Origin of the sequence: Oceanisphaera sediminis, assembly GCF_039539745.1 — a bacterium.
Taxonomy (GTDB): Bacteria; Pseudomonadota; Gammaproteobacteria; order Enterobacterales; family Aeromonadaceae; genus Oceanimonas; species Oceanimonas sediminis.
On the sequence record NZ_BAABDS010000043.1, the window covers coordinates 57,914 to 113,840 of the forward strand.

At 59.0% G+C, this 55,927-nt stretch carries 43 protein-coding genes (1 of these 43 only partly in view); 14 read left to right on the forward strand and 29 right to left on the reverse strand.

Features of this window, described 5'->3' with window-relative positions; translation table 11 throughout:
- From ABD827_RS15710 to ABD827_RS15745, 8 genes are all read right to left on the reverse strand, one after another.
- Positions 1–354 carry the 5' portion of a YbaY family lipoprotein gene (locus tag ABD827_RS15710; protein WP_344965617.1) on the reverse strand. Its footprint begins 144 nt before the window's first position, so only the first 354 of its 498 coding nucleotides appear in the window; it begins with the start codon at positions 352–354; its stop codon lies off the left edge, out of view.
- A 201-nt stretch (positions 355–555) separates the two neighbouring features.
- The gene (locus tag ABD827_RS15715) at positions 556–1,830 is read right to left on the reverse strand and encodes an NAD(P)/FAD-dependent oxidoreductase (protein ID WP_344965618.1); all 1,275 of its coding nucleotides are present in this window, start codon (positions 1,828–1,830) and stop codon (positions 556–558) included.
- A 113-nt stretch (positions 1,831–1,943) separates the two neighbouring features.
- Entirely contained in the window at positions 1,944–3,428 is a 1,485-nt protein-coding gene (gene puuC, locus ABD827_RS15720) for an aldehyde dehydrogenase PuuC (RefSeq protein WP_344965619.1), read from the reverse strand.
- A gap of 39 nt (positions 3,429–3,467) precedes the next feature.
- Positions 3,468–4,238, reverse strand: a complete 771-nt coding sequence (puuD, locus tag ABD827_RS15725; protein ID WP_344965620.1) for a gamma-glutamyl-gamma-aminobutyrate hydrolase — start codon at positions 4,236–4,238, stop codon at positions 3,468–3,470.
- 79 nt (positions 4,239–4,317) lie between these two features.
- On the reverse strand, positions 4,318–6,060 hold the full coding sequence (locus ABD827_RS15730; protein ID WP_344965621.1) for a GGDEF/EAL domain-containing response regulator: 1,743 nt from the start codon (positions 6,058–6,060) through the stop codon (positions 4,318–4,320).
- Positions 6,060–9,065: a PAS domain S-box protein gene (locus ABD827_RS15735; RefSeq protein WP_344965622.1), complete on the reverse strand. Its 3,006-nt coding sequence runs from the start codon at positions 9,063–9,065 to the stop codon at positions 6,060–6,062. The genes ABD827_RS15730 and ABD827_RS15735 overlap by 1 nt, the downstream gene beginning before the upstream one ends.
- Before the next feature lie 269 nt (positions 9,066–9,334).
- Entirely contained in the window at positions 9,335–10,324 is a 990-nt protein-coding gene (locus tag ABD827_RS15740) for a cytochrome d ubiquinol oxidase subunit II (protein ID WP_344965623.1), read from the reverse strand.
- Position 10,325: 1 nt separating this feature from the next.
- Entirely contained in the window at positions 10,326–11,732 is a 1,407-nt protein-coding gene (locus tag ABD827_RS15745; protein WP_344965624.1) for a cytochrome ubiquinol oxidase subunit I, read from the reverse strand.
- Positions 11,733–12,054: 322 nt separating this feature from the next.
- On the opposite strand from ABD827_RS15745, the gene ABD827_RS15750 reads away from it, so the two are divergent.
- From ABD827_RS15750 to ABD827_RS15765, 4 genes are all read left to right on the forward strand, one after another.
- Positions 12,055–13,923, forward strand: coding sequence for a sensor histidine kinase (locus ABD827_RS15750; protein WP_344965625.1), 1,869 nt, complete (start codon positions 12,055–12,057; stop codon positions 13,921–13,923).
- Positions 13,917–15,281, forward strand: coding sequence for a sigma-54-dependent transcriptional regulator (locus ABD827_RS15755; protein WP_344965626.1), 1,365 nt, complete (start codon positions 13,917–13,919; stop codon positions 15,279–15,281). Before ABD827_RS15750 ends, ABD827_RS15755 begins: the two co-directional genes overlap by 7 nt.
- 230 nt (positions 15,282–15,511) lie before the next feature.
- The gene (locus ABD827_RS15760; RefSeq protein WP_344965627.1) at positions 15,512–17,134 is read left to right on the forward strand and encodes a methyl-accepting chemotaxis protein; all 1,623 of its coding nucleotides are present in this window, start codon (positions 15,512–15,514) and stop codon (positions 17,132–17,134) included.
- 184 nt (positions 17,135–17,318) lie between these two features.
- The gene (locus ABD827_RS15765) at positions 17,319–17,930 is read left to right on the forward strand and encodes a LysE family translocator (RefSeq protein ID WP_344965628.1); all 612 of its coding nucleotides are present in this window, start codon (positions 17,319–17,321) and stop codon (positions 17,928–17,930) included.
- Between the two features lie 478 nt (positions 17,931–18,408).
- On the opposite strand, the gene ABD827_RS15770 is transcribed toward ABD827_RS15765, so the two are convergent.
- From ABD827_RS15770 to ABD827_RS15810, 9 genes are all read right to left on the reverse strand, one after another.
- Positions 18,409–19,776, reverse strand: a complete 1,368-nt coding sequence (locus ABD827_RS15770) for a sodium-dependent transporter (protein WP_344965629.1) — start codon at positions 19,774–19,776, stop codon at positions 18,409–18,411.
- 172 nt (positions 19,777–19,948) lie between these two features.
- Positions 19,949–21,040: a 4-hydroxyphenylpyruvate dioxygenase gene (gene hppD / locus ABD827_RS15775; RefSeq protein ID WP_344965631.1), complete on the reverse strand. Its 1,092-nt coding sequence runs from the start codon at positions 21,038–21,040 to the stop codon at positions 19,949–19,951.
- Positions 21,041–21,759: 719 nt separating this feature from the next.
- Positions 21,760–22,977 (reverse strand): MFS transporter, encoded by a 1,218-nt coding sequence (locus ABD827_RS15780; protein WP_344965632.1) that lies wholly within the window; start codon positions 22,975–22,977, stop codon positions 21,760–21,762.
- Between the two features lie 154 nt (positions 22,978–23,131).
- The gene (locus ABD827_RS15785) at positions 23,132–24,139 is read right to left on the reverse strand and encodes an ABC transporter ATP-binding protein (RefSeq protein ID WP_344965633.1); all 1,008 of its coding nucleotides are present in this window, start codon (positions 24,137–24,139) and stop codon (positions 23,132–23,134) included.
- On the reverse strand, positions 24,139–25,137 hold the full coding sequence (locus tag ABD827_RS15790; protein ID WP_344965634.1) for an ABC transporter ATP-binding protein: 999 nt from the start codon (positions 25,135–25,137) through the stop codon (positions 24,139–24,141). Before ABD827_RS15790 ends, ABD827_RS15785 begins: the two co-directional genes overlap by 1 nt.
- Positions 25,138–25,149: 12 nt before the next feature.
- On the reverse strand, positions 25,150–26,133 hold the full coding sequence (locus ABD827_RS15795; RefSeq protein WP_298719415.1) for an ABC transporter permease: 984 nt from the start codon (positions 26,131–26,133) through the stop codon (positions 25,150–25,152).
- 27 nt (positions 26,134–26,160) lie between these two features.
- Positions 26,161–27,129, reverse strand: a complete 969-nt coding sequence (locus ABD827_RS15800; protein ID WP_344965635.1) for an ABC transporter permease — start codon at positions 27,127–27,129, stop codon at positions 26,161–26,163.
- A gap of 51 nt (positions 27,130–27,180) precedes the next feature.
- Positions 27,181–28,770, reverse strand: a complete 1,590-nt coding sequence (locus ABD827_RS15805; protein WP_344965637.1) for an ABC transporter substrate-binding protein — start codon at positions 28,768–28,770, stop codon at positions 27,181–27,183.
- Between the two features lie 148 nt (positions 28,771–28,918).
- Entirely contained in the window at positions 28,919–30,514 is a 1,596-nt protein-coding gene (locus ABD827_RS15810; RefSeq protein ID WP_344965638.1) for an ABC transporter substrate-binding protein, read from the reverse strand.
- Between the two features lie 287 nt (positions 30,515–30,801).
- On the opposite strand from ABD827_RS15810, the gene ABD827_RS15815 reads away from it, so the two are divergent.
- Complete coding sequence (locus ABD827_RS15815; protein WP_344965639.1) at positions 30,802–31,992, forward strand: amidohydrolase family protein; 1,191 nt, start codon at positions 30,802–30,804, stop codon at positions 31,990–31,992.
- A 168-nt stretch (positions 31,993–32,160) separates the two neighbouring features.
- A complete protein-coding gene (locus ABD827_RS15820; RefSeq protein WP_344965640.1) occupies positions 32,161–33,627 on the forward strand; it encodes a chlorohydrolase family protein in 1,467 nt (488 codons plus the stop codon).
- Between the two features lie 72 nt (positions 33,628–33,699).
- Here the strand turns inward: ABD827_RS15820 and ABD827_RS15825 are convergent, their stop codons facing one another.
- From ABD827_RS15825 to ABD827_RS15835, 3 genes are read right to left on the reverse strand one after another with little or no spacing between them, the layout of a single operon-like run.
- A complete protein-coding gene (locus ABD827_RS15825) occupies positions 33,700–34,452 on the reverse strand; it encodes a GntR family transcriptional regulator (protein ID WP_344965642.1) in 753 nt (250 codons plus the stop codon).
- Between the two features lie 29 nt (positions 34,453–34,481).
- The gene (locus tag ABD827_RS15830; RefSeq protein WP_344965644.1) at positions 34,482–36,494 is read right to left on the reverse strand and encodes a UvrD-helicase domain-containing protein; all 2,013 of its coding nucleotides are present in this window, start codon (positions 36,492–36,494) and stop codon (positions 34,482–34,484) included.
- Positions 36,495–36,503: 9 nt separating this feature from the next.
- Complete coding sequence (locus ABD827_RS15835; RefSeq protein WP_344965645.1) at positions 36,504–36,929, reverse strand: Lrp/AsnC family transcriptional regulator; 426 nt, start codon at positions 36,927–36,929, stop codon at positions 36,504–36,506.
- Between the two features lie 140 nt (positions 36,930–37,069).
- Here ABD827_RS15835 and yjeH point away from each other — a divergent pair, with 140 nt between their 5' ends.
- Positions 37,070–38,344 carry an L-methionine/branched-chain amino acid transporter gene (gene yjeH / locus ABD827_RS15840; protein WP_344965646.1) on the forward strand — a complete coding sequence of 425 codons (1,275 nt, stop codon included), beginning with the start codon at positions 37,070–37,072 and terminating at the stop codon, positions 38,342–38,344.
- Here yjeH and ABD827_RS15845 read toward each other — a convergent pair.
- The 5 genes from ABD827_RS15845 to ABD827_RS15865 all read right to left on the reverse strand — a co-directional run bounded on the left by ABD827_RS15845 (position 38,325) and on the right by ABD827_RS15865 (position 43,742).
- A complete protein-coding gene (locus tag ABD827_RS15845) occupies positions 38,325–39,410 on the reverse strand; it encodes an ABC transporter permease (protein WP_344965647.1) in 1,086 nt (361 codons plus the stop codon). The genes yjeH and ABD827_RS15845 overlap by 20 nt on opposite strands.
- Before the next feature lie 16 nt (positions 39,411–39,426).
- Positions 39,427–40,371, reverse strand: a complete 945-nt coding sequence (locus ABD827_RS15850) for an ABC transporter ATP-binding protein (protein WP_344965648.1) — start codon at positions 40,369–40,371, stop codon at positions 39,427–39,429.
- Complete coding sequence (locus ABD827_RS15855) at positions 40,364–41,326, reverse strand: HlyD family secretion protein (protein ID WP_344965649.1); 963 nt, start codon at positions 41,324–41,326, stop codon at positions 40,364–40,366. Before ABD827_RS15855 ends, ABD827_RS15850 begins: the two co-directional genes overlap by 8 nt.
- Before the next feature lie 254 nt (positions 41,327–41,580).
- The gene (gene fghA / locus ABD827_RS15860; protein WP_344965650.1) at positions 41,581–42,420 is read right to left on the reverse strand and encodes an S-formylglutathione hydrolase; all 840 of its coding nucleotides are present in this window, start codon (positions 42,418–42,420) and stop codon (positions 41,581–41,583) included.
- 197 nt (positions 42,421–42,617) lie between these two features.
- On the reverse strand, positions 42,618–43,742 hold the full coding sequence (locus ABD827_RS15865; RefSeq protein ID WP_425568011.1) for an S-(hydroxymethyl)glutathione dehydrogenase/class III alcohol dehydrogenase: 1,125 nt from the start codon (positions 43,740–43,742) through the stop codon (positions 42,618–42,620).
- A gap of 292 nt (positions 43,743–44,034) precedes the next feature.
- On the opposite strand from ABD827_RS15865, the gene ABD827_RS15870 reads away from it, so the two are divergent.
- Entirely contained in the window at positions 44,035–44,802 is a 768-nt protein-coding gene (locus tag ABD827_RS15870) for a helix-turn-helix domain-containing protein (protein WP_344965651.1), read from the forward strand.
- A gap of 266 nt (positions 44,803–45,068) precedes the next feature.
- Positions 45,069–46,562: a sodium/proline symporter PutP gene (gene putP, locus ABD827_RS15875; RefSeq protein WP_344965652.1), complete on the forward strand. Its 1,494-nt coding sequence runs from the start codon at positions 45,069–45,071 to the stop codon at positions 46,560–46,562.
- 287 nt (positions 46,563–46,849) lie between these two features.
- Here the strand turns inward: putP and bfr (ABD827_RS15880) are convergent, their stop codons facing one another.
- The 4 genes from bfr (ABD827_RS15880) to ABD827_RS15895 all read right to left on the reverse strand — a co-directional run bounded on the left by bfr (ABD827_RS15880) (position 46,850) and on the right by ABD827_RS15895 (position 49,827).
- Positions 46,850–47,317: a bacterioferritin gene (gene bfr / locus ABD827_RS15880; RefSeq protein WP_298719447.1), complete on the reverse strand. Its 468-nt coding sequence runs from the start codon at positions 47,315–47,317 to the stop codon at positions 46,850–46,852.
- A 12-nt stretch (positions 47,318–47,329) separates the two neighbouring features.
- On the reverse strand, positions 47,330–47,794 hold the full coding sequence (gene bfr, locus ABD827_RS15885; RefSeq protein ID WP_344965654.1) for a bacterioferritin: 465 nt from the start codon (positions 47,792–47,794) through the stop codon (positions 47,330–47,332).
- Between the two features lie 260 nt (positions 47,795–48,054).
- Positions 48,055–49,254: a CehA/McbA family metallohydrolase domain-containing protein gene (locus ABD827_RS15890; RefSeq protein WP_344965655.1), complete on the reverse strand. Its 1,200-nt coding sequence runs from the start codon at positions 49,252–49,254 to the stop codon at positions 48,055–48,057.
- 180 nt (positions 49,255–49,434) lie between these two features.
- The gene (locus tag ABD827_RS15895) at positions 49,435–49,827 is read right to left on the reverse strand and encodes a SpoIIAA family protein (RefSeq protein ID WP_344965656.1); all 393 of its coding nucleotides are present in this window, start codon (positions 49,825–49,827) and stop codon (positions 49,435–49,437) included.
- 176 nt (positions 49,828–50,003) lie between these two features.
- Here ABD827_RS15895 and ABD827_RS15900 point away from each other — a divergent pair, with 176 nt between their 5' ends.
- From ABD827_RS15900 to ABD827_RS15920, 5 genes are all read left to right on the forward strand, one after another.
- Positions 50,004–50,585 carry a DUF2939 domain-containing protein gene (locus ABD827_RS15900; RefSeq protein ID WP_344965657.1) on the forward strand — a complete coding sequence of 194 codons (582 nt, stop codon included), beginning with the start codon at positions 50,004–50,006 and terminating at the stop codon, positions 50,583–50,585.
- Positions 50,586–50,727: 142 nt separating this feature from the next.
- On the forward strand, positions 50,728–51,858 hold the full coding sequence (locus ABD827_RS15905) for a homogentisate 1,2-dioxygenase (RefSeq protein WP_344965658.1): 1,131 nt from the start codon (positions 50,728–50,730) through the stop codon (positions 51,856–51,858).
- Positions 51,859–51,895: 37 nt separating this feature from the next.
- On the forward strand, positions 51,896–52,882 hold the full coding sequence (locus tag ABD827_RS15910; RefSeq protein WP_344965659.1) for a fumarylacetoacetate hydrolase family protein: 987 nt from the start codon (positions 51,896–51,898) through the stop codon (positions 52,880–52,882).
- Positions 52,869–53,510, forward strand: a complete 642-nt coding sequence (gene maiA / locus ABD827_RS15915) for a maleylacetoacetate isomerase (RefSeq protein ID WP_344965660.1) — start codon at positions 52,869–52,871, stop codon at positions 53,508–53,510. The genes ABD827_RS15910 and maiA overlap by 14 nt, the downstream gene beginning before the upstream one ends.
- Positions 53,511–53,523: 13 nt before the next feature.
- Entirely contained in the window at positions 53,524–55,488 is a 1,965-nt protein-coding gene (locus ABD827_RS15920) for an acetoacetate--CoA ligase (RefSeq protein WP_344965661.1), read from the forward strand.
- The last annotated feature ends 439 nt before the right edge of the window (positions 55,489–55,927 follow it).

Genomic DNA, 55,927 nt, shown 5'->3' on the forward strand with positions numbered 1-55,927 from the left:
GCTCACCCCAACCGGTGCACTGCGCCAACTCACCTGACCGCCTTCCATGATGACGGCACTCAGGCTGTAGGCCCCGCCGTTCATGTCTTGGGTATTCACTGCCAGGGTAAAGGAGATCGGCAGTGGTTGGCCGTCGAGGTCGATACGCTGCTCGCCGATAACGGCACCGTCGGCCACCGAGCTATCACGCACCGTGACCACCGCCACGCTGTTCGGTGCCAAGGCAATACGGGACAGATAAGATAGGGAGCCGGTCAACCGATGCTGTTGGGTCACTTGCTGTTGTGCAGCACAGCCGCTGAGCGCGGTCACGGCAACCACGGAAGTCAATGTGATGGAAGTCAGTCGGTTCATCAAAACGCCTCGTTCAAAAAGGAAACGTCGTCCCTGAGCAAAGGGGTGCATCCGATTGCGACCCAAGAATTAGAGTAAAAACGTGAATACTGTAACGACTTTCAGCCACAAATGCGTCTTCTATTACTCGGTGCAGCAGATAACCCGGATGACACCGCCTGTACGCAACATGATGTGACTCTGTGTGTGACAGGCGACTCTTCACACGCCCAGCTTGTCGCGCAGGCTGTAGTAGGCGGCTCCCATGGCACTGAACGGCACCTGAAAGCGGCGTCCGCCGAAGAAGGGCAGATGGGGCAGCCTGGCGAAGGCGTCGAACCGCTCGGCCTGCCCCTTGAGTACTTCCGACAGCAATCGGCCCGCCAGATGGGTACAGGTCACTCCGTGGCCGCTGTATCCCTGCATGTAATAAACGTTGGGCTCCAGCCGCCCGAACTGGGGCAGGCGCGACAGGGTCAGCAGGAAATTGCCGCTCCAGCGATAATCTATCTTCACCCCCTTCAGCTGAGGGAAGGTGTTCAACAGCTTGGGTCTAACCAGCCGCTCTATATCCTCCGGCTCCCGGGCGCCGTACACCACGCCACCGCCGTAGATCAGCCGGCGATCGCCGCTGAGGCGGAAGTAGTCCAGCAGGTAGTTGCAGTCCTCCACACAGTAATTGTTGGGGAGCAGCCGTGATGCCTGCGCTTCGCTCAGCGGCTCTGTGGTAATCACCTGACTGCCGCAGGGCATGGCCTTGGCCGCCAGTTTCGGCTCCAGATTACCGAGGTAGGCGTTGCCCGCCAGCACCACGAAACTGGCTTCTACTCTGCCCTTTTCGGTCACTACCGTTGCCGGATCGCCGTGCTTGATGTCGACGGCCGCCGACTGTTCGAAGATGCGACCGCCGAGCTTGCGAATCGCTTCGGCTTCGCCCAGCGCCAGATTGAGCGGATGAATATGACCACCTCGGTGATCGAGCAGCGCGCCCTCATAGGCTTGTGTATCTATTTCTTCGCGTACCTGACCGGCATCCAGCAGCTCCAGATCCTGATGGCCGTAACGCTCCCAGTCGGCTTTTTGCGCGCTCAGCTCTTCCAGCTGCCGCTTGTTGAGAGCGGCGAAGATACCACCGGGGCGAAAATCGCAGTCAATCTGGTACTGCTCGATGCGGCTGCGAATGATGTCGCCACCTTCGAACATCATGCTGCCCAGCATGCGGGCGGTATCCTGGCCATAACGGGACTCGATCACCCCGATATCCCGGCTGTAGGAATTGACGATTTGGCCGCCGTTACGGCCACTGGCGCCATAGCCGATGCGACTGGCTTCCAGCAGCACCACGTCGAACCCGGCCTCGACCAGAAACAGGGCGGTAGAAAGCCCGGTGTAACCGCCGCCGACCACACACACATCGCAGCGAATGTCGTCGGTCAGTTGCGGCCAGGGCGCATGCTGGTTGGCCGAGGCGGCGTAATAGCTGTTTACATGCTGCATGTACAAATTCCTCCTGTGTCTACCTCAGTAGACATCACTGGGTCATACCGGGCTTGACCCGGTATCTTTCTGCAAGAAGATCCTGACTTTCGTCAGGATGACGCTCTGAGGGCTTAATCCAGCGACAGCCAGGTGGTCTTGAGTTCGGTAAATTTTTCCAGCGCGTGCAACGACTTGTCCCGGCCATTACCGCTTTGCTTGACGCCGCCGAAGGGCACCGTCATGTCGCCGTCGTTGTAGTTGTTGATAAACACAGAGCCGGCCTTGAGCTTGCGGGAAAGCCGGTGCGCACGGCGCAGATCCGAGGTCCAGACCCCGGCGCCCAGGCCGTATTTGCTGTCGTTGGCCAGTCGCAGCGCTTCTTCCTCATCGGTGAAGGTGGTGACCGCCAGCACCGGACCGAAGATTTCTTCCTTCGCCACCGTCATATGCGGATTGACCTGCTCCAGCACGGTCGGCCCCATGAAGTTACCACTCTGATCGCGACCGTCCAGGCTCAGCACGGCACCGGCGTCCAGCCCTTCGCTGATGTAACGGCATACGCTGCCGTGGTGATCGGCGTCGATCAGGGTGCCCATGATCGACTCGGGATCGAGCGGATCCATCGGCTTGAACGCCTCGGCGGCTTTCTTCAGTTCGGCCATGAAGGCGTCCTTGATGCTTTCCTCCACCAGCAAGCGAGTGCCGGCGATGCACACCTGGCCCTGGTTGTAGAAGATGCCGGCGGCAGACGCCTTGGCCGCCCTGGCCAGGTCCGGGCAGTCGGCAAACACCAGGTTGGCGCTCTTGCCACCGGCTTCGAGCCAGATGCGTTTCATGTTCGACTGGCCCGCATATTCCATCAGCAGCCGCCCCACCCCGGTAGAGCCGGTAAAGGTCAGGCAGTCCACATCCTGATGCAGCGCCAGCGCCTTGCCCGCCTCGTGCCCCAGGCCGGGCAGCACGTTAAGCACGCCGTCGGGCAGGCCGGCTTCTTTGGCCAGGGCGCCGAGGCGAATGGCGGTGAGCGGTGATTTTTCCGAGGGCTTGAGGATAACCGAGTTGCCCGCCGCCAGCGCCGGGCCCAGCTTCCAGCAGGACAGCAACAGCGGGAAGTTCCAGGGCACTATGGCCGCCACCACGCCGATGGGCTCGCGGCTGATCAGCGCCAGGGCGCCGGGGTCGGTAGGGGCGATTTCGCCGTAGACCTTGTCCACCGCTTCCGCATACCAGCGAATGGCGCGGGCGGCACCGGGAATATCATCACGCAGGCTGTGGCGAATCGGCTTGCCGGTGTCCAGGGTTTCCAGCAGCGCCAGCTCTTCTTTGTGCTCGTCCATCAGCTCGGCCAGACGCAGCAACACCGCCTTGCGCCGGCTCGGGCCCGCCTCGGACCAGACGCCGGACTCGAAGCTGAGACGCGCCACCGCCACGGCGGCGTCCACATCCGCCTGCTGAGCCCGGCTGACCTCGGCCAACGGCTGCTCGGTGGCCGGATTGATGCGGCTAAAGGTTTCACCGCCCCGGGCTTGCTGATATTCGCCGGCAATAAACAACCGGTGCTCTATGGTCAGCTCTTTCGCCTGTGCCTGCCAGTAGGCCTTGTTTCTGTGTTCCATAACGATCTCCCCGTTTCATTGCAGCAAGCGACCTCGGCACTAGCGCCGATCCTTACCCTTGCCGGCATGATACCGGCGACAGGCCGCAATAAAGCCATCAAACAAGGCGCGAGACAGGGGGTTATTCCGGCTCTGCCATTCCGGATGCCACTGCACTCCCAGGGCGAAGGGATGATCGAGCAGGCTGATGGCTTCCACCAGACCGTCAGGCGCCGTGGCCTCGACCCGGGCACCTTCCCCCACCTGTTTCGTGCCCTGCATGTGTAACGAGTTAACCTGCTGTGCCTCCGAACCTACCAGCCGACTCAAGAGGCCGCCGTCACTCGGTATTATGTTGTGCGCCGGGCCATATTGCTGTTCCAGAGTCAGAGTCTTGTCTTCCCGGTGTTCCTCGAACAGACCGGTCTCGTGCAGCCGACGATGCAGGCGGCCCCCGCTGGCCACCACCATTTCCTGAAAGCCCCGGCAGATGCCGAGCAACGGCAGCTGCCGCGCTTGCGCCGCCGCAATCAGCTGCAGGCTGAGCCGATCCCGACCAGGATCGGTGTGGGGCTCGTCGCCGCTTTCACCGTAATGATGCGGCTCCATATTGCTGTAGCTGCCGGTGAGTAGCAGGCCGTCGAGCATGGTCAGCGCCTGGGTCAGATTCTGTTCGTCTTCTACCAATCCATGCGCCAGCGGAAACGGCAGCGCACCGGCGGCCAACAGGGCATCGAGGTATTTCTGCTGCAGCGTCATCGCCGGATGCGGCCCCAGTTGTTGCCGGCACATCACCACACCAATCAGCGGTCGGTACGCTGTTTTCACCATCACACTTCCCTCTCAGAGGTGCTATCCAGTGCTCATTTTGACCATAAAATGTCCGCTGGTAACAGACTTATATCAAAAATCACCTCATGGCATTGTGCTGTTGGGTATAGGCAATAAACGCCGCCGGCTTCAGCGGCGGCGAATACCAGTAGCCTTGCACCAGGGTGCAGCCCATCTTCCTGAGCAAGTCGATGTGCTCGACCCGCTCCACCCCTTCGGCCACCGTCACGCAGCCCAGGTTACGGGCCATGTTGATCACCGTTTCAACCAGCCGCCGGTCCTGACAATCGTTATCCATCTCGTCGATGAAGGCGCGATCGATCTTCAGCACTGTCACCGGCATTAATTTGAGATAGGCCAGCGAAGAATAGCCGGTACCAAAGTCATCGATGGCAATCGAAATGCCCTGCTCCGCCAGTTGCTGCAGCTGGCTCAGCGCCAGCTCCATGTTCTGCATCAGGCCCGACTCGGTCACCTCCACTTCCAGCGCCCCTCTGGGCAGGCGACTCTGCTGCAGCCGGGTGATCAACTGGTCGGCAAAGCCGGGCTGCATCAACTGCAACGCCGCCACATTCACCGCGACCTTGAAGTCCGCGGCCACCGATTCCTGCTCCAGCCAGCATTCCAGCTGACGAATGGCGGTGTCGATCACCCAGTCTCCCAGCCGCAGAATATCTCCACTGGCTTCGGCAATGGGAATGAAGTCCACCGGTGAGATAAAACCCAGCTCGGGATGAACCCAGCGCAGCAGGGCTTCGGCGCCGGTTACCCGACCGCTGTGCAGGTTCACCTTGGGCTGATAAACCAGAAACAGTTCTTGATTATCTATCGCCGCATGCAGCGCCTGGCGGCGACGGTTAATAGCCAGCAGATCCTGCTCCAGTACCGGCTGATAGCATTGCCAGCAATTATGCTCGGTCGGCAGCGCCATCGAGGCCAGTCGCACCAGGTGCTCGGGTGACCGATGCGCAAAACCGCTGTGACTGACCCCGATGCGGACTTTCAGGTACAACAGCAGATGCTCGACTTCAAACGCCAGGCTGACCACCGCCACCAGTTCATTCGCTCGCCGGGCGATGTCCTGCTCGCCGATGCCGTCAAACTCCAGCAGCAGCCATTCGTTGCCGCCCCACACCCCCAGTTGCCGACGCTGCGATCCCGGTAGCCGCTGCAGGCGCTCCCCCACCGCTCGGCTCAGGGCTTCTGCCACCCCGTAGCCATGCACCCGGGCAATGTCATCCATGCCCTCCAGCACAATGAAGTACACCACCGCCTCGCGGCCCTGCTGCAGCCACTCGAGCAGGCCACGGCGGTTGGGGAGTTCGGTCTGCGGGTCGGTCAGCGACAAACGATGCAGGTCGGCGGTACGCTGCTTCACCAGCTCTTCCAGCAGCTCGGCCCGACTGCTGCGCTCACGCAACAGAAAATGCAGCTCCAGGGTATTGTGAATGCGCTGCAGCACCTCGAAACGGTCGAAGGGCTTGGGCAAAAAATCCCGCGCCCCCAGATTCAGCGCCTGCAGCCGTGTATCGGGATCGGTCTGGGCACTGAGCACAATCACCGGCGGCGCCAGATTTTTCCAGTGGGTCTTCAACCGCTCCAGCACCTGATAGCCGTTGATATGGGGCATGTGAATATCGAGCAGCAACAGGTCGGGCATGCCGGCTTCCAGCAGCGCCTCGAGTCGGCGTGGGTCGGTTTCGCCCCGTACGCCCCGATAGCCATAGTCTTCCAGCTGCTGGACCAACAACTCGACGTTAATCGGGTTGTCGTCGAGCACCAGAATATCGGCATCTTTGTAAACCAGAGGAATTTTTGGCATCAGTCCACAGGCTCCAGCAAGTCATCCAGCACCTTCAGCAGCCGGAGTATATCGATGGGTTTGGTCAGATAATCCCGAAATCCGGCCTTGCTCGCACGCTTGATGTCTTCCGGCATGGCATTGGCCGACAGGGCGACGATGGGAATGGTACGGGTCAGCGGATGGCGCCCGAACAGCCCGGCCGCTTCAATCCCGCTCATGCCCGGCAGGCTGATGTCCATCAGGATCAAATCCGGCGGGTTCGAGCAGGCTATTTCAAAGGCCAGCTCGGCCGAGTGCACGCACTCGAGTTGCATGCCTGGCCGCTCTTCAAATACTTCGGCCATCAGCCGCTGGTTGGCCGGGTTGTCTTCCACATAGAGCACGGTGCGCCGCGCCCCTGCAACCGGTTCGGCCTGGGGTTCCGGATACAGGTCAGCCACCGCCTTTCGCGAAGAAGACACCGCCAACGGCAGGCAGAACCAGAACTCGCACCCTTCACCATGATGATTATCGACCCCGATACGTCCTCCCATCTGTTCGAGAATACTCTTGGTCAGTGCCAGCCCGACACCGGTGCCCTCAATGGCGCCATTTTCCGCCCCCAGTCGATTGAAGGGCTGAAACAGCTGTTCCAGATACTGGGGATCTATGCCCGGCCCCGTGTCTCGTACCGAGACCCGTAACAGGTCGGCGTGCTGACGGCAACCAATATAGACCTTCCCCTCGGGACGGTTATATTTGATGGCATTGGAAATCAGGTTGATCATTACCTGTTTCAGCCGGGTGTAGTCGGCCAGCACCGCCGGCATGCGGTTCAGCGCCGCATCAATATGCAGCGCCACCCCCTGTTGCCGGGCGATGGGCATCAGGGTGTCACAGGCATCATCAATCACTTCGCGCGGCTGTATCGCTTCGAGCGACATATTGATGCGACCGGCTTCGATGCGCGCCAGATCCAGCACTTCGTTAATCAGATTGAGCAGATGGCTGCCACTCTTGTAAATCTGCTCCACCTGTCGCAACTGCCGTTCGTCAAGCGACGCGCGTTTATTGCTCTGCAGCAGCTGGGCAAAGCCCATGATGGCATTAAGCGGTGTGCGCAGCTCGTGGCTCATGGATGACAGAAAATCGGTCTTGGCACGGCTGGCCTGCTCGGCCTGATCGCGCGCCTGACGCAATTGCTCGGTAAATTGCTCACGTTCGTTTAGCTGGCGATACAACTTGATCAGCAGGGCGCAAGTGGAGGTAAAGGGCTCCAGCCAGGACACCAGATCCTGATCATAGTCTTCACCGCCATTGGCGATGGCATACATACCGATGACGGTGCCCTCGTCAAGAATGGGGACACCCAGATAATTATGCAACGGCGGATGACCCGGTGGAAAACCACCCCGGCGCTCGTCACTGTCCATGCCGTTGCTGAGTACGGTATTGCCCTGGGCAAACACCTGGCCCAGCATGCTGTGCGGGTTGGTCAGCTTCATCTCGCCCGCCTGCAGTTTCTGCATCAACTGGCGCGATTCCTCGTTCCAGGACAAGTCGGTAATGGCGTGAATTTTCAGCTCGGGTTGCCCCTGCTCCGACAAGACTTCGCCAATCAGCGAATAGTCACTGTCGGTCAGCTCGCGCAGGGCTTCCTGCAGAAAGCTCCACAAGCGGTTGCCGGACATCAGCGCATGGTAGTCGGTCAGTCCCTTGTGCAACACGCTCAGCAGGCGCTGCTGCTTTTTCAGCTGGCTCGACGTTTGCCACAGCTCGCTGATATTGTGCGCCACACTCACCACGCCTCGAATTTGTCCCTTTGCATCTCTCAGTGGCGACTTGCTCACATCAAAACGCTCTCCGGAAGCAGGAGACACGACCAGGCTTTCTGGCTGCCCCGTGGCAATCACCCGTCGATCACTGGCCTGCGCCTGCTGTGCCAGCTCATGATCGAAAATATCTTCGACCTTAAGCCCTCTGATATCTCCTTGCTGGTCTTTACCGAGCGCCCCCAGCGTATTCTGATAGCTCCGATTGGCAATCATGTATCCACCGTCAAGATCCTTGGCAAAAATAGGATCCCGACTGGCATCGATAATGGAACGCAGCAAGGCACGCTCTTCCCGCTCGCGCTGTTCCGCCTCATGCATTTCGGTCAAATCGGTCAGAATACCGATAAACTCCATTTGCCGAGGATGATGCGAATCGACCACCCGACCCACCGCCAGATGCACCGGCACCTGATGACCGCTCTTGTGCAACGCCGACACTCGACGGCCCTTGCCGATAACCTTGGGCTGCCCGCTCTCGATATAATTGTGCAAATACTGATCGTGACGGGCGGACCACTGTTCCGGCATCAGAGCACTGACATTTTTTTCCAGTAATTCCGCTCGCCGATAGCCGAGCAGGCTCAGGGCATAATCGTTGATTTCCTGAATGATTCCTCGACCGTCAATCCGCACTATGCCGGCGGCCGCCCCCTGGGTAATGGCCTCGTAACGCGCCAGCCGATGATCGCTGACCATGCACTGGTTGCCGAGCAGCTGCCGTTGCTGATGCAGCTGAATCAATTGCTCGGTCTGTTTTGCCAGCAATTGCAGTTGTCGCCATTCATCCTCATCGAGACGGCGCGGCCGAGTATCGATGACACACAGGGTTCCCAGACTCACCCCGGACTCCAGCACCAAGGGAATACCGGCATAAAAGCGAATATGTGGCGCAGCGGTTACCAGCGGATTATCGGCAAAACGGGGGTCCAGCGTGGCATCTTCCACCACCAGCGGCTCGCCATCGGCCACCACATGACCACAAAATGAAATATCCCGCCCGGTTTCACAGCTGTCCACGCCGACTCGGGCCTTGAACCACTGTCGATCTTTATCCACCAGTGATACCAATGCTATCGGAACCTTCAACAGCAGCGCCGTCAGCTCGACCAGCTGTTCAAAAGCAGGTTCGGGCGGCGAGTCCAGTAACTGCAACTCATGAAGTTGAGCCAGTCTGGCGGCTTCGTTTTCGGGAAACTGGGGAGTGAGCATAAAAATCCGGCAATATGAAGACGAATGAAACCCGCTGTAAACGGCACTGATTGGGGACTGTAACCGTTTATAAGCTCCATGTGGAGCAAGTTTAGACCTTTTATTGATATTGAACAGTGTCGGTCATCCATAACGAAAAAGGCTCCATAAGGAGCCTTTCAATCAGATGCCGAGGGCCAGTTTAATGGCCATGCCTACCAGGGTCACGGCCAGCACACCGGCCAGATAAAGCACGGCAAACCACAGCCAGCTCTTTTTACGATTCGCCATCAGTAACCCTCTTCGAAGTCCTCGACCTTGCCGGAGAAAATGCGATAGCCCCACAGGGTATAGGCGCAGATCAACGGCAGAAAGATAAGAATGCCCGGCAGCAGAAACGTGAGGCTGGAATCCGGCGCGCTGGCCTGCCACAGGGTCAACTGGTGGGGAATAAGATAAGGGAACAGTCCCACTACCAGACCGGCAAAGCCGAGCACGAACAGTCCGACCGCCAGCCAGAAAGGCCGGGTCTCGTGCGGTTCGCCATCCAGATCCCGATACAGTAACCAGCCGAGCAAAGCGCTGAGCAACGGCAGCGGCAGCAACAGCAGGAAGTTGATGCCATCCAGCCAGCGCGCCCTTACCTCGGTGTTGGCGTACAGGGTCCACAGGCTGACGATCACCAGAATCGCCATGATGGTCAGCACCAGCTTGCGCCCCAAATGAGCAGAGCGCGCCATGATAGGTCCCCGGCTTTTCATCACCAGATAGCAGCAGGCCAGCAGCGCATAGGCCACCATCAGCGCAAAACCGGTGAACACGCTGAAGGGCGTCAGCCAGTCCAGTGCGCCCTGCTGACCCGCCTCCACACCTTGTACCACGGCGCCGAGAATAGCCCCCTGGCAAAAGGTGGCGACGGTAGAGCCGAGAAAGAAGGACTTGTCCCACCAGGGCTTGGAGCGATGCGACTTGAAACGGTACTCGAACGCCACGCCACGAAAGATAAGCCCGATCAGCATGATGATGATCGGCGTATACATGGTGGCCAGAATGCCCGAGTAAGCGGCGGGAAAGGCCGCAAACAGCACCACACCGCCAAACACCAACCAGGTTTCGTTGCCGTCCCACACGTGAGAGATGGAGCGCATCATATGATCGCGCTCGCCTTCGCTCCTGAACCAGGGGTAGAGGATGCCGAGGCCGAGGTCGAACCCGTCCAGCACCACGTACATCAGTACCGCAAAGCCCAGCAATAAATAATAAAACAGCGCCAGATCCATGTTAATTCTCCACCACGTCACGTTGCAGTTTCTTCACCCAAGCCAGGGCAAAGCCGGGCGCATTGACACCAATCATGTGCTGTTCAAGCCGCGTCATGTCCGGCGGCCCCTTGCGGATCAGCTTGGCCATGAAGTAGAGATAGACACACAGCAGCAGACTGTAGGTCAGCACAAACAGCGTCAGCGAGAACAGCACCCGCTCGGCCGGCAGTGGCGTCACCACTTCCATGGTGCGTACCAGGCCGTGCACCAGCCAGGGCTGACGGCCCACTTCCGCCACATACCAGCCGGCCAGGGTAGAGATAACGCCCGACGGGATCAGCAGCGTCATCAGCAGCAGAAAGGGTTTGCTCTCGAAACGACCACCCCGGCGACGCAACCACAAGCCCCACAGGGCGGCGCCGATCATCAGCACCCCCAGCCCCACCATGACGCGAAAGGAATAGAACACCAGCGGCACATAAGGCCTTTCGTCGGCGGGCACCGATTTCAGCCCCTGCAGCTCGCCATCCGGCTCGTGGGTCAGGATCAGCGAGGCCAGCTTGGGGATCCTGATTTCAAAATGGTTGGTCTCATTTTCCATGTCGGGCACCGCAAACAACAGCAGCGGGGCACCGGCTTCCGTCTCGGGCCAGATACCTTCCATCGCCGCCACCTTGACTGGCTGATGCTCTTTCACGTTGAGGCCGTGAAAATCACCCACCACCGCCTGCAGCGGCGCCAGCACCAGTGCCGCCCACAACGCCATCGACAGCCCCTTGCGGGCAAAGGCGAGATCCCGGTTTTTGCGCAGATACCAGGCACTGACGCCACCGATGACGAAGGTGGCGCTCAGCATGGCCGCCAGCAGCATGTGTGCCAGACGATAGGGCATGGAGGGATTGAAGATCACCTCCATCCAGCTGGCCACCTCGAAGCGACCGTCCACGATTTCATAACCTGCCGGGGTCTGCATCCAGGAATTGGCGGCGATAATCCAGAACGACGAAATCCAGGTACCCAGCGCCACCACGCAGGTAGCAAAGTAGTGCAGTTTTTCCCCGACCCGCTGCCAGCCGAACAGCATGACTCCGAGAAAACCGGCTTCCAGAAAGAAGGCGGTCAGCACCTCGTAGGCCAGCAGGGGCCCCAGTACCGGGCCGACCAGTTCGGAGAAACGAGAAAAGTTGGTGCCGAATTCGTACGACAGCACTATGCCGCTGACCACGCCCATGCCGAAGGTAATGGCGAAGGGCTTGATCCAGAATTTGGCCAGTTGAAAGTAGACCGGATTACGGGTTTTCAGCCACAAGCCTTCCCAGATGGCGATGGCAGTTGCCAGACCGATGGTGATGGCCGGAAAGATAATGTGAAAACTGACGGTAAAAGCGAATTGGATCCGCGACAGTATGGCAGCATCAAGTTCCATCTTGTTCCCTTAACGAGATTGAAAGCGGTTTATTACCGCCGGCAGGGTAGCCAAAAGTAGAACGATAAAAATGGCAGAAAATTCCAGTACCAAAGTAGTCATGTTCATAAAACGTTTCTCCAGGGTGGACTCCATCCGATTGGTTTACCCGAGGGTGAACCTGCTGTCGCTAGATAAAGCACGATACATGCCACAAATAAGAAAACCTGCACCCGCCTTGGCCTGGATCAAAAAAACGATGAATACTTGCCCCGACTGACAACCAGGTTTACAGTCTTTCCCCGTTAAAGTGTCAACGATGTTTACATGACGGGAACCCTGCATGGCGTTGGATCTGGCTTTTGAATTGATGATGTTGCTCACCGGCGGCTGTGCCCTGCTGGTGTCGGCCTGGCTGTTCTGGCGCGCGCGCCGCCAACGCAGCATGAAGGCGCTGGCCGGTTTCGGCGTCATGATGGCGCTGTGGTGCAGCGGTCATGTCGCGGTGTTTTATGGCTGGGAACGGCTGGGCAAGATGCTGATCCTGGCCAACCCGCTGATGCCCACCTTCTTCCTCGACTTCGCCATCGGCTTCGTCAATCAGGGGCTGGGCCGACGACCCTGGCTGGATAATCTGGCCCGCCGGCGTGGCCTCTTCTATGTGGCGGCCTTGCTGGTGCTCGGCATCAGCCTGGCGCTGGGCGGCGGCGACATCATTTCGTTCGGCCCCTTCAGCCATTACTTCGTGTTCAGCGGGGCCGGCTGGTTCAACATCATTTATACCATCGCCATCGGAATACTGGCGCACGCCCTGCTGTTGTGGGGCTGGCGTATCCATCGCGGTAACCGCCGCCGCTCCATCGCCGCCATGTTTGCCGCCGGCGCCTGGGGGCTTTGGCTTGCCACCAGCTTTATCTTCCCCTCGCTCGGCCTCTACTGGTATCCCTGGCCCATGCTGCTGCTGCCCACCTATGTGGTCTTGCTGGTGTATGGCGTGGTGCGCTACCAGATGCTGGAAGTGAACGCCTGGGCCAACCGCGCCCTGCTGTGGATACTGATGACGGCACTGGTGATGGGCCTGATTGCCCTGCTCAGCTCCATGGCCGGTCCGTTCGGCATGCAGGCGCTGGCCAATGTGCCCGAATGGCAGCTGTGGCTCTATTCCATGCTGTTGCTGATGCTGGCGCTGGCACTGTATCAACCGGTCAGCAAACTGGTAGAGCGGCTGATTTATCCCGGCAGCCGGCTTGACGAGCAACTGCTGGATACCTGGCTCAATCGCCTGGCAGAGCCCAGTCACTGGGCCGGGCTGAGCGCGGAGGCCGAGCAGTTGCTGGCCCGTCAGATGGGGCAGCCGGTGCAGGTACGGCTGTTACCGAATGAACAGCGGCCCCCTGTCGTTGAAGGTCCCTGCATTATCTGTCGCCACCAGAATCCGGGCTGGCAATCGCGGCTGCAGGGCTTTGAGGACGTCACGCCCGGACTGCGGCTGGCGGCCGAAGTGTTCGCCTCGCTGCTGACCACCCGCTGCAGCCTGCTGGAGCGATCGCTGCAACTGGCAGAAGCCGAGCGCAAGCGACTGTCGGAACAGCATCTGGTGGAGCTGGGCGGCTTGTCGGCGGCCATGGCGCACGAGCTGCGCAACCCGCTCAATATTATCTCCATGGCCTCCGCCGGGCTGGAAGCCGAACGCAAGGCCATGATCCAGACCCAGCTCAAGCGCGCCGATCGATTGATCTCGGACATGCTCGCCTACTCCGGCAACATCGGCGTGCAGCGTCAGTCGGTGCCGCTGCTGGCCATGCTGAACAGCCTGCGCCCCCAGTTCGACTGGCAGCACACCCGCTTCGAGTGCGTCCTGTCCGACGACGTTCGCCTGAATGCCGATGCCTATCGACTGCAACAGGTGCTGGTCAACCTGATCGACAATGCCCTGGCCTTCGTGCGCAATCAGCCGAATGGCGTGATCCGCATCGAGGCCGGTGACCAGCCCGGCATAGTCCGGGTGCACAACAACGGCCCGGCGGTTCCCGAAGACATGCTTAATCACCTGTTTCGTCCCTTCGTCGGCAAGCGCAGCGGCGGCAGTGGCCTGGGACTGTCTATCGTGCGCCGCATCATGGATGCCCACGGCGGCCGCATTCAACACCGCAGCGATATGGGCTGGCCGGTGACCTTTGAACTCTTTTTCCCCGAGGACAGCTCATGTTGAACCCACCCCGTATTCTGCTGATTGACGACGAGCCCGCCTTTCGCACCCTGAGCGCCCAGTGGTTGACCTCGGAAGGCTATGAGGTCAACACCGGCGCCAGCCTGGACGAACTGAGCGCCAAGTTGCCGCACTTCGACGCAGACTTGATCCTGCTCGATCTGTCGCTGCCGCCGCACTTCGATCCCCAGCAAACCCTGGCGGCACTGCCCCGCTTCATCGATCGACCGGTGATCATCCTCACCGGTCACGGCGAGCGCGAGCTGGCGCTGGAAGCGCTGCGTCAGGGCGCCTGGGATTTTCTGGCCAAGCCCATCGATCCGGACATGCTGGCGGTGGTGGTCAAGCGCGCCCTGACCAAACACCAGCTCGTGCGCGAGCTCAACAATCTCAAACACCAACAGGTCGACCAGCAGGGGCTGGATACGCTGATTGGTGCCTCGCCGTCGATGAACAGCATTCGCGCCCTGGTCGGACGCATCGCCCCCACCGATGTGCGGGTGCTGGTGACCGGCCCTTCGGGCACCGGCAAGGAGGTGATCTCGAAGGCGGTGCACGCCCTCAGTGCCCGCGCCAATGGCCCCTTTATTTCGGTGCATTGCGGTGCCATTCCCGCCGAATTGCTGGAAAGCGAGCTGTTCGGCCACACCAAAGGCGCCTTTACCGGTGCCGACAAGGCCCGCGACGGCCTGCTCAAGCTGGCCGACGGCGGCACCCTGTTTCTGGACGAGATCGGCGAAATGCCGCTGGCGATGCAGGTCAAGCTGTTACGGGTGCTGCAGGAGGGCAGCTATTACCCGGTGGGCGGTCGGGTCCTTGAAACCATAGACGTGCGGCTGGTGTCGGCCACCAACGCGGACTTGCCCGAGAAGGTAAAAACCGGGGAGTTTCGGGAAGATCTCTACTACCGCATCAAGGGCGTGAACATCGAAACCCGCCCACTGGACGACAGGCCCGAAGATATTCCCCTGCTGATCACCCACTTTCTGGGGCTGCCGGCCCGGGGGGACAACCGGGCGCCGCAGCACCCGGACACCGCCGCCTTCAACTGGTTTATTCAACGCCGCTGGCCGGGCAATGTGCGCGAGCTGAAAAGCGCCCTCGACAGCGTGGCCGCCATCGCCAGAAACGGCATCATTACCCTGGAAGACATTGCCCTGCTCTATCCGGATGCCCAGGCCGGCAGCGAACACGCCACAGCCCGGCCCGGCGACAGCCTGGAAGCCCAGGTGCGGGCGCTGGAAATTTCACTGATAAGCCAGGCGCTGGCCAGATTCGACCACAACCGCACCCACGCCGCTCAAGCCCTGGGCCTGTCTCGTCAGGGGTTATTGAAAAAAATAGAGCGCTACGGACTGTGAATACGGCGGCAAGCCGTTGCCATGTTCCGGCTGAGCCCCTGATGAAAGACGCAAATAAATAGCCATTCAGAACCCTCCCCCTCGGCCGAATCGGCAGAGGGGATTTGGTTGAATCTTGCACGTCGGCTTATCCTTCCTTAACGATCCTTCTATTGATCTTTCGCAAACAATACCCGGGATGGCGCGACTATTATCGGCGCCAATTCACACCCCCTTTCCAAGGTATGGCTATGCTGCGACAACTCAAAATCGGACCCCGCTCCATTATTTCCTTCGGCCTGCTGGGAGCCATTACCCTGCTGTTGGGAATCATGGCCATGGTGCAGTTTGGCAACATAGGGGAGGAAGTTGACGTCATGGCCCACAAACGTATGCCCGCCGCGATTAAAATCGGCGAGATACGGCGTGACTTTCTGCTGATCCGCCTTTACACCCTCAACGCCCTCTACGCAGACAACCAGCAACGTCGCCGCGATGCCGTCAACCGCCTTGAAAGTCTGGAAGACAGTTTTCTGACCAACGTTCAGGAGATGAAGGCCTATGTCGAATCGAACGAAGGCAAGCAACTGCTTGGCAACATTACCCAGAGCAAGGCCGACTACGATGCCGTACATAACCGCCTGCTGAGCATGATCAACAACGGCCAGCTGGCGCGGGCCGAGCAGTTTCGCCATCAGGGGCTCAATGAACTGGGTATTCAGGTGACCGGTGATCTGAACGAGCTGGGTAATTATCAGAAACAACGGGCCAATGAAGAAGCCGAGGCCGTCGACGACATTATTGATACCTCCAATCTCATCATGGTGCTGGCCATTGTTCTGGCCATGCTGCTGGTGGTGACGCTGGCCCTGCTGTTCAGCCGCAGCCTGCTGCTGCCGATTCGCAAGGCGCTGGAAGTCAGCAATATCATTGCCTCCGGCAATCTGACCTCGGAATTCGGTGACGACGCCAAGGATGAAGCCGCCGACATGATTCGCGCCCTGGCCCAGATGCAGCAAAAACTCAAACAGACCATTTTCGATATCAATGACTCTGCAACCCAACTGGCGTCGACCGCCGAACAGCTGAGTGTGGTGACCGACCAGTCTACCCGCACCCTGCAGCAGCAAAGCGACGAGCTGGAGCAGGCCGCCACCGCCGTGAACGAAATGACGGTGGCGGTGGAAGAAGTGGCGCGCAACGCCGCCTCCACCTCGCAAAATTCCGACATGGCCGACGAAAAGGCCCGCACCGGCCGTACCAGGGTCACCAACACCATCAATACCGTGACCGAGCTTGAACATGAAATTACCAATACCAAGCAAGGAGTAGAAAGCCTGGCCAATCGGGTACGCGATATCGGCACCGTTCTGGACGTGATTCGCTCCATTGCCGAACAAACCAACCTGCTGGCGCTGAACGCCGCCATTGAAGCCGCCCGCGCCGGCGAGTCGGGCCGCGGATTTGCGGTGGTGGCCGACGAGGTACGGGCCCTGGCTCACCGCACTCAGGAGTCGACCAAGGAAATCGAAGCCATGATGCACGCCATTCAAAGCGACACCAGCAGCACCGTTAACGCCATTCAGATGAGCACCGATCGCACCATGCAAACCCGTCAGGTCGCCCAGGAAGCCGGCGAAGCGCTGGAGCTGATTACCGAGGCCATCATGCAGATCAACCAACAGAACCAGACCATTGCCAGCGCCGCCGAAGAGCAGGCCACGGTGGCCAGAGAGGTAGACAAAAACCTGATCAACATTCGGGATCTGTCGGTGCAGACCTCGGCCGGCGCCAACGAAACCAGCGCTTCCAGCAACGATCTGGCCCGCCTGGCCGAACGCCTCAACGAGATGGTGGGCCGGTTCCGAATATAACTACCACTCTCCCCTTGGTTCGGCGCCTGCACATAGACTCGTGTGCAGGCGTCGAGCTTCCCAAATACACAGACCTGTCGCGCCCGCAAACAGGGATAATGGTCGTTCGGCTCATATTCCAGCTCGAAACCGCAACCTCATTGCTGCTATATTGCGCCATCCTCCCATATTCAAGAGCACCACGATGGCACTGGAAACCTGGCTTATCTATCTGGCGGCCATGATTGGCCTGTCGCTGACTCCCGGCCCCAACAGCCTGCTGGCCCTGAGTCACGGCGCCCTTTATGGCCGTCGCAAGACCCTGTTTACCGTGGCCGGTGGTGCCGTCGGCTTTGCCATGGTCATCGCGCTGTCGCTGTTTGGTATCGGTGCCCTGTTGCAGGCATCCACCACCCTGTTCATGGCGCTGAAGATTGTCGGGGGCGCCTATCTCGTCTGGCTCGGCATTCAGCTGTGGCGAGCCCCCGCCCCCAGTGCCGATTTACATCAGCAGGCCGGTTCCCGTAGCGGCGGTTCCCTGTTTCGTCAGGGGCTGCTGTCGGCGCTGACCAACCCCAAGGCGGTGCTGTTTTTCGCCGCCTTTCTGCCCCAGTTTATCGACCCGGACCGCGAGCTGTTTACCCAGTTTGTGGTGATGGCGGCTACCTTTGCGCTGACCGAATTTGTTACCGAAGTCTTTATTGCCAGCTTTGCCCAGCGCACCCGCGCCTGGCTGGCCCGCAGCGGAAAGCGCTTCAACCGCATTTGCGCCGGCCTGTTCGTACTGCTCGGCGGCTGGCTGCCGCTGGCACGCTAACGTCAAAACACACACCGCGCAGCTGAAGCAGCGCCTACAAGGTCGGAGTCATTTGTAGGGTCAAATTTATTCGACCGGTTTTGGTCCCGAGCCGGGCCCCTTGGTCGATTGAAATCGACCCTACGCTCGCCGGAGTCATTTGTAGAAGCCTGCATCAGCTGGCTGGTGGCGCGCAGCGGTACGTCAAAAAACACACCGCGCAGCTGAAGCAGCGCCTACAAGGTCGGAGTCATTTGTAGGGTCGAATTTATTCGACCGGTTTTGGTCCCGAGCCGGGCCCCTTGGTCGATTGAAATCGACCCTACGCTCGCCGGAGTCATTTGTAGAAGCCTGCTTCAGCTGGCTGGTAGCGCGCAAGCGGTACGCCAAAAAACACACCGCGCAGCTGAAGCAGCGCCTGAACATAAAATCCCGCCCATAAAAAAACCGGCTGGCTCTGTCGAGCCAGCCGGTTTTTTGTCTTGCCGAGCTGTATTGCTTATTTCAGATTGAAATAGAACACGATCAACAGCGCGATGGGCGACAGGTAGCGGATCACCGGAAACCACACCTTGTGCCAGCCGCCCAGCTCACCGGCGGAGTGTTCCGGCTTCATCTTCCAACCCACGAAGATAGCGGTAAACAGCGCACCCAGCGGCATCATGATGTTGGCGGTCAGGTAATCGTACAGGTCAAACAGGGTCTTGCCTTCGAAGCGCGCAAACATGTCGAGCGGAGTAAAGCCAGACCATTCGTTGAGCGACAGCACGGTCGTGATACCCACCAGCCAGGCCACCAGACCACCACCAATGGCGGCCTTGACCCGGCTCACGCCCTTTTCGTTCAGGTAACTGACCAGCGACTCCAGCATGGAGATCGACGAGGTCCAGGCCGCAAACAGCAGCAACACGAAGAACAGGGAAGCGAAGAAGCTGCCGCCGGGCATTTGACCAAAAGCCACCGGCAGGGTCACGAAAATCAGCCCCGGGCCCGCCCCCGGCTCCAGCCCATTGGCGAACACGATGGGAAAAATGGCCAGCCCCGCCAGCAGCGCTACACCGGTATCCATAATGGCCACTACCACCGAAGTGCGGGCGATGGATACGTCTTTTTTCAGGTAGGCGCCATACGCCATCATGGCGCCGCTGGCCAGACTCAGGGTAAAGAAGGCATGGCCCAGCGCCACCAATACCGCCTCGGCGGTAAGCGCGGAAAAGTCGGGCGTGAACAAAAAGCTGACCGCCTCGCCGAAATGGCCGGTGGTCATGGCATAACCCACCAGGATCAACAGCAGCACAAACAGCGCCGGCATCAGCTTGGTGACCGCTCGCTCAAGACCGTGGCGTACGCCACCGGCCGACACCAGCACCGTCAGCCCCATGAAGATGGAATGCCACAACAGCAGCTCACCCGGCGAAGCCAGCAGGCCACCAAACAGGGCACCGGACTCTTCCGCCGCTATGCCGCTGAATTCACCGCTGACTGCCGAGACGATGTAGGGCATGGTCCAGCCGGCGATGACGCTGTAAAAAGAGAGGATCAGAAACGCCGCCAGGGTCGCCATGATGCCGATGCCGCCCCAGCCCTTGCTGCGCCCCTCGGTGGCCGCCACCCGTTCCATGGTGCCGATGGGACTTTTGCCGCCACGGCGGCCCAGCATCACTTCGGCCATCATCAACGGCAGACCGATAACGGCGATACAGGCCAGATACACCAGCACGAAGGCGCCGCCGCCGTTTTCACCGGTGATATAGGGAAATTTCCAGATATTTCCCAGACCTACCGCCGACCCCACCGCCGCCATGATAAAGGCAAAACGGCTGGACCACTGGGCCGGGTTGCCAGCCTGCTGATTATTCTCCGCCACGGGTACTGCCACTCCTGTACTGGACACAAAAAATGTCAGTCACACTCCACAACAGGTGTAAAGAATGACTGACAGTATGTCCTGCTAGTTTGCCATCAATGGCTAAGATAAAAAATGGCCCGTAGTAGAAAATTCAGTTTTATGCCAATTTCATCACTTAATCGGGTGGGGCTCACTCTCCTTTCAGCACCCCACGCCAAATCTGGTCTTCCTCAATCGACTCGAACAGCGCCTGAAAGTTACCCTCACCGAAGCCTTCGTTGCCCTTGCGCTGGATAATTTCGAAGAAAATCGGCCCTATCACCGTATCGGTGAAGATCTGCAGCAACAGGCCCTGCCCCTGTGTGGGAGCACCGTCCAGCAGAATGTGATTTTTCCGCAGGCGGGCCAGATCCTCGCCGTGTCCCGGCAAGCGGGCATCGAGCTTCTCATAATAGGTGTCGGGTGTAACCATGAAGCTCATGCCCCCGTCACGTAACGTTTCCACCGTATGGAAGATATCGTCGGTGCCGAGGGCGATATGCTGGATACCCTCGCCTTTGTACTGCTGCAGAAATTCCTCGATCTGGCTCTTCTTGTCCGCCGATTCGTTGATCGGAATGCGAATGTTGCCGCAGGGGCTGGTCATGGCCCGGGAACGCAGTCCGGTGAGCTTGCCTTCGATGTCGAAGTAGCGGATTTCACGAAAGTTGAAATGCTTCTCGTAAAAACCGGCCCACAGATCCATGTGCCCCATTTCCACGTTGTGAGTGAGGTGGTCGATATAGGTCAGGCCCACGCCTTTGGGGTGCTGATCCACGCCGGGAAGGCGCCGAAAGTCCACATCATAGATGCTCTGATCGCCATAGCGATCCACCAGGTAAATCAGCGAGCCGCCGATGCCCTCAATGGCCGGTATCTGCAATTCCATGGGGCCGGCACCGGACGCCACCACGGTCGCACCCTGCGCCGCCAACTGTTTGATGGCGGCGGCCGCGTCTTTGACCCGAAAGGCCATGGCGTTGGCGCCGGGACCGTGAAGGCGGGAGAACTCAGCGGCCTGGCTGTCGGGTTCGGCATTGAGGATAAAATTGATGTCGCCCTGGCGATACAAAGTTACGTCTTTGCTGCGATGGCGGGCAATGGCCACGAAGCCCAGCCGCTCGAACAGCTCCGCCAACTGCGCCGGCTGGCTGGAGGCGTATTCCACAAACTCGAAGCCATCGGTTCCCATGGGATTATCCCAGATAGCCGGTGTGTCGGTTTTAACGGCTTTAGATACCATGATGATTCTCCTGCACCGCTGTGATGGCACTGCTTTGTGCACCACATGCTGAGGACAGCATAGCCAGAGCGACCGAATCCTGCCCGTTACCTCATACTCAGAAGTTTAGTTGAGGCCCGGATCGGGAGGCTCGGCAAATACGGGGAGAAAGAGGGCCAAGCTAAGCTCACCAAGGTGTAATACCAAACTGATTAACTAACTGATCTATTCGGTGCTCTGCAAAGGTCGGACAAATGGCCCGCTCCTCCGACACGCCGTGAACCCATCCATGGGGGCTCCACCGCGCCATCCCTGGCGCGGCCGGGAAATGCTCCTGCCGTCCAGGCATTCCCACCGTCCATGGCGGTCAGATGGTCGGCGGAGCAGATCCCTTTATCCTCCCTGATGACAAGGAGTTGCCTGTTGGCGTTGTTTACGGCAACTCGGTGCTCGAGAAGAGGCAACAGAGATCGACTGCCACGACCGTGAAATGCCAGGGCCGTAAAATGCTCCTGCCGTTCCGGCATTCCCGCCCTCCCTGGCGGTCAGACGGCATTTCCCGAGCCCTCATGGGGCAGCTTGCTGCCGTGTATCTTTGTTGGGGAATGGACCGAATATCCAATGAATATTCGCAGCCGTTACCCAGCAAAGATGGCTAGTCCAGTGGCGTGTCGTGGGAGGCGGCTGTGTTACCTCTGAGCTCAGGTTTAAAATTGATCAGATCTTTATTCAAATTGGTATTATCCGGCCTGGTTTTCCGTCACGGAGTGACCTGTTTCATCCTCCTGCCGGCCGGATTTCGGCTCCAGCAGACAGATCAGCGCCACCAGTACCAGGCTGGGCAGCATTACCAGGTTGACTCCTTCCCAGCCAAAGGTGGTCAGCACCTTGCCCGAGAACAGTCCGCACACCGCCACCACCATGAAGACGCAAAAATCGTTAAACGACTGTACGCGCGCCGCCTCATCGGGTTGGTAATAACGGGTCAGCCAGCTGGTGGCACTGACAAACATCAGGCTCCAAGCTACGCCCACCAGCAGCAGGCCACTCAGGTAATGCCAGAACGACATGCCCTGCAGGTTGATGATAATCGCCAGCATAAACACACTAATGCCGGTCAGGATCAGGCGCTTGGGGCCATGACGCTTGAGAAAGGGGCCGATAAAGAGCCCGGGCAGAAACATGCCCAGTGAATGAAACTGTACCACCGTATTGGAATCGCTGACATGAAAGTGGGCATGGCTCATCGACAAGGGCGTGGCGATCATCACAAAGGACATCATGGCAAACGAGACCGCTGCCGCCACCATTGGCCGCCAGGCCCCCGCTTTCAGTATCAGGCCGAGAGAGCGCCCTCCGCCGGTGGTGGCTGTTGCCTGCCGCGCCGGAGGACGCAAAAACAACACCCCGGTCATCACCAGCAAACACAGCGGAATAATGGCAGCGAAGCTGCCCACAAAAGGCACGCCGTAGCCGAAGGACTCACCCCAGGTCGACAACCCGGGTCCGACGACAGACGCCACCACCGCCGCCCCGATCACCAGAGAAACCGCCTGTTCCTTCATCGACGCCGGTACCAGCTCGGCGGCGGCAAAACGGATTTGCTGGGTCAGGCTGAAATAGATGCCAAACAGCACACAGGCGGCAATCAGCAGCCAGAACTGGTACAGTATCAGGGCCGCCACCGTCAGGCCGGCACCCCCCATTCCGAACAACTGGCCCAGAACAATGCCCCACTTGCGGCCCAGCCAGGCCATCAGATAAGCCACGGGAAAACAGGCCAGGGCTGAAAATACCGACTGAATAGCAAACGGCAGGGTAGCCAGCGCCGGTGACGGCGCAAGCTGAAAACCGACCATGGAGATCAGACTCAGGTAAATCAGCATGCCCGACTGTGACAGTGCCATTCCATAAGACAGAAGGCCGACATTGAGCCAATGCCGTGAAGGTGCAGACATAACAAACTCCGGGCCCGAACAGACCATTGAAGCAATAAAGAAAGGAAATAACCGATCGTCTCGCCACCATGAGCGGTGGAGAGACGATTTATATTAAATAACGGAACCAAATGCTACCCCGGACGACCACAACACCGCCGGGCTGGCTGCTTGCTCAGTCGAGAGACAGAGGGTAGTGACAGGCCACCTGCTGGGTGGAACTCATGTTCTGCACTGCCGGTGTGGCCTGCTTGCACTGATTGGTAGCAAAGGCACAGCGAGGGTGAAACGCACAGCCGGAAGGCGGCGAAATCGGGTTTGGCACCTCGCCGGTCACCGGGGTACGTTCCTTGTGGATCACATCCATGCTGGGGATAGCATCCATCAGCATGCGGGTATAGGGGTGACGAGGTCGGTTGAACACTTCCTCTACTGTGCCCACCTCCACCAGGCGGCCCAGATACATGATGCCGACCCGATCCGAGAAGTGGGACACCACCGACATGTCGTGACTGATAAACAGATAGGTCAGCCCCAGTTCGTCCTGCAGATCCTTCATCAGGTTGAGCACCTGGGCCTGCACCGACACATCCAGCGCCGAGGTCGGTTCATCACAGATCAGGAATTCCGGCTCGCCGGCCAATGCCCGCGCGATGGAAATACGCTGACGCTGGCCGCCCGAAAATTCATGGGGAAACTTGTCCATGTCCGACGCCGCCAGCCCCACCTGCTCCAGCAGCTTGCCGACCCGCTGACGACCTTCATCCCGGCTGTTGATCATGCCAAATAACACCAGGGGCTCGGCAACGATGCGCTCCACTTTCCAGCGCGGGTTCAGACTGGCGAAGGGATCCTGAAAGATCATCTGGCAGCGGCGACGAATATGCTGTCGCTGCTCACGCGTCGCTTCGGCCAGCATGGTGCCCTGATAACTGATGTCGCCGTCGGTCGGCTGATACAGACCAGACAGCAGCCGCGCCACCGTCGACTTGCCACAGCCGGACTCCCCCACCAGACTGAAGGTCTCGCCCTTGCGGATGCTGAAATCGATGCCGCGCACCGCATGCACATAGGTTTTTTCCGCCCGGTTCAGCAGCCGATGAATAAACGGCTTGGAGATATCGAACTTGATATGCAGGTTGCGGACTTCCAGCAAGCCACGCTCTTCTATCATCTCGCTCATCACACCAGCTCCTCTTGCATCACTTTCAGACAGGCAACCCGGGAGTCACCGACGGTTTTCAGCTCAGGCTCATGCTGCCGGCATTCGGCACTGCTGTTAGGGCAGCGCGGATTAAAGGCGCAACCCTGGGGAATAGCGTTGAGCCGGGGCATGGATCCCGGGATCTGGGACAAGCGCGGCTCGCGCACCCCTATGCGCGGAATCGACCCCATCAGCCCCACAGTATAGGGGTGGCTGGGTGACTTGAGTACCGCCTCCACCGGGCCTATTTCCACCAGCCGCCCGGCATACATCACCGCTACCCGATCGCAGATCTCGGCAATGACCCCCATGTCGTGGGTCACCAGCATCACAGATGCGTCGTGCTGCTTGCACAGCCGCCGCAGCAGTTGCAGCACCTGGGCCTGTACCGACACATCCAGTGCCGTGGTCGGCTCGTCGGCGATAATCACCTTGGGCTCGACACAGAGCGCCAGGGCGATCACGATGCGCTGGCGCATACCGCCGGAAAACTGGTGCGGGTATTGATCGATGCGTTGCTCCGCCGCCGGAATGCCGACTTCCTTCATTAGATCCAGCGCCTTCTGCCGGGCCTGGCCATGGGACAGGGGAAGATGGGTCTGAATGGTTTCTATCAGTTGCCGGCCAACGGTCAGCACCGGATTAAGGCTGGTCAGCGGATCCTGGAAGATGGCACCGATCTCCTTGCCGCGCAGCAGGCGGCGCTGATCTTCTGCCAGGTTGTCGATCCGTTCGCCATAGAGGCGGATCTCGCCGCCGGCAATGAAGCCCGGCGCCTCCAGCAGACCGGTGATTGCCGAGCCGGTCAGCGACTTGCCGGCGCCCGACTCGCCCACCACGCCGAGGATCTCGCCCTTGCGCATCTCGAACGACACATGCTGTATCGCCTTCAGGTTGCCCTTGCGATGGGCAAACTCGATACACAGATCATCGGCTTCCAGCACCACCTCACCGCGGTTGTTGCTTGCATTTTCCATATGTCTTGCTCCTTAACGCAGTTTGGGGTTGAGAGCATCGCGCAGCCAGTCACCCACCAGGTTGACCGACAGAGCCAGGATCACCAGTACCAGGGAGGGGAACAGCACCACCCACCACTGACCGGAGAACAGGTATCGGTTGCCTTCGTTGATCAGGGTACCGAGCGAGGGCTGATGCGGCGGCATGCCGACCCCGAGGAACGACAGGGTCGCCTCGGTCAGTACCGCCAGCGCCAGGTGCAGGGTGGCCAGCACCATGACCGGGCTAAGCACATTGGGCAGGATATGCTGGAACATGATGCGCATATTATTACTGCCCATCACCTTGGCGGCCTGCACATATTCCTTGTTGCCTTCCAGCAGGGTACAGCCGCGCACGGTGCGGGCATACTGCATCCAGCCGGTCAGGGTGATGGAGATAACGATGATGTACACCGCCATCTGATCGTGCATTTCCTGGGGCAGCAGACCTCGCGCCGCACCGCTCACCAGCAGTGCAAACATGATGGTGGGGAAGCTGAGCATGGCATCGGCCAGACGCATGATCAGAGCGTCGATCATGCCGCCGAAATAACCGCTGATCACCCCCAGAGTCACCCCAAGCGCCATAGCACAGAGCACACTAATAAAGCCAACGATCAACGATACCTGCAGGCCATGGAGGATCAGCGAATAAACATCCCGCCCCTGAATATCGGTGCCCAGCCAGAAGCGAGCCTCGCCTCCTTCCACCCAGAAGGGCGGCAGCTCGGAGTCCATCAGATCGAAGGCCGCCATATCGAAGGGGTCATAGTGCGACAGCAGGGAGGCACCGATGCCGGAAAACAGCAGCAGGGCCAGCACTGCGGTGGCAAACATCGTCAGCCGGGAGGTTCGGAAGTTATAGGCGATGTCGCTGTCGTAAGCCGCCAGCAGCTGTTGCCATATCTTTTTCAGCCCCCCGGGCCGGGGACTGTTCTGGCCGGTCAGGGCCGCTTTAGTGGTATTGATAGCCATACGTTACCTCGTCCTTGTGCTTAACGTTCAAGCGGTTTTCAAGCGCGGATCGATCACCCGGTAGAGAATATCGACCAGGGTGTTGATGCAGATAAAGATCAGGGAGATAAACACCAGATAAGCGGAAATAACCGGTATATCGACGTAGTTCACCGCCTGGATAAACAGCAGTCCCATCCCGGGCCACTGAAAGACCGTCTCGGTGACTACCGCGAAGGCGATCAGGCCACCGATTTGCAGGCCTATGATGGTGATCACCGGCAGCAGGGAGTTGCGCAGCGCATGGGTGTAGTTGATGCTGCGCTGCCTGATACCTCTGGCCTTGGCAAACTTGATGTAATCGGTGCGCAGCACCTCTTTCATCTCGCTGCGTACCAGGCGCATGATCATGGTGATCATGAACAGGGCCAGCGACAGCGCCGGCAATATGATGGAAGCCCAACCCGTCTTGCTGAACAGGCCACTGCTCCACCAACCGAACTCCACTATGTCGCCCCGGCCGTGGGAAGGCAGCCAGCCCAGCCAGACCGAAAACACGATGATCAGCACGATACCGGCGATAAAGCTGGGCAGAGACACACCAATCAGGGAAATGGTCTGTACCAGGCTGGTCAGCCACTTGTTGCGCGACAGCGACACCCAGACCCCCGCCGGCAGGCCCACCAGCAGCGAGATGATCACCGCCACGAACACCAGCTCCAGGGTGGCGGGCAGCCGCTCCATGATCAGGTTGAGCACATCCATCTTGTTGTAGTAGGAAATACCGAAATCGCCCTGGGCGATATTGCCGACGAAGCGCCCGTACTGGGTGATGACACTGTCGTTCAGGCCCAGCTTTTCACGCAGTTCGTCCCGTTCAAACTGGGTCGCGCTTTCCGGCAGCATGCCGTCGATGGGATCGCCGACAAACTGGAACATGGTAAAGGCGATCAACGCCACCGTCAGCATCAGGCCGCAGGCCTGGATCAGCCGCTGTATGATAAAAGCCAACATCATTCACTCCTTTGAATCGCAATAACGGATTAGGGGCTATCGGGCCCCTGTTTGCTAGTTCAGGCTGGCGTACCAGAGCCGTACCACGTTGTCGGAATTCTGGGTAATGTTCAGCTTGTCTGAGGTCACCCAGGCCACCGGTTCGAAGTGCAGCGGAATAAACGGCAGATCCTGCTGAGCCATGGCCAGGGCATCGCTCATCAGCTGCACCCGGGTCGACTTGTCCAGCTCGGACACCGACTGTTCGATCAGCGCATCCACCTTGTCGTTCTGGTAACGAGGAATATTGAAGGCACCGAAGATGCCGCCGTCCTTGGAGTGCAGCAACTGCTGGTTGATGCTGTAGGCGTCATAGAGCGGCAGGTTGGCCCAGCCCAGTACCGCCACATCGGTGCGGCCGTTGTCGCGGATCTGGGAATAAACACTGCGGCTATGCACGTTCAGGTTGGTTTTTACGCCAATCTTGGACCAATAACGCTGCACTGCCTGACACCACTGCTCTGCATTCAGGTAAGCACCCTGTACGCAGTCAAAGGCCAGTGTGAAGCCATTGGGATAACCAGCTTCGGCCAGCAAGGCCTTGGCTTGTTTGGGGTCATAATCAAGCTCGATGGCGCGCTCGGCGTCATAACCGGCAATGTCGGGGGCTACATAGGTGTTGGCTACCTCGGTCATGCCGCGCATGATCTTCTTGACGATGGCTTCACGATCGATGGCCATATGCAGGGCCTGGCGTACCTTCTGTTCCTTGAGCGGGTTCTTGCCATCCACATTACCCGCGTTCAGCTCATCCGCCATGTTCAGCGACAGGTAGTCCACCCGCAACGAGGGCCGGACCTTGACGTCTATGCCTTTTTCCCTTTCCAGCCGGGGCAGGTCCTGCAACGGCACATCGTTCACCAGGTCAAACTCGCCGGACAACATGCCCGCCAGACGGGTTGAATCGGACGACACCGGCTGAAAGATGATGCGGTCGATATTGTGCCTGGACTGCTCTGCCTGCCACCAGTTGTCGTTCTTGACCAGCACCATTTCCGCATCGCGCCGCCGGCTTTCCAGCCTGAAGGGGCCGGTGCCGTTGGTGTGGTTGGTGGCATAGCCCTCGGTGCCCTTGCTCATGCTGGTGGGGTCGGTGGCCTTGTGTTCTTCCAGCCATTCCCGGTCCATCATCAGCACGCCGGACAATTCATTGAGCGCCATGGGCGACTTGCCATTCAGGCGGATATCGACCGTGTAGTCATCTATCTTGACCGCGTCCTTGAGCGATGAGGCATTGCCGCGGATTCCCGAGTCCGGGTGGGTCACCCGATTGATGGAGGCCACCACGTCATCGGCGGTGAAATCATTGCCGTTGTGAAACTTGATACCTTTATTCAGATAAAAGCGGAGACTGGTGTCATCCAGCTGCTCCCAGTGCGTGGCCAGAGTCGGCTCCAGCTGCAGGCTGTTATTCCATTGCACCAAACCTTCGTAAATATGATTTTGAAAGCTCAGGGCATGGGTTGAGGCGAAGGCGTAAGGATCCAGGGTGGGAATGTCCGCCTGCTGAGCCCAACGCACCACGTTTTCGGCCTGGGCCTGCTGGGTGATCAGGCCACAACTGGCAAGCACCAAACAGGCCGATATCGTCTTTAATTTCATCATTCATCATTCCTTTGGGTGAACAAACTGATGGTTGATTACGGCTTCGTTATTCAGAACAGGTTCTGCTGCCTGTCGACGATTCTCCTCGGGTTTCGCATTCACTCCTTGCGTATTGAGGCCACCACTCCTCGGGTGGCCCCTTGCTCAATCAACCCTGCTTCATGCTGGCGTACCAGAGGCGTACCACGTTGTCGGGGTTCTGGGTAATTTCCAGCTTGTCGGAGGTTGCCCAGGCCATCGGCTCAAAATGCAGGGGCAGGAAGGGCAGGTCTTGATGCGCCATCGCCAGCACATCTTCCATCTGCCTGGTTCGCAGGGATGAGTCCAACTCGAACGAGGATTGTTCGATCAGGGTATCGATGGTGCCATTCTGATAGCGGGGAATATTGAAGGCGCCGTAGATGCCACCGTCTTTGGAATGCAGTAACTGCTGGTTGATGCTGTAGGCATCATAGAGCGGCAGGTTGGCCCAGCCCAGTACCGCCACATCGGTGCGGCCATTGTCGCGAATTTGGGAATAGACGCTGCGGGTGTGCATGTTCAGGTTGGACTGGACCCCCACCTTGGACCAGTAACGCTGCACCGCCTGACACCATTGCTCCGCGTTCAGGTAGTAACCCTGCTCGCAGTCGAACGCCAGCTTGAAGCCATCGGGGTAGCCGGCCTCGGCCAGCAGCGCCTTGGCCTGCTTGGGATCGTAGCTGGTGGTCACGCCTCGCTCGGCGTCAAAGCCGGCGATGGCGGGCGCCACATAGGTGTTGGCTACCTCGGTCATGCCCCGCATGATTTTCTTGACGATGGCCTCCCGATCGATGGCCATGTGCAGGGCCTGACGTACCTTCTGATCTTTAAGTGGGTTCTTGCCATCCACATTGCCCGCATTCAGCTCGTCATTCATGTTCAGGGTCAGAAACATGACGCGTAAAGAAGGCCGAACTTTTACCTCTATGCCCTTTTCCCTTTCCAGCCGGGGCAGATCCTGCAGAGGCACATCGCTCACCAAATCAAATTCGCCGGCCAGAATACCCGCCAGGCGAGTAGACTCGGATGCCACCGGTTGAAACACGATGCGATCGATATTGTGCTTGGCCTGATCGGCCTGCCACCAACCGTCATTCTTTACCAGCACCATCTCGGCGTCGCGGCGTCGGCTTTCCAGCTTGAACGGGCCGGTGCCGTTGGTGTGATTGGTGGCATAGCCTTCGGTTCCCTTGGTCATGCTGGTAGGCTCGGTGGCCTGGTGCTCTTCAAGCCACTCCTTGTCCATCATCAAAATACCGCTGAGCTCGTTGAGGGCGATCGGTGATTTGCCACTGAGCCGAATATCGACCGTGTAGTCGTCCACTTTTACCGCATCCTTGATCGAGGAAGCGTTACCGCGAATGCCCGAGTCCGGGTGGGTAACACGAGCAATGGAAGTGACTACGTCGTCGGCATTGAAGCCGTTGCCGTTGTGGAACTTGATACCTTTATGCAGGTAAAAACGGATGGTGGTATCGTCCAGTTGCTCCCAGTGGGTAGCCAGGGCCGGCGACATTTCCAACTGCTCGTTCCACTGCACCAGACCTTCATAGATATGGTTCTGAAATGCCAGCGCCGGCGTAGAGGCAAATGCATACGGATCCAGCGTTGGAATATCCCCTTGCTGAGCCCAACGCACTACATTTTCAGCCAGCGCCTGCTGCGTCACCAGACTGCAGGAAGCGGCCACCAAACAAGCGGTTATCGTCTTTAGTTTCATCATTCATCGTCCCTGTGAGTGAAAACATAACGGCCTGGTTATGACGACCGTTGCTGGAGCTGATTATCAATCAACCGCGCCAACAGTTAACATCGTAGATTCAAAGTGATAATAAAAACAAAACAAAGTGCTAACAATTGATTTGTTTGTGATGGCAACCACAAAACACAAATTCAACTCTGGGTAGGATGATCGGCAAGTTATGGCGCGGATCGTTACGACGTCTCTTGCCATCGTTAACACAGTCGAGCACAAGCCATTCGGGGTTAATAGGACCAAAGGGAGCAATCATGGTAGCCACATTGATCAGACAAGTTCGTCTTGCAGCACAGCAGGGAAGCCAGGATGTATTGATTGAGCAGGGCCGAATCGTGCGTATCGAGCCGAATATATCGTTACCACACGGCGCAATACTGCAGGAAGGGCACCACCGCCTGGCCCTGCCCGGCTTTATCGACGGCCATGCGCATATCGACAAATCCCTGTGGGGCATGGACTGGTATGAAAACCAGGTTCCCAGAGAGCTGCCCGCCATTATCGAAAACGAACGTCATTTTCGGCGCCAGCATGAATTTGACGCACAGCAACAATCCGAACGCATTACCCGTCAGGCCATCAGCAAGGGCACGACTCATATCCGTACTCATATCGATGTGGATACCGAAATTGGCCTGCAACATATGGAAGGTGTGCTGGCTACCAAGGCCAAGCTGGCCAAGCAGATTTATATCGAGACGGTGTGTTTCCCCCAGAGTGGCCTGCTCGGTCGGCCCGGTACCCGGGCGCTGATGGAAGAGGCGCTCAAGCTGGGTGCCGATTACGTCGGCGGTATCGACCCTTCATCTTTTGAGCGCGACCCGGTGGCCCATATCGACGCGGTATTCGACATGGCCGTTAAGTACGGCAAGGGCGTCGATCTGCACCTGCACGAAGCGGGCGAGCTCGGCGCCTTTTCGGTCGAGCTGATAATCGAACGTACTCTGGCGCTGGGCCTGCAGGGCAAGGTAACCATCAGCCATGCCTTTTGCCTGGGTGAAATAGACCCGGCCTATCAGGATCGGCTGATCGACGGGCTGGCCCGGGCCGATATTGCCATTGCGACTACCGCCCCGGCCAATCGTAATGTACCGCCCTATGAAAAACTGCGTGCCGCCGGCATCAAGGTCACCGCCGGTAACGACGGCATTCGCGACACCTGGAGCCCTTATGGTAATGGCGACATGCTGCAGCGGGCCATGCTGATGGGGCTCAAATATCGCTGGCGCCAGGACAAGGAGCTGGAACAGGCGCTTCATGCCATTACCCGGGGCGGCGCCGACGTGATGGGGCTGACCGACTATGGTCTGGCGGTGGGTTGCCAGGCCGATCTGGTGCTGCTTGATGCCCGGACACTGGCCGAAGCCATTGTCGAACCGCCTCAGGCTCGCACCGTGTTCAAGGCCGGCACTTTGGTCGCTGACCAGGGCGAATGTTTATTCTGAGCAGACACATTCGTTAGCAATCACACCATTGAATGGCGCACAAAAGCAGGACGAGACATCCTCACACCGACTCGCCGCAGCCCCCATTTTGGGGCTCGACGCTGTCAACGTTTGGCTCAGAGGATCTCCCCATCCTTCTTCATCAGGCACTGACGGAGCCCCACTTACATGAAAACCACCAAAATCACCGCCAAATACGTTATCGGTTTCAAGGACGGCGGCCACCATATCTACGAGCAGGGCGAGCTGGTCTATCGCGGCGACACCGTACTGTTTGTCGGCCACGGCTATCAGGGCCAGGTCGACGAAACCCTGGCCATGGGCAACGCCCTGGTCGGCCCCGGCTTTATCGACCTGGATGCGGTGGCCGATCTGGACTCCACCGTGCTCGCCTTCGACCATCAGCCAGGCTGGAAAAAAGGCCGCCTGCCCGCCAGCGACTGGCAACGGCGCGAAACCTACAGCGACGCCGAACTGGACTTCAACAAGCGCTATGCCTTCAGCCAGCTGCTACTAAACGGCATCACCACCATAGCGCCGATCACCTCCATTCTTTACCGGGAGTGGGCCGAAACCGCCGACGAGTTCCGGCGTGCCGCCGAGATTGCCGCAAGCCTGGGGGTACGCGCCTATCTGGGCCCCGCCTACATGTCCGGATATGGTGTGGTGAACCCGGATACCCGTGTTGAAATGCGCTTCGATGAACAGCGTGGGCTGAAGGGGCTGGAAGAAGCGGTGCGCTATGTGGAGCAGCTTCACCAGTACGGCGATACTATCCAGGGCATGCTGGCCCCGGATCGCATCGAAGGCTGCACCCCCGAGCTGCTGCGCCAGACTGCTAAAGCCATGCGTGCGCTGGACTGTCCGGTGCGGCTGCACAGCTGCCAGGGCGAGTTTGAAGTAGACATGATTCATGAGCTGCACCACGGCATGTCGTCGGTGGAGTTCATGGCCGAACATGATCTGCTCGACTCTCGTTTGCTGCTACCCCATCTGCAACTGCTGGGCGGCAAGCAACCCAGCCCGGAGAAAATACAACGAGAGCTGGCTCTGCTTGGCCAGAGTGGTGCCAGCGCCGTTATCTGTCCGCTGGTGGCCGGCCGCCATGCCAAATACTTCAACGGCGTCAGCCGTTTCCGTGAAGCCGGCATCAATATCAGCCTGGGCACCGACACTTACCCACCAGACATGATCCAGAACATGCACGTCGGCGCCATGCTCAGTCGGGTCACGACCGGCAATATCACCGAAGCCTCGGCGGCGGACTATTACAATATGGCTACTCTGGGCGGCGCCCGTGCCCTGGGCCGGGAAGATATCGGCCGCCTCTGTGCGGGCGCCAAGGCGGACATCATGGTGTTCGACTTTGACGGCATTCATACCGGTCAGGTATTCGACCCCATCACCAACCTGGTGATCAACGGCAACGGTCGCGACATCAAGGGAGTCATCGTCAATGGCGACAAGGTGGTGTGGGACGGACGACTGGTGAAGCCGGGTCTGGATCTGCAGCAACTGCATCATCAGGCCCAGCAACAATTCGACGGCTTTATTGCCAGCTATCCGGAACGCAGCCACCGGCATCCGCCGTTAGCAGAGATTTTTCCGCCGTCCTTTCCCACCAGCCGACCTTAACGAAAACGCCGACCGGTATGAACCGGTCGGCGTTTTGACATAGCCCAGACTGATGCGCCAGACATCATTAATCTATTCAGTGGGTACACTATCGGCAAACAAGGCAACAAAATCGGTAACCTGCTCTTCTTCCTGGGTCAGATCCAGGCTCGACTCCAGATTGTCCAGGTGCTGGCGCATCGACAATACAGCCGTGTCCACATCACCGGCAGCCAGCAACTCAACCAGCTGAGTATGTTCGTCACAATGACATTCATGGCTTCGGCTGTCTTTCTGATACATGCTGACTATCAGCGAACAACGACCCAGCAACCGCTCCAGCATATCCGACAGCACCTGATTACCCGCTATTCGCGCCAGCTCGATATGAAAGCGAGCCGCCAATTTTACCGCTGCTGGCCTCCTGCCCTCTTCCACCGCCAGTCTTTCCTCTTCAATCAACTTGCGAAGCGCGGCCAGGTCAGTGTCTTCTATCCGTTCAGCCGCAAGTACCATCGCTTCGGCTTCCAGCAAACGGCGCACCACGAACACATCAGCCGCCTCCTGCTGGCTGGGACAGGCCACCATGGCGCCCTTGTTGATGGTAATGCTGACCAACCCCTGATGACTCAACTCCAGCAAGGCAGCCCGTATATGGTTACGGTTAGCACCAAGCGCATCGACCAGTTTCAACTCTACCAAGCGAGTACCCGGCACCAATCGTTGCTCGACAATGGCACGACCGATGGCCTCGACAATACGCCGGATTTCCTTTTTCTTTGCAGTAGACAAGGGCTGCTCCAACACGCCAAAACAGTACAACGGATAGGGCAGTAATGTTAACAAATGCTAACCTGCTCAACCAGAACAAGCTCTCAGCCCCAGCGACTGACGCCGGGATAGCCGCCTTCGAGCAGTTCCTTGATGAAAACAGAGGGTATTTGCCGGTCGGCCAGCAGAAACACCTGCTGTCGGGCGCGGGTCAGGCCGACGTAGAACAGCCGGCGCTCCTCCGCATGGGGGAAAGCTTCGGCGTCCGGCAGCAGCAATTCCAGCAGGGCGGCGCCGTTTTTCTCGGGCGGAAAGCCGTACTTGCCCCGGCACAGCCCCAGCATGATCACGTGATCCGCCTCCTTGCCCTTTGCCCCGTGCAGGGTCTGAACCTCCAGCTTGAGCTCGGGAAAGCGCCGGCGCCAGCCGGCCAGCTGTGACTCATCCGGCAGGCTGAAACGAAAGCGGGCCAGCAGATACACGGAGGCATCGGCCTGCTCGGCGGCAACCAGCCCCAGCAATCGAGTCACAGTATCCATCTGGCTGTCGCCGGCCACCGGCAGCACATGCACGCGCGGCCCGTCACTGTGATGATGGGTCGCGAGCGTTTTCGGCAGTTGCGCCGGGTTGCGGGTCACGAACCGGCTGGCCACCTTTTCAATCTGATTGTTGAATCGGAAGGTCTTGTCGAGCCGGGTCATGCGGCTGGCACCGAAATGCTCGGCAAAGCCGGTCGTCAACGACACATCGGCCCCGCTGAAGCGATAGATGGCCTGCCAGTCATCGCCCACGCAAAACAGCGACAGCCCAGGAGCCGCATCGCGCAGGGCCTGCAGCAAGGCGGCCCGGGGCGCGGATATGTCCTGAAACTCATCCACCAGAATATGCCGCCAGGGCACCGAAAATCGCCCGCGACGCACCAGATCGGTGGCCTGCTCTATCATGTCGTCGAAATCGATTTCGCCCTGCTCGGCCAGATGTTGCTGGTAACGCTGCAACAACGGGCGCACCAGCTCCAGTTGCTCAACCAGCGCCGGCGTCAGCTCATTCGGCTCCGGCTCGCCGTAGAGCTTGAGTGCCGCCACCAGGGGCGCCCAGTCGCGCGCCAGCCGCCGATAGTCCGGCTGGGGCAGCACCTGAAAACGATGCCGCCGCAGCCAGTCATGCAATTGGGCACCGTAGTCCTCATTCTGTTGACAGTGTTGTTCCAGCCACTGGGCGAAGGTATTGATGCGAGTGCTTTCCTGTTGCGCCAATGGGCTGAGTGACGGGCTCTTGCCTGCCACCCGCGCCAGAATCATCAACCCCAGGGCATGAAAGGTACTGGCCTTGACCGCCGCCGTCTCCGGCCGGCGCGCCAGCCGCTCACTCATTTCCGTGGCCGCCTCGTTACCAAACGCCAGCAACAGAACTTCATCGGCTCCGGCCTGACGTGATGCCAGCAAGAAGGCCGCCCGCGCCGCCATGACGCTGGTTTTGCCGCAACCGGCACCGGCCAGCACCAGGTTGTGATCTTCATCCACCACGCAGGCCAGCCGCTGGGCCTCGGTCAGCGGGTGCGCCTCAATACTGTCAAACAGGGCGCCGTAGTCGGCCAGCGCCTGGGTGCAGTAATCCTGACAGCATTGCTCGCGCCAATGCTCATCCGCCGCCGTCAGGGTCGCCACCAGCTCGAAGGCCGCCCGCGCTCTGTCAGACAGCGCCTCGGGCGGCGCATGCTGACGCCAGTCGATCGACTCTTGTCGCAACAGCTGCTTCATTTGTTGCCAGCGGGAATAGCGCAGATAGCCCTTCTCCAGCAATGCCAGACAGGACTCGGCCAAGGGCACTACCCGAGTAGCATGGTGTTGATACCAGCCCAGGGTAATGGCCTCGCACAGCGGCTCGGCCACCGTTTTCGGCAACCAGCCCAGCTCGATATCTCCTTGGGTGCAAAACAGCCGCAACCGATACAGCCACCGTGCCTGCTCCAGACTGGGCGGTGCACTCAGCTCGGTCCAGTGCAGGGCGTGACGTTCCCGCCGCAAGTGCAGCACCAGGCCTTCCACCGTGGGCTCGGTGGCGAGAAAGGGATGGTTGAACCAGGGCGCCAGCCAGTGCGCCCGAAAGATCTGCATGCTGTCGCCTCAGGAAAGGGTGTTGATTACCTCACCCAGTATCATGTGCGTGCGCACCGTCTTGATATAGGGAGTGTGCTCTATGATATGGCGAATGGCGTCCAGCCGCTCCATGGAGGCGGCCTCCACATAAACCAGCATGTCGGTTTCGCCACTGATGGTATAGCAGAGCTTGACCTCGGGCACGGCACGCAACGCTTCGGCATATTGCTCGCACTGGCGCACATGGTAACAGAGGGCGAAATAGGCGCGCACCAGGGCGTGCGGGTTGCCGAGCCGGGCGTGATAACCACGGATGACGCCACGCTCTTCCAGACTCTTGATGCGTTCGGATACCGCCGAGCGGGACAGATTCACCTCGCGGGCAATACTGGCCACCGCCAGACGGGCGTTTTCCGTCAGCAGGGAGACTATTTTCTGATCAAACTTGTCCACTGCACCCTCTTTTTCAACATCCCCGACCAAACGTCGGCCAAAAGCGACGTTTCGCCGTGCTCAAGCAGCAAAGTGCCAGGCCTTATTATTGTTAGCAGGCGTTAATATATCAGAATTCTTGCATACGGATTTGAAACAACATGGGGCGTTTAAATAAAGACCTGGGGCTGGGCTACGGCACCGGCATGATGGCCACCTCGCTGCTGGGCAGCGGCATCTTCGTGGTACCGGCGGTAGCCGCCAGCCTGGCGGGTGCCGACTCGCTGTGGGCCTGGCTGATATTGATGGTGCTGGTGCTGCCGGTGGCCTTTACCTTTGCTCGTCTGGGGCGGGCCTTTCCCCATGCCGGTGGTGCCCCGCACCTGATTGGCCGGGCGCTGGGAGTGCCGATGGAAAAGCTGGCGGCCTTTTTGTTTCTGGCGGTGCTGCCGGTGGGTCTGCCCGCCATGCTGACCCTGACCGCCGGCTTCTGGCATGCGTTGTTTCCGCTGACGGATAACGGCGACCTGCTGGTGCAGCTGGGTACCCTGGGTCTGGTACTGGTACTGGGCAGCCGCAAGAGTGGTGCCTCTGGTCTGATCCAGTTGCTGATCGCCCTGGCCATTATCGGCTTGCTGGCGGTGGTGTGGGTCAGCGGTGATCTGATCCATGAGCCACTGGCCACCCTGCCACCGGTCGAACAGGTGCAGTGGACGGCGCTGCCGGCCGTGCTGGCGGTGATGTTCTGGTGTTTCGTGGGGCTGGAAGCCTTCACCCACATGGGCGAGGAATTCAAAAATCCGGAGCGGGATTTTCCGTTGGCACTGCTGTTTGGCGTGCTGCTGGCCGGCTTTATCTATCTGGCCTGCGCCATGGCGGTGGTGAAGTTTGGCGTGTTCGGCGATGAGCTGACCAACACCACTTCTTTTCCGGTGCTGGTGGCCGCCCTGCTGGGTGAAAAAGGCCGCTGGGCTGCGGCCCTGGTGGGGTATCTGGCCTGCTTTGCCAGCCTCAACCTCTATGTACAGGGCTTTGCCCGCCTGCTGTGGAGCATGGCCGACGAGGGCAAACTGCCCGCGCCGCTGGCGCAACTCAACCGCAACGGTGCGCCCTTTCGCGCCCTGAGCTGGGTGGTGGCGGCCTGCGCCCTCTGCACCCTGGCGGCCTGGCTGTTCAAGCTGCCGCTGGAAGCGCTGATGCGCTACGCCAACGGCAACTTCATTCTGGTGTATTTTCTGGCGATGGTGGCGGGGGTGAAACTGCTGCAGGGCGGCTATCGCTGGCTGGCGCTGCTGGCCAGCCTGCTATGCCTGGGCGTGTTTGTCTCCCTGGGGCTGGAAGCCGGCTACGCCCTGGTACTGGGGGCGGCCTTTATCGGCTGTCGCGCCTGGCGTAAACACAAAGCCGGACGCAGCGCTAATCCAGCCGCTTTCTAAAGCGTCGGGCCGCCACCAGCAGTCCCAGCAGGGTAAAGCCTGCCAGCCAGAGGGCATCGGGGGCCAGCGCCAGCAGATCGGCATCGCGCAGCAGTATGCCCCGGGCCAGACGCATGTAGTGGGTGGCGGGCAGCCCTTCGGCCAGCCATTGGGCCGCCACCGGCATGCCCTCATAGGGGAACATGAAGCCGGACAGCAAAATCGAGGGGATCAGCACAAACACCGTCATCTGCATGGCCTGCAGCTGGCTTTTGGCCAGGGTGGAGATCACCAGCCCCAGCACCAGGCTGGCGGCGATAAACAGCAGGGTCGCCAGCAGCAACTGCAGCGGGCTGCCGTTGAGCGGCACCGCGAAGATAAAAAAGCCCAGGCTCAGGATGATCACCAACTGAACCAGACCGGCGAAGATGTAGGGAATGATTTTGCCGATCATCAGCTCCATCGGCGTCACCGGCGTGGTGATCAACAGCTCCAGGTTGCCCCGCTCCCGCTCGCGTACTATGGCCGAGGCGGTAAAGAGCACCATGGTCATGGTGAGGATCACCCCGATCAGCCCCGGAATGATATTGACCGCCGCCCGCCGTTCCGGATTGAAAAACAGCGCCACCTCGAAGTTGCCTTGCGGCCGGATCAACCCGGGATCGTCCGGCAGGTTGGCCAGCTGCAGTATGGCGCTGGCAATCAGGGTATCGGTGCCGTCCACCAGCCACTGCCCCCGGGGCCGTCCGTCCTGCCGGCGGCGTTCCAGGTCGGCGGGCAGGATCAGTGCCGCCCGCACCCGGCCGGCGATAATGGCGGTTTCGGCATCATGAGGCTGAGTAAAGCGCTCGGTAAAGGTAACCAGCTGGCTGGCCCCCATCCGGGCCACCAGCTCCCGGCTCTGACTGGTCGCCGCCTGATCCACCAGCGCCACCGGAATATCCCGCACCTTGGTGTTGATGGCATAGCCGAACAGTAACAACTGGAGCAGCGGCACCATCACCACCATGGCGAAAGTGAGCCTGTCCCGGGACAATTGCCGGAATTCCTTGAGGGTGATGGCCTTGATGCGGCGCAGGCTACTCATGGCTTTCTCCGCCCACTCATGACTGTTTACCCCCGCTCATGGCTGTGCCTGTGCAGCTGACAAACACGTCTTCCAGGTTGGGCCGCACTCTGTTGATCTCGGCCCCGGTCGCCAGCTCCGGCAGGCGCTGGCGCAGCCAGCCGACCGGATCGGCTATCTCTCCGTCCACCAGTACCCGTAATCTCAGCCCCAGCTGGGCGGCGGAGCGCACTTCATCCAGCGCCAACAAACGGGTTTTCAGCTCGCGCAGGCCGGGAGCCGCCACTTCCAGTACCGTCACCCCCATGCCGTTCATCAATTGTTCCGGCGAGCCATCGGCGCGCTTGCTGCCGTTTTCCAGTATGGCCAGGCCATGGCAGCGCTCGGCCTCGTCCATATAATGGGTGCTCACCAGTATGCTGGTGCCCGCTTCGCACAGATCGAACAGCTTCTCCCAGAAGTCCCTTCGATTTTCAGGATCCACCGCCGAGGTCGGCTCGTCCAGAAACAGCAGATCAGGTCGGTGCAGGGTAGTGGCGGCCAGCGCCAGCCGCTGCTTCTGCCCTCCGCTCAGGGTGCCGGCAAAACGGCCGGCAAAAGATGCCAGCTCATAGGTGCCCAGCAGTTCGCGTAGACGATCCCGGGTGTCCTTCGCATTCAGGCCGTAGATCTGGGCGACAAACTCCAGGTTTTCGCGTACCGACAGATCCTCGTAGAGCGAGAACTTCTGGGTCATGTAGCCGACCCGGCGGCGCAGGGCCTCGGCCTGCTCGGGAATCGACAGCCCGAGCACCGTCATTTCACCGGCGCTGGGTAGAAGAAGACCGGTGAGCATGCGGATGCAGGTGGACTTGCCGCTGCCGTTGGGGCCGAGAAAGCCGAAGATGGTACCGGCGGGAATGGCCAGATCCAGCCGGTTAATGGCCACCAGATCGCCGAATTTTCGCGTCAGCCCCCGGGTCGAAATCGCCAGATCAGTCATGACTTTCCTCCGGCAAGGCCTGGGCGGGCACGCCAGACGGCAAGTCGATGGCAGTCTCGGGCAATTGCACCTTTGCCAGATACATCAGCCGGCTGCGCTCTCCCTCGGTCAGGGCATAATAAGGCGTAAAGGCCGGCTCGGTGGCAATCCAGCTCAGCCGGCCATCATAAGGCTCCTCTATGCCGTCTACCCAGACCCGTAACGAGTCGCCGATGCTCAGCCCGAGACGGCGGCTTGCCGGTACGTAAATGCGGGCATAAGGCGCGCCCTGTGCCTGCAACACCGCCACCACGGCGCCCTGAGCGACCCTGTCACCCGTCTGGTAAGGCAGGGTTTCCAGAATGCCGGCACGACTGGCATGAATCGCCAGTTCATCCAGCCGATAACGGGCCAGGGCCAGTTCGGCCTTTATCGCGTCTCGAGCCGCCTCGGCGGCGTCTATGTCTTCGACCCGGTTACCCGCCGTGGCTCGTGCCAGCCGTTGCCGGGCCGCCTCTGCCTGCGCCTGCAACTGATCATGATTCGCCTGTGCTCTGTCCAGCTCGGCCTGACTAGCCAGTTTTCGGGATGCCAGGGTACGAATACGCTCCAGATTGCGCTTCGCCTCCGGCAGCAGTGCCTGTAACCGGGCCAGCTCGGCCCGGGCGGTATTGATATCTTCGGCTCGCGTTCCCGCCAGCAGCAGTGCCAATCCGGCCTCGGCCTGGCGCAGCCGTGCCTGCTGACGACCCACTTCCAGCCGCTGCCGCGCATCATCCAGTTGCAGCAGCAGGGTGCCTGCCGTTACCCGCTCACCCTCGGCCACCGGCTGGGCCGTCACCAGTTCGCTGGCGGTAGCGGTCAGCTCGATGCGGTCCCGCTCCAGGGTGCCGAGCCAGCGCTCGTCCGCCGACGGCCCGCAGGCAGTCAGCCACAGGCAACTGAGCAACAGGATAAGGCGGGGAAAATTCGGCATATCGGTGTCCAATGAAACTCATGGATTCAGCTTAGCCGAAGCGTGGCAGGGATTCGTTGCGGTGGATCAGGAACGAGGAACAATACGGCTTTTGGTGTACAGAAACGATACATGTTGCTGTGATTCACCGTCACTGCAAGTCATGCGCCATACCTGAGAATCTCTATGTGCCTGCCGGTTCGCGCCGCATAAATGGGCGCCTACAAAAAACACCAGTGCTAACAGAAGGCCCGGTAAAGACCGGGCCTGAAAGCTTAGTTACTGGCCAGATGTTCCGCATGAAAACGCAGGTGATCTTCGATGAAGCTGGCGATAAAGTAGTAGCTGTGATCGTAACCGGGCTGCATGCGCAGGGTGAGATCCGCACCGGCCTGCTCGGCGGCCTGCGCCAATGCCTGGGGCTTGAGCTGCTCGGCCAGGAAGTTGTCGGCCTCACCCTGATCCACCAGCATGGGCAGGGTGCAGCCATGCTCTTTCAGCAACAGGCTGGCGTCAAACCGGGCCCATTCATGACGGTCGTTACCCAGATAGGCACCCAACGCCTTGTGGCCCCAGGGGCAATCGACCGGGTTGGAAATCGGAGCGAAAGCCGACACCGACACAAACCGCTCGGGATTGCGCAGCGCCAGCACCAGGGCACCGTGGCCACCCATGGAGTGACCGCTGATGGCGCGTTTGCCAGACAGCGGCAGTTCGGCCTCGACCAGCGCCGGCAGCTCGCTCAGCACATAGTCATACATCTGGTAATGTTTTTTCCAGGGTTCCTGAGTGGCGTTGACGTAGAAGCCGGCCCCCAGGCCCAGATCGTAAGCCGCGTTTTCATCATCACTCACGCCGTCGCCACGGGGGCTGGTATCCGGGATGATCAGCGCCAGACCCAGTTCGGCCGCTACCCGCTGGGCACCCGCCTTGCTGGAAAAGTTCTCGTCGCTGCAGGTCAGACCCGACAGCCAGTAAACGGCCGGCACCGGACCCTGCTCCGCCTGAGGCGGCAGAAACACCGAAAACTGCATGCTGCAGTTGAGGGTGCTGGAGTCGTGCCGATAGCGGATCTGACGACCACCGAAGCTCTTTTGTTCTTGAACAATTTGCATAAAAACTCCTGCCTTCCCCCCTTCGGGGGAGCTGTAAGCTGTCATCCCCTTCCGGGGAGCCATAAGCTATAAGCCGTCAGCTGTAAGTCGCCCTGCGTGGTTGCAGGCACAACGCCATGCCTGCAACCACCTTGTTTGTCTTACAGCTTAAAGCTGAGAGCTTACAGCTGCTTTTAAGCTTACAGCTGCCTTTAAACTTACTTGTCGAAATGGATCACCGAGCGGATCGACTTGCCTTCATGCATCAGGTCGAAGGCGTGGTTGATGTCTTCCAGACCCATGGTGTGGGTGATGAAGGTATCCAGTTCAAACTCGCCGTTCAGGTACTGTTCAACGATGCCCGGCAGCTGAGAGCGGCCTTTAACACCACCGAAGGCACTGCCGCGCCATACCCGGCCGGTGACCAGCTGGAACGGGCGGGTGGAGATTTCCTGGCCGGCACCGGCAACACCGATGATAACCGACTCGCCCCAGCCCTTGTGGCAGCACTCCAGGGCGGAACGCATCACCTTGACGTTACCGATACACTCGAAGGAGTAATCCACGCCGCCGTCGGTCAGCTCGACGATCACGTCCTGAATCGGCTTGTTGTAGTCTTTCGGGTTGATGCAGTCGGTGGCGCCCAGCTTGCGAGCGATGTCGAACTTGTCTTCGTTGATGTCGATGGCAATGATGCGGCTGGCCTTGGCCATGACGGCACCGATAATAACGGCCAGACCAATACCGCCCAGGCCGAATACCGCAACTGTGTCGCCTTCCTGCACATTGGCGGTGTTCTTGACCGCGCCCATGCCGGTGGTGACGCCACAGCCGAGCAGGCAGACCTTCTCCAGCGGGGCTTCCTTGCTTATCTTGGCCAGTGAGATTTCCGGCACCACGGTGCGCTCGGCGAAGGTAGAGCAACCCATGTAGTGGAAAATCGGCTTGCCGTCCTTGAAGAAACGGGTGGTGCCGTCGGGCATCAGACCCTGGCCCTGAGTGGCGCGTACCGCCTGGCACAGGTTGGTTTTGCCGGATTTACAGAATTTACACTCGCCGCACTCGGCGGTGTACAGCGGGATCACGTGATCGCCCACTTCCAGGGTGGTCACGCCCTCGCCTACTGCCTCGACAATACCGCCACCTTCGTGGCCGAGGATTGACGGGAAGATACCTTCGGGATCATCACCCGACAGGGTAAAGGCATCGGTATGACACACACCGGTGGCGACAACACGCACCAGCACTTCGCCTTTTTGCGGCGGCATCAGATCCACTTCTTCGATGCTCAGCGGTTTGCCGGCTTCCCAAGCGACGGCGGCACGGGTTTTGATCATGTCCATTAGCTTCTCCAGTGAAATGCAGTGCGATAACCGATTCAGTATAACGGGCGTACAGAACACTGCCGTTACAACATCTGTCGCCATTGTATCTAGCTCAAGCACCAGTGAGAATGGGGGCAGATACAAATGATTTTTACAGCTGAGTAATAATATGCGACAAGATCACCTGTGCGCTACATCATGCTCCCGGCGACCCGAGCTGTATTATGGTTCTCCCCGGTGTAGAATTCGTGTCTGCACAGGTAACGACCTTTTGACAGACCACACCGCCAACAGCCCAAAGGAAAGTGAAATGTCTGCTTTCAAGCCCTTTGAAGTCATGGCCCTGCCCACCGAAATGGCCCACCACCAGCATCACTATCACCAGATTGTTATCGGCCTCAACGGTCAGACCGACTTCGACATCGGCGGCCGCGGCAACCTGGTGGGCCCGGGGCAGGGCTGCCTGGTGTCTTCACAGCTGAATCATGCCTTTGGCGGTCTCGGGTCCAATAAAATACTGGTGCTCAACCTGTCACCGACTCAGTCGCCGGCACTGCCGGGGCAGCAGGAGCGCATACATCATTTGTTTGAACAACCCCGCTACTTCCAGCTTCATCCCCAGGCTCAACAACTGATTTCGGTGTTGAGCAACGAGATGCACAACAATCCGCATGACGAGCTGCTGGGACAGGCCTGCGCCCATACTCTGATGTGCGCCCTGCATCGGCATATGCAGTTGCCTTCCCGCCTGCAGGCCAAACGCCTGAATATGGAGGTGATCGACAGCTACATCGAACAGCATATGGATCGCAAAATCACGGTGGCTCAGCTGGCGGGCTGCGCCTTTCTGGGCGAGAGCCAGTTTCATACGCTGTTCAAGGAGCAGACCGGTATCTCCCCCTATCAGTACCTGCTGGAAAAGCGGCTGAGTGAGGCACGCCAGATGCTGGCTCACAGTCATCACAGCCTGGCCTATATCGCTCAGCATTGCGGTTTTTCCAGCCAGAGTCTGTTTACCCAGGTATTTTCCAGCCGACTGGATATTTCTCCCGCCCGTTACCGCAAGCTACACCACTAGACTTTTCCCCAAACAGCGTCCAGCATGCTCATGAAGGACAATTGGTATCCATTTGTAACCATAAATACCGTATTTGTGATCACTCTTTTCGAACCGGCGGAGTTTTCCTGAAAAATAACGCAGCAAAGCAAAAGATCCCGGCCACGATTCTCCCTACTATCCTTGTGATGTAACAAGGTCTTAACCATCGATTGCGCACGCATGGCAATAAAACAACTGTGCTCTACTTTGATAGAAAACAGGAATCCATTCTGGAGGAACAGGGAATGATTGAATCCAACTATGCCATTACCGGCACCTTTCTCGTGTATCTGATCGGCATGATGGCCATTGGCTACTATGCCTATAAGCGCACTGCCAACTCGGCCGACTATTTTCTTGGTGGTCGCTCTCTGGGTCCCTGGCCTGCGGCCATCTCTGCGGGTGCCTCGGACATGAGTGGCTGGTTGCTGCTGGGTCTGCCCGGCTTCGCCTATGCTGCCGGCTTCGAGTCATTCTGGCTGGCCGGCGGCCTGCTGCTGGGCACCTGGGCCAACTGGATGTTCTGTGCCAAACGACTGCGCACCTATACCCTGGAGGTAGATAACGCCATCACGATACCGGCCTACCTGTCTCGCCGCTTCGAAGACAAATCCAAGGTGCTGCAGATTATCTCGGCGCTGATGATATTGATGTTCTTCCTGTTCTACACCAGCTCGGGTCTGGTTGCCGGTGGCAAGCTGTTTGAAACCGTATTTGGTCTGGATTATCAAATTGCCGTGGTGCTCGGTACCCTCTGCATCGTGTCTTACACCATGTTCGGTGGCTTTCTCGCCGTGTCCTGGACCGATCTGGTGCAGGGTCTGATGATGGCGGCCGCGCTGATGATAGTGCCGATAGCGGCGATGGAAGGCGGTTTCGGCCAGCTGGAAACCGATCTGAACAATCTTAATCCCAACCTGCTGACACTGTGGAGCAACATCGATGGCGAGTCCCTGTCCGTCATCGGTATTGTCTCGCTGGCCGCCTGGGGCCTGGGCTACTTCGGTCAGCCTCATATTCTGGCTCGCTTCAATGCCACCCGTACCAATAAAGACATCACCACCGCCCGCCGCATCGCCGTCACCTGGAGCTTGCTGTCCATGGCCGGTGCCCTCATGGTCGGCCTGGTCGGGCTGCTTTATGTGCAGAAAAACATGGGTGGCGAGCTGGCAGATGCGGAAACCATCTTCATGGTGCTGGTCAACGCCGTATTCCACCCGGTGATTGCCGGTATTCTGCTGGCCGCCATTCTGGCCGCCATCATGAGTACCGCCGACTCCCAGCTGCTGGTGTCTTCTTCTGCGCTGGCCGAAGATTTTTACAAGCAGATGTTCCCCCACACCAGTGCCAAAACGCTGGTCAACATCGGTCGTTTTGCGGTGGTTGGTCTGTCGCTGGTGGCCTTGATGCTGGCGATGAATCCGGACAGCACGGTACTGGGACTGGTGTCTTACGCCTGGGCCGGTTTTGGCGCCGCCTTCGGCCCGGCGCTGCTGTTCAGCCTGTACTGGCGCAACATGAACCGCAACGGCGCCCTGGCCGGTGTGCTGGTCGGCGGCATCACCGTTGTGGTCTGGAAACAGCTTTCCGGCGGACTCTTCGATCTCTATGAAATTGTCCCCGGCTTTATCTTCGCCTCCATTGCCATCGTACTGGTCAGCAATATGACCGGCGGCCCCAAGGCCTCGGTTACCAAGACCTTCGACAGCTACCGGAAGAGTCTGGATACCCTGGACTAACCCCATATCAGCCCGGCACTCGCCGGGCTTTTTTCTCCGCAATAATCACCAACGCAAGGCACTGCTTCAGCTGTGCAATGTGGCGAAGCCACATCCCAACTGCGAACAACATTTGATGGCCCATAGTGGAGCCTGTGCATCAGCTCCTGCTTCCCCGGATTTAGCAGCTGAAGCAGCGACTACATTCGTGCTGTATGTTGGCCGCGGCATCCTGCAATATCGCGCACATAAAATAAAAAAGCCGCAACAGCGGCTTTTTTATTTAACATTAAGCATTACGCGATATTTTACATCTGCGATTGCAGGTAGTTGGGCAGACCGATACGGTTGATCAGGCCCAGCTGCTGCTCCAGCCAGTGGGTGTGGTCGTTTTCGGTGTCTTCCAGCAGCACCTGCAGCATGTCACGGCTTTGGTAGTCTTGTACCTGCTCGCACAGGGCCATGACGTTGCGCAGATCCTCAATCACCTTGTATTCCAGGTTCAAGTCGCTCTGCAGCATGGCCGGCACGTCCTTGCCGATATTGAGCGGGACCCGGGTGACCATGTCCGGGGTGCCACCCAGGAACAGGATGCGTTCAATCAGCTTGGAAGCATGGCCCTTTTCATCTTCAAATTCATGATCGATACGCTCGAACAGCTTCTTGAAACCCCAGTCGTCGTACATGCGGGAGTGAATAAAGTACTGATCCATGGCGCTCAGTTCACCGGCCAGCAGCTCGTTCAGTGCCGCTATTACCTTTGCATTACCTTTCATGTTCGGCTCCCGTTACATTTGCGACTGTTGGTAGTTTTCGAGTCCGATCTTGGCGATCAGATCGAGCTGGGTGTCTACCCAGTCGAGATGGGCTTCTTCGTATTCTTCTATTTCACAGAGCAGTTCGCGGGAAACGTATTCCTGCATCGACTCGCAATAGGCGATGGCGTCTTTCAGCACCAGCAACTGTTCTTCTACCTGCTGCTTGTCGCATTGCAGCATTTCTTCGGTGTTTTCACCGATACGCAGCCGGTTGAGGTGTTGCAGGTTGGGCAGCCCTTCGAGAAACAGGATGCGCTCTATCAGCTTGTCGGCCTGCTTCATGTCCTTGATGGACTTCTTGTATTCGCGCTCGTCCAGCTGATGCAGGCCCCAGTTCTTGAACATGCGGGCATGCAGAAAATACTGATTGATGGAGGTGAGCTCTATGCTAAGCACCTGATTCAGGTACTCGATGACTTTCTTGTCGCCTTTCATATCTTCCCCCTCTGAATAATGCGGTCATCATAGTCTCAAACAGGCTTACTTTCAAATAAAGCGCCACTAAGCTATTGATTTAATTTAAATAAGGTAGTGTTAATAAAAACAAATCCGATTTATAGCCAAGCTCACCCATGGTGCCGATGATTACTACAGAATAGTCGTATATCCGAGCCGCAACTTGTTATTCAGCCATATAGCGCCAATCGCAGAATCGAAAAGGGCTTCCCGGCGTGGGAAGCCCTTGAAGAAGACCTTTACTTGATCCAGATGGGGTTGGAGTAAGCCCGGTTACCTTGCTTGTCTTCCACGACCCATTGCATCCAGGTGCGCTTGGGCGGCACCGGTACCCCGGTTCTGAACCACTTGGCACCGTTGATTTTCCAACCGGCTACCTGTTTGCCATCCAGCCAGACTTCGGCCTTGGCCAGCCCCACACCGGAGCGGAATTCAACCTGGGTTTCACTGTAAGGTGTCGCCTCGCCACCGAAGTTGGTGGTAATGGGGTAAACCTCGGGACCAAAGCTGACAAAGCTGTGACCGCGGGCCGCAGAACTGGCGAAATCGGCGGTGATACGGCCCTTGGGAGTATAGGCGTAGAGCTTGCCACTGTTGTGCCGGGCATCCTTCAGCAGAGGGCCGGCATTCAGATAGACGCGCTCGCCCCGGTTCCAGCGTTGGCGCATCACCGACAGATAAGACTCGAAGTTACCGGTCGCCGGTTTCAGATCAAATAGCCCCAGCTCGGCCTGAGGGCTGGCAGTGGTATACATTTCTTTGTCGGACAACAGGTTGCCGAGCGAGCCGGCACTGAGCCAGGCGGTGAAGTCACCGCCCTCGCCTGCGGCATAAGAACGACGCAGATCATCGGTTTCATACAACTCACTCAGGCTGTTCTGCAGCTGGGCCGCGGTCCAGTGGCTCTGCACCATGCGCGTCATGTCGTTATAGCCGGACAGATCCTGATTAACCGGCTCGTTACGCTGCAATCGGTAGCCGGCGAACAGGGTTTCCTTGACCGGATCGAGCAGTTTGGTGCTGAGCTTGATACCCGGGTAGTCTTTGCCCACTTCGTAACGGCTCAGCACACGGTGCCCGTTCCATTTTCGCGTCAACTCAATCACCAGCTGTTCCGGGGTGTGCTTGACCACCTCCAGCTTTTCAACGGTCAGCTCGCCCTCGCCGGGCACAAAATCAACCGAGTCGATCAGATCTGCGCCAAAGACACCGTTTTCCACCATGGCCAGATCCACGATCCCGCCTTGAGCAATGGCAAAGGTAAAATGCGGGGTACTAACGGTAAGATCATCGGCACCACGGGCATCGCCAGCGGCTATCTGGGTCGGGCCATGCACCAGTTCAATTCCGGCTGGCGGTGTATTCTTTGCGGAGTGGGATGAACAGGCGGTCAAAACCATGGCGGCCAGCAGCGACAGGCCGGATTGATAAAAGCGCATCTTGAAGAAACCCTGAATGAAAGAACGACGATGAAGCCGCGATTCTGACAGCTCCTTGCCAGAACTCAAGCTCCGCAAAAAAGAAGCCGCGGCCGTAAAACGCCACTCCCCTCGTCAACGCCGGAGTGCTTACCAAAGCGTATGAAGCGGTTTGCCTGGCGTCGCGACGAACGGGGTCGCTCAAGGCTCATCCTGCTCCAACCAGGCCCTGGCATCCTGCAGGTGCTCGAAATACTGCACCTGACTGCTGAGCAGAAACCAGTCCACCACCATGGCCATCAGCTTTTCCTTGAGATCGACTCCGACAATCGCCAGCTTGCTGAATTCATCACCATGTTTGCGGGTAAACTGAATGTCTTCCCACAGGGCTTTTGCTTCCCAGCCGTTGAAGTCAATCATGTCGACCAGGGCCTTGATTCGGGGGCTGTCCATATCGGACAAGGCCTGTTCAAGCTGCTGTTCCATCTCCCTGAAATCATCGTAGGCGATATCGCCATAAATCTTGATGGTGAGCCATAGGGTATGGTTATCCTGCTTGCTCATTTCGACAGACATGCCGTGTGCTTCCAACATAATGGCTGCTCCCTTAACTGTGCCTAGTGGTCATAATTATGGTCGTTCTCGTCGCTTGCGCCTTTGGTTGTCGCGAAAAAGGGACTAAAAATGCCGGCTCGTCGATTTCAGCTTGCCTGAGAATCCCGTTGCAGGCAGCCTTGTCGCAAATATTGGCCTTCTGGAATGTAACGCTCGTGCGCAAAACAAAATATGTGCTGTTATTGCTGATCCTGTCCGCTGTCGGCTATGTCGCCGCCGCCCCCTGGTTAACCGCCTACCGGATCAGCGACGCCGTCGACCAGCGCGACAGCGTGGCGCTGGCCGAACAGGTGGAATTCGACAGTGTACGCCTGAGTCTGAAACAACAACTGAACAGCCGGGTGTTGCGCGAGCTTGGCGCAGACAACAAACAAAATCCCTTCGCGGCCCTCGGTGCCAGCCTGGCCAACATCATGGTGGACGGCCTGCTGGATACCTACATGACCCCGGCCGGCATAGAGCGACTGATGCGGGGAGAAACGCCGGCGCCGGGCATTCCCGAAACCAGCTCGCCGCCTGCCGACACCGACACCAATACCGACGGTGGTAACGATTCCGGCTCCGGCAAGGCCAACACCGAGCGTAAAAAACTGTTCTCCGACGCCCGCATGGGTTACCGGTCGCTGCATCGTTTCGTGGTCACGGTAACCGACGATGAAGGCAAACAGGCCGAGTTCGTGCTGAGTCGTCGCGGACTGGACTGGAAACTGACCGCCATCGTACTGCCGCTGGATTAACCGACGCATGACCGAATACGACTGGAACCAATGCTGAGTGAAGCTCCGGGCAGAGCCTGAGGATCGATGCCAGACTGATGATATGAATGGCGAGCCTGTGCGGGCTTCGCCTGCTCCGTGTTGATCCAAGGAGAATCATGCCATGCGTCACTGGTTCCAGTTTCCCATTCGTGAAGGCGACACCTCGCGCCAGGCCCACTGCGACATGCCGGCGGGAACCTTCGAACGAGAAATCGGCAAGGAAGGTTTTTTCGGCCCCGCCACCCACATGTACCACCGCCACCCGCCTACCGGCTGGAGTGCCTGGGAGGGGCCGCATCGCCCCCGCGCCTTCGACACCAACAAGCTGCAGCCAAAGGGAAACAGTCCCTGGGATGCCACGCTTCTGCTGCACAACGCCAGCCTGCAGGTACGACTCTGGCAAAGCGACCAGTCGATGAATCATCTAGTGCGTAACGGCGACGGCGACGAGTGTCTGTTTGTGCATCGGGGTAAGGGCCGGCTTTTTTGCGATTATGGCCACCTGAGCTTCGGCGAGGGTGACTATATTATCCTGCCCCGTGCCACCAGCTGGCGGCTGGAAATCGAACAGCCGGTGACCCTGCTGATGATAGAGGCCACCCACGGCGCCTACATGCAGGCGGAACGCGGCCTGGTGGGCCGTCATGCGATATTCGATCCGGCCGTACTCGAATACCCCAGGTTGGACGATGCCTTCAAGGCCCAGAGCGAGCAGCCCGGCGAGTGGCAGGTGTTACTCAAGGCCCGGGGGCAGATAAACCGCATCAGCTTCCCCTTCAATCCACTGGACGCCCAGGGCTGGACCGGCGACCTGACCGTGTTCAAGCTCAACTGGCGCGACATTCGTCCCTTGATGAGCCACCGCTACCACCTGCCGCCCTCGGCGCACACCACCTTCGTCAGCCACGACTTCGTGATCTGTACCTTCGTGCCCCGGCCTATCGAGTCCGATCCCGGTGCGCTCAAGGTGCCCTTCTACCATAACAACGACGATTTTGATGAGGTCATCTTCTATCATCAGGGCAATTTCTTTAGTCGGGACAACATAGAAGCGGGGATGATCACCCTGCACCCCTGCGGCTTTACTCATGGTCCTCATCCCAAGGCCTTCGCCGCCGGTGCCCGGCACGCCCGCACCGACACCGACGAGGTGGCGGTGATGATCGACTCACGGCAGCCGCTGGAGGTGGCCGAGTTGCCGGACGGGGTGGAAAACATCGACTATGTTCACTCGTGGCAGGCAAAACCATAACGCGATAAAGCGCACTGGATACATCAAGGAGGCGATGGTGAAACTGGCTTCTCTGAAACAAGGTCGTGACGGCCAACTAATGGTGGTGTCCCGGGATTTGAGTCGGGCGATCACCGCAGACGGCATTGCCCCCACCCTGCAGGCGGCACTGGATTACTGGGCCGAAACCGAGCCTGCATTACAGGCGCTTTACCAGCAACTGAACCAGGGAAACTGTGCCGACAGCTTCGCGTTCAACCAGGCCGATTGTGCCTCGCCCCTGCCCCGCGCCTATCAGTGGGCCGACGGCAGCGCCTACGTCAATCATGTGGAGCTGGTGCGCAAGGCCCGCGGCGCCGAGATACCGGCCAGCTTCTGGACCGATCCGCTGATGTACCAGGGTATGTCCGACGATTTTATCGGGCCATGCGAAGATATTTGTCTGGCCGATGAAGCCTGGGGCATCGACTTCGAGGGCGAAATCGCCATTATTACCGGTGATGTACCCATGGGTACCCCCGCCGAACGGGCCGCCCCCCATATCAAGCTGCTGATGCTGGTCAACGATGTCTCACTGCGTAACCTGATTCCGGGAGAACTGGCCAAGGGGTTCGGCTTTTTTCAGTCCAAGCCCGCCTCGTCCTTCTCGCCGGTGGCCATCACCCCGGACGAACTGGGCGATGCCTGGCAAGACACCAGGGTGCATCACCGCCTGCGGGTTCATCTGAACGGCGAGCTGTTCGGCGAGCCGGATGCGGGCACCGACATGACCTTCAACTTCGCTCAATTGCTGGCCCATGTCAGCTTCAGCCGGACACTGTGCGCCGGCTCCATCATTGGCTCCGGTACCGTCTCGAACGTGAATCGCAGCACCGGCTCCTGCTGCCTGGCCGAGCGGCGCATGCTGGAAATACTTGAGCAAGGCGAAGCTCGCACCCCCTTTATGAAGTTTGGCGACCGGGTGCGTATCGAGATGCTTGATCAACAAGGGCAGTCCATCTTCGGTGCCATCGACCAGCAGGTGACGAAATATGAAGCTCTATGATTATGTCCGCTCTTCCGCCGCCTACCGGGTACGGATTGCACTCAGGCTGAAAGGGCTGAGCTGTGAGACCATCCCCATCTCCTTGCTGGATGGTACCCAGAACAGCGCTGGTTACCGATCTTTGAACCCAACCGGCCTGGTACCCAGTCTGGATACCGGTCACGGCATCCTCGGTCAGTCACTGGCCATCATCGAATATCTGGACGAAAGCTATCCCGAGCCGCCGTTGCTGCCGGCCATGCCCTTTGCCCGCGCCCGCTGCCGGGCTCTGGCGCTGCAGGTGGCCTGCGACATACACCCACTCAACAACCTGCGGGTACTCAAGTACCTGACCGGTGATCTCGGACTCAGTGAAGAGCAAAAAACCACCTGGTATCACCACTGGCTGCAGCTGGGGCTGGATCCGCTGGAGCAACAGCTGAGCGGTAGTGATAGCCGCTATTGCTGTGGCGACACGCCGACCTTGGCAGACATCTGCCTGGTGCCCCAACTCACCAATGCCCGCCGCTTCAAGCTGGATCTGACGCCTTACCCCCGGCTTGTCGCCATTGAACAGGCCTGCAACCGGCTCGAGGCATTTCAACTGGCGCACCCGGATCAACAGCCACTCATCCCGGCAAACCCCTGATCAGGAGGTGAACATGTCCCGGCAACTTGCCCCCTTGTGGCGCCCCTCTCCCGCCCGCATTAAACGCAGCCAGCTGTATGAGTTCATGCAACAGGCAAACCGCCGCTACGGGCTTGAGTTGACCGACTACCAAAGCCTGCATGCCTGGTCGGTGCAGGACAGTGCCGCCTTCTGGAACCTGGTGTGGGACTTCGCCGAGGTAGTGGGTGAAAAGGGTGAGCAGCTGGTGCTGAACGCCGCCAGCGCCCGGGACGCGGTCTGGTTTCCCGAGGCCCGGCTTAACGTTGCCGAAAACCTGTTGCGCCATGCCACGACGGCCCCGGATCAAGCTGCCCTGCTGTTTATGGCCGAGGGGCAAAATGAGCGGAGCCTGAGCTGGAATGAACTGACCGAACAGGTGGCAGCCATTCGTGCCGGTCTGGAGCACGCCGGTATCAAACCCGGTGATGTGGTGGCCGGTTACCTGCCCAATCTGCCGGAAACCCTGGTCGCCATGCTGGCCACCACCGCACTGGGGGCAATCTGGACCTCGACCTCCCCCGACTTCGGCGCCGACAGCGTGATCGAGCGCTTCGGGCAAACCCGGCCAAAGGTACTGTTCAGCGCCGACGGTTATCGTTACAACGGCAAGTGGCATGACACCGGCGACAAGGCCAGAGCCATAGTCGCGGCCATCGACAGCATCGAACACTGGGTGCAAATCCCCTACCTGGGGGCAGACCAGCCCGGTGCCGACGACAGGGTGCAACACTGGTCTGAATGGCTGCGCCGCCACGCCGGGCAGCCGCTGCATTTTACTGCCATGCCCTTCAACGCGCCGCTCTATATTCTGTATTCTTCGGGTACCACCGGCCAGCCCAAGTGCATAGTGCATTCGGCCGGCGGCATCCTGCTCAACCACCTGAAAGAACATCGGCTGCATTGCGATATTCGCCCCGGCGACAGGGTATTCTATTTCACCACCTGTGGCTGGATGATGTGGAACTGGCTGGTCTCGGCACTGGCCAGCGGCGCCACCCTGCTGCTTTATGAAGGCTCGCCTTTCTTTCCCGATGGCAAGGTGCTGTGGAACTGGGCCGAGAAAACGGGCATGACCCTGTTTGGCACCTCGGCCAAATACCTGGAAGCCATGGAAAAACAGCGGATTCATCCGCGTGACCACCATTATCTGGGGGCCCTGCACACCCTGTGTTCCACCGGCTCGGCCCTGGCGCCCGAACAATTCGACTTTGTTTACCGGCGCATCAAGTCCAATCTGCAACTGGCCTCCATCGCCGGCGGCACCGATATCTGCGGCTGCTTCGTGCTCGGCAACCCCATCAGCCCGGTTTATCGTGGTGAATGTCAGGGCATTGGTCTGGGGCTGGATGTGCGGGTGTTCGACGAACAGGGCCGGCCCTTGCTGGAGCAGCAGGGCGAGCTGGTCTGTTGCAACAGCTTCCCCAACCGGCCGGTGGGATTCTGGGGAGACGATGACGGCAGCCGCTATGACGCCGCCTACTGGCAGACCTACCCGGGCTGCTGGCATCACGGTGACAGAGTGGCGTTGACGGTACACGGCGGCATGGTGTTCTACGGCCGTTCGGATACGGTGCTGAATCCGGGTGGCGTGCGTATCGGTACCGCCGAAATCTATCGTCAGATCAGCCGCTTCGAGCAGATAGCGGATGCGGTGGTGGTGGGCCAGCACTGGCATAAAGATGAGCGGATATTGCTGTTCGTCAAACTGGTCGAGGGCGAGCGGCTGGACGGCGCACTGAAAGCGGCCATTTGCCGACGCATTCGCAACCAGTGCAGTCCGCGTCATGTGCCGGACAAAATACTGGCCGTGACCGATATTCCCAGAACCCGGTCGGGCAAGACGGTCGAACTGGCGGTACGCAATGTGGTGGAAGGCAAGCCGGTAAAAAACATCGGTGCCCTGGCCAACCCGGAGGCGCTGGCGCTGTTTCGCAACCTGCCAGAGCTCAACGAATAATGAGTTGAAGCCTTATACCAAAAAGCTTAAATAACTGATCTATTCGGTTGCTCTGTAAAGGTCGGACAAAGGGCCCGCTCCGCCGACTCGCCATGAACCCATCCGTGGGGGCTCTCTGTTTCATCCCTGAAACAGAAGGTCGGCGGAGCAGATCCCTTTGTCCTCCTTGATGCACCGGAGTTGCCTGTGGGCGTCGTCTACAGACAACTCGGTGCCCAAGAAGAGGCAACAGAGATGGCCTCCCCCGACCGTGACATGCCAGGGATGGCATGCCCGAGCCTACAGGGATGTACTCGTAGCGTGTCGAGGGAGGCAGCTGTGTTGCCTCTGGGGTACAGGCCAAAACCCTGATCGGATGCTTAATGTAATTGGCTATGTATGAGTTAACTGTGTCTGTGCCAATAAGATGCTGTTTTCATTCGGGTTAGTGTGAGTTTCA

What these genes read in the sequence shown, in the direction of transcription:
- ABD827_RS15920 (WP_344965661.1), top strand. Translation starts at nt 53,524, where the DNA reads ATGTCCCGGCAACTTGCCCCCTTGTGGCGCCCCTCTCCCGCCCGCATT.
- ABD827_RS15755 (WP_344965626.1), top strand. Translation starts at nt 13,917, where the DNA reads ATGTTGAACCCACCCCGTATTCTGCTGATTGACGACGAGCCCGCCTTT.
- ABD827_RS15740 (WP_344965623.1), bottom strand. Translation starts at nt 10,324, where the DNA reads ATGGATCTGGCGCTGTTTTATTATTTATTGCTGGGCTTTGCGGTACTG.
- ABD827_RS15830 (WP_344965644.1), bottom strand. Translation starts at nt 36,494, where the DNA reads ATGCAGATCTTTCGGGCGCACTGGCTGGCGCCCTGGTTCAACCATCCC.
- puuD (WP_344965620.1), bottom strand. Translation starts at nt 4,238, where the DNA reads ATGGTGAAAACAGCGTACCGACCGCTGATTGGTGTGGTGATGTGCCGG.
- ABD827_RS15805 (WP_344965637.1), bottom strand. Translation starts at nt 28,770, where the DNA reads ATGATGAAATTAAAGACGATATCGGCCTGTTTGGTGCTTGCCAGTTGT.
- ABD827_RS15890 (WP_344965655.1), bottom strand. Translation starts at nt 49,254, where the DNA reads ATGCGCTTTTATCAATCCGGCCTGTCGCTGCTGGCCGCCATGGTTTTG.
- ABD827_RS15815 (WP_344965639.1), top strand. Translation starts at nt 30,802, where the DNA reads ATGGTAGCCACATTGATCAGACAAGTTCGTCTTGCAGCACAGCAGGGA.
- ABD827_RS15855 (WP_344965649.1), bottom strand. Translation starts at nt 41,326, where the DNA reads ATGCCGAATTTTCCCCGCCTTATCCTGTTGCTCAGTTGCCTGTGGCTG.
- ABD827_RS15785 (WP_344965633.1), bottom strand. Translation starts at nt 24,139, where the DNA reads ATGAGCGAGATGATAGAAGAGCGTGGCTTGCTGGAAGTCCGCAACCTG.
- ABD827_RS15750 (WP_344965625.1), top strand. Translation starts at nt 12,055, where the DNA reads ATGGCGTTGGATCTGGCTTTTGAATTGATGATGTTGCTCACCGGCGGC.
- ABD827_RS15865 (WP_425568011.1), bottom strand. Translation starts at nt 43,742, where the DNA reads ATGGACATGATCAAAACCCGTGCCGCCGTCGCTTGGGAAGCCGGCAAA.
- ABD827_RS15810 (WP_344965638.1), bottom strand. Translation starts at nt 30,514, where the DNA reads ATGATGAAACTAAAGACGATAACCGCTTGTTTGGTGGCCGCTTCCTGC.
- fghA (WP_344965650.1), bottom strand. Translation starts at nt 42,420, where the DNA reads ATGCAAATTGTTCAAGAACAAAAGAGCTTCGGTGGTCGTCAGATCCGC.
- ABD827_RS15715 (WP_344965618.1), bottom strand. Translation starts at nt 1,830, where the DNA reads ATGCAGCATGTAAACAGCTATTACGCCGCCTCGGCCAACCAGCATGCG.
- ABD827_RS15895 (WP_344965656.1), bottom strand. Translation starts at nt 49,827, where the DNA reads ATGTTGGAAGCACACGGCATGTCTGTCGAAATGAGCAAGCAGGATAAC.
- ABD827_RS15800 (WP_344965635.1), bottom strand. Translation starts at nt 27,129, where the DNA reads ATGATGTTGGCTTTTATCATACAGCGGCTGATCCAGGCCTGCGGCCTG.
- puuC (WP_344965619.1), bottom strand. Translation starts at nt 3,428, where the DNA reads ATGGAACACAGAAACAAGGCCTACTGGCAGGCACAGGCGAAAGAGCTG.
- ABD827_RS15745 (WP_344965624.1), bottom strand. Translation starts at nt 11,732, where the DNA reads ATGGAACTTGATGCTGCCATACTGTCGCGGATCCAATTCGCTTTTACC.
- ABD827_RS15735 (WP_344965622.1), bottom strand. Translation starts at nt 9,065, where the DNA reads ATGCTCACTCCCCAGTTTCCCGAAAACGAAGCCGCCAGACTGGCTCAA.
- ABD827_RS15760 (WP_344965627.1), top strand. Translation starts at nt 15,512, where the DNA reads ATGCTGCGACAACTCAAAATCGGACCCCGCTCCATTATTTCCTTCGGC.
- ABD827_RS15790 (WP_344965634.1), bottom strand. Translation starts at nt 25,137, where the DNA reads ATGGAAAATGCAAGCAACAACCGCGGTGAGGTGGTGCTGGAAGCCGAT.
- ABD827_RS15765 (WP_344965628.1), top strand. Translation starts at nt 17,319, where the DNA reads ATGGCACTGGAAACCTGGCTTATCTATCTGGCGGCCATGATTGGCCTG.
- bfr (WP_344965654.1), bottom strand. Translation starts at nt 47,794, where the DNA reads ATGAAAGGCGACAAGAAAGTCATCGAGTACCTGAATCAGGTGCTTAGC.
- bfr (WP_298719447.1), bottom strand. Translation starts at nt 47,317, where the DNA reads ATGAAAGGTAATGCAAAGGTAATAGCGGCACTGAACGAGCTGCTGGCC.
- yjeH (WP_344965646.1), top strand. Translation starts at nt 37,070, where the DNA reads ATGGGGCGTTTAAATAAAGACCTGGGGCTGGGCTACGGCACCGGCATG.
- ABD827_RS15780 (WP_344965632.1), bottom strand. Translation starts at nt 22,977, where the DNA reads ATGTCTGCACCTTCACGGCATTGGCTCAATGTCGGCCTTCTGTCTTAT.
- ABD827_RS15795 (WP_298719415.1), bottom strand. Translation starts at nt 26,133, where the DNA reads ATGGCTATCAATACCACTAAAGCGGCCCTGACCGGCCAGAACAGTCCC.
- ABD827_RS15730 (WP_344965621.1), bottom strand. Translation starts at nt 6,060, where the DNA reads ATGCCAAAAATTCCTCTGGTTTACAAAGATGCCGATATTCTGGTGCTC.
- ABD827_RS15820 (WP_344965640.1), top strand. Translation starts at nt 32,161, where the DNA reads ATGAAAACCACCAAAATCACCGCCAAATACGTTATCGGTTTCAAGGAC.
- putP (WP_344965652.1), top strand. Translation starts at nt 45,069, where the DNA reads ATGATTGAATCCAACTATGCCATTACCGGCACCTTTCTCGTGTATCTG.
- hppD (WP_344965631.1), bottom strand. Translation starts at nt 21,040, where the DNA reads ATGGTATCTAAAGCCGTTAAAACCGACACACCGGCTATCTGGGATAAT.
- ABD827_RS15845 (WP_344965647.1), bottom strand. Translation starts at nt 39,410, where the DNA reads ATGAGTAGCCTGCGCCGCATCAAGGCCATCACCCTCAAGGAATTCCGG.
- ABD827_RS15850 (WP_344965648.1), bottom strand. Translation starts at nt 40,371, where the DNA reads ATGACTGATCTGGCGATTTCGACCCGGGGGCTGACGCGAAAATTCGGC.
- ABD827_RS15905 (WP_344965658.1), top strand. Translation starts at nt 50,728, where the DNA reads ATGCGTCACTGGTTCCAGTTTCCCATTCGTGAAGGCGACACCTCGCGC.
- maiA (WP_344965660.1), top strand. Translation starts at nt 52,869, where the DNA reads ATGAAGCTCTATGATTATGTCCGCTCTTCCGCCGCCTACCGGGTACGG.
- ABD827_RS15870 (WP_344965651.1), top strand. Translation starts at nt 44,035, where the DNA reads ATGTCTGCTTTCAAGCCCTTTGAAGTCATGGCCCTGCCCACCGAAATG.